Source organism: Mycetohabitans sp. B8 (assembly GCF_021991875.1).
Taxonomy (GTDB): Bacteria; Pseudomonadota; Gammaproteobacteria; order Burkholderiales; family Burkholderiaceae; genus Mycetohabitans.
This window is the reverse complement of record NZ_JAHLKR010000008.1, coordinates 288,358-346,028: the sequence shown is the minus strand read 5'-3', so window position 1 is coordinate 346,028 and position 57,671 is coordinate 288,358. Positions and strand designations below refer to the sequence as shown.

40 protein-coding genes, 1 tRNA gene and 3 pseudogenes (2 of these 44 only partly in view) are annotated in these 57,671 nt (G+C 57.5%); 13 read left to right on the top strand and 31 right to left on the bottom strand.

Annotation, left to right across the window (positions count from 1 at the left end):
- From phoB to KQH60_RS04040, 10 genes are all read right to left on the bottom strand, one after another.
- A protein-coding gene (phoB, locus tag KQH60_RS04085; RefSeq protein ID WP_237575270.1) for a phosphate regulon transcriptional regulator PhoB crosses the window boundary here: on the bottom strand, positions 1-71 show its 5' end (the start). It extends 631 nt beyond the left edge of the window; the window shows 71 of its 702 coding nt (coding positions 1-71); the start codon lies at positions 69-71; its stop codon lies off the left edge, out of view.
- A 53-nt stretch (positions 72-124) separates the two neighbouring features.
- Positions 125-829 (bottom strand): phosphate signaling complex protein PhoU, encoded by a 705-nt coding sequence (phoU, locus tag KQH60_RS04080; RefSeq protein ID WP_237575269.1) that lies wholly within the window; start codon positions 827-829, stop codon positions 125-127.
- Positions 830-859: 30 nt separating this feature from the next.
- Complete coding sequence (gene pstB / locus KQH60_RS04075; protein ID WP_237575313.1) at positions 860-1,702, bottom strand: phosphate ABC transporter ATP-binding protein PstB; 843 nt, start codon at positions 1,700-1,702, stop codon at positions 860-862.
- Positions 1,703-1,725: 23 nt separating this feature from the next.
- Positions 1,726-2,631, bottom strand: a complete 906-nt coding sequence (pstA, locus tag KQH60_RS04070; RefSeq protein ID WP_237575268.1) for a phosphate ABC transporter permease PstA — start codon at positions 2,629-2,631, stop codon at positions 1,726-1,728.
- Positions 2,628-3,611: a phosphate ABC transporter permease PstC gene (gene pstC, locus KQH60_RS04065; RefSeq protein ID WP_237575267.1), complete on the bottom strand. Its 984-nt coding sequence runs from the start codon at positions 3,609-3,611 to the stop codon at positions 2,628-2,630. Before pstC ends, pstA begins: the two co-directional genes overlap by 4 nt.
- Before the next feature lie 119 nt (positions 3,612-3,730).
- Positions 3,731-4,762 carry a phosphate ABC transporter substrate-binding protein PstS gene (gene pstS / locus KQH60_RS04060; RefSeq protein WP_237575266.1) on the bottom strand — a complete coding sequence of 344 codons (1,032 nt, stop codon included), beginning with the start codon at positions 4,760-4,762 and terminating at the stop codon, positions 3,731-3,733.
- Positions 4,763-4,932: 170 nt separating this feature from the next.
- The gene (gene glmM / locus KQH60_RS04055; RefSeq protein ID WP_237575265.1) at positions 4,933-6,288 is read right to left on the bottom strand and encodes a phosphoglucosamine mutase; all 1,356 of its coding nucleotides are present in this window, start codon (positions 6,286-6,288) and stop codon (positions 4,933-4,935) included.
- Positions 6,289-6,379: 91 nt separating this feature from the next.
- Positions 6,380-7,276 carry a dihydropteroate synthase gene (folP, locus tag KQH60_RS04050; protein WP_237575264.1) on the bottom strand — a complete coding sequence of 299 codons (897 nt, stop codon included), beginning with the start codon at positions 7,274-7,276 and terminating at the stop codon, positions 6,380-6,382.
- 82 nt (positions 7,277-7,358) lie between these two features.
- Complete coding sequence (gene ftsH / locus KQH60_RS04045) at positions 7,359-9,251, bottom strand: ATP-dependent zinc metalloprotease FtsH (protein ID WP_237575263.1); 1,893 nt, start codon at positions 9,249-9,251, stop codon at positions 7,359-7,361.
- A gap of 206 nt (positions 9,252-9,457) precedes the next feature.
- A complete protein-coding gene (locus KQH60_RS04040; RefSeq protein WP_237575262.1) occupies positions 9,458-10,114 on the bottom strand; it encodes an RlmE family RNA methyltransferase in 657 nt (218 codons plus the stop codon).
- Positions 10,115-10,221: 107 nt separating this feature from the next.
- Between KQH60_RS04040 and KQH60_RS04035 the strand changes: the two genes are divergently transcribed.
- On the top strand, positions 10,222-10,809 hold the full coding sequence (locus KQH60_RS04035) for a YhbY family RNA-binding protein (RefSeq protein ID WP_237575261.1): 588 nt from the start codon (positions 10,222-10,224) through the stop codon (positions 10,807-10,809).
- A gap of 110 nt (positions 10,810-10,919) precedes the next feature.
- Here KQH60_RS04035 and KQH60_RS04030 read toward each other — a convergent pair whose 3' ends face one another.
- The 6 genes from KQH60_RS04030 to gloB form a co-directional block, all read right to left on the bottom strand.
- Positions 10,920-11,387, bottom strand: coding sequence for a DUF4149 domain-containing protein (locus tag KQH60_RS04030; RefSeq protein ID WP_237575312.1), 468 nt, complete (start codon positions 11,385-11,387; stop codon positions 10,920-10,922).
- Between the two features lie 38 nt (positions 11,388-11,425).
- Positions 11,426-11,902: a transcription elongation factor GreA gene (gene greA, locus KQH60_RS04025; protein WP_237575260.1), complete on the bottom strand. Its 477-nt coding sequence runs from the start codon at positions 11,900-11,902 to the stop codon at positions 11,426-11,428.
- 150 nt (positions 11,903-12,052) lie between these two features.
- Entirely contained in the window at positions 12,053-15,307 is a 3,255-nt protein-coding gene (gene carB / locus KQH60_RS04020) for a carbamoyl-phosphate synthase large subunit (RefSeq protein WP_237575259.1), read from the bottom strand.
- Positions 15,308-15,439: 132 nt separating this feature from the next.
- Positions 15,440-16,600, bottom strand: coding sequence for a glutamine-hydrolyzing carbamoyl-phosphate synthase small subunit (gene carA / locus KQH60_RS04015; RefSeq protein ID WP_237575258.1), 1,161 nt, complete (start codon positions 16,598-16,600; stop codon positions 15,440-15,442).
- 742 nt (positions 16,601-17,342) lie between these two features.
- Positions 17,343-19,070, bottom strand: coding sequence for a transglycosylase SLT domain-containing protein (locus KQH60_RS04010; protein ID WP_237575257.1), 1,728 nt, complete (start codon positions 19,068-19,070; stop codon positions 17,343-17,345).
- A 222-nt stretch (positions 19,071-19,292) separates the two neighbouring features.
- A complete protein-coding gene (gene gloB, locus KQH60_RS04005) occupies positions 19,293-20,135 on the bottom strand; it encodes a hydroxyacylglutathione hydrolase (protein ID WP_237575256.1) in 843 nt (280 codons plus the stop codon).
- A 21-nt stretch (positions 20,136-20,156) separates the two neighbouring features.
- On the opposite strand from gloB, the gene KQH60_RS04000 reads away from it, so the two are divergent.
- From KQH60_RS04000 to KQH60_RS03965, 8 genes and pseudogenes are all read left to right on the top strand, one after another.
- A complete protein-coding gene (locus KQH60_RS04000) occupies positions 20,157-20,966 on the top strand; it encodes a class I SAM-dependent methyltransferase (protein WP_237575255.1) in 810 nt (269 codons plus the stop codon).
- A 47-nt stretch (positions 20,967-21,013) separates the two neighbouring features.
- Positions 21,014-21,463, top strand: coding sequence for a ribonuclease HI (gene rnhA / locus KQH60_RS03995; RefSeq protein ID WP_237575254.1), 450 nt, complete (start codon positions 21,014-21,016; stop codon positions 21,461-21,463).
- Positions 21,464-21,515: 52 nt separating this feature from the next.
- Positions 21,516-22,259, top strand: a complete 744-nt coding sequence (gene dnaQ / locus KQH60_RS03990) for a DNA polymerase III subunit epsilon (RefSeq protein WP_237575253.1) — start codon at positions 21,516-21,518, stop codon at positions 22,257-22,259.
- Between the two features lie 176 nt (positions 22,260-22,435).
- Positions 22,436-22,510, top strand: a tRNA-Val gene (locus KQH60_RS03985).
- Positions 22,511-22,593: 83 nt separating this feature from the next.
- Positions 22,594-22,718, top strand: a pseudogene (locus KQH60_RS03980) (site-specific integrase); the annotation flags it as partial.
- A gap of 289 nt (positions 22,719-23,007) precedes the next feature.
- Positions 23,008-23,448 carry a DUF29 domain-containing protein gene (locus KQH60_RS03975; RefSeq protein WP_237575252.1) on the top strand — a complete coding sequence of 147 codons (441 nt, stop codon included), beginning with the start codon at positions 23,008-23,010 and terminating at the stop codon, positions 23,446-23,448.
- Between the two features lie 352 nt (positions 23,449-23,800).
- Positions 23,801-24,412 carry a hypothetical protein gene (locus KQH60_RS03970; protein WP_237575251.1) on the top strand — a complete coding sequence of 204 codons (612 nt, stop codon included), beginning with the start codon at positions 23,801-23,803 and terminating at the stop codon, positions 24,410-24,412.
- A gap of 95 nt (positions 24,413-24,507) precedes the next feature.
- Complete coding sequence (locus tag KQH60_RS03965; RefSeq protein WP_237575250.1) at positions 24,508-25,677, top strand: alpha-2,8-polysialyltransferase family protein; 1,170 nt, start codon at positions 24,508-24,510, stop codon at positions 25,675-25,677.
- 454 nt (positions 25,678-26,131) lie between these two features.
- On the opposite strand, the gene KQH60_RS03960 is transcribed toward KQH60_RS03965, so the two are convergent.
- The 6 genes from KQH60_RS03960 to KQH60_RS03935 form a co-directional block, all read right to left on the bottom strand.
- Complete coding sequence (locus tag KQH60_RS03960) at positions 26,132-26,989, bottom strand: glycosyltransferase (protein WP_237575249.1); 858 nt, start codon at positions 26,987-26,989, stop codon at positions 26,132-26,134.
- Positions 26,986-28,137 carry a UDP-galactopyranose mutase gene (glf, locus tag KQH60_RS03955; protein WP_237575248.1) on the bottom strand — a complete coding sequence of 384 codons (1,152 nt, stop codon included), beginning with the start codon at positions 28,135-28,137 and terminating at the stop codon, positions 26,986-26,988. Before glf ends, KQH60_RS03960 begins: the two co-directional genes overlap by 4 nt.
- 161 nt (positions 28,138-28,298) lie before the next feature.
- Positions 28,299-30,155, bottom strand: a complete 1,857-nt coding sequence (locus KQH60_RS03950; protein WP_237575247.1) for a DUF4422 domain-containing protein — start codon at positions 30,153-30,155, stop codon at positions 28,299-28,301.
- A 67-nt stretch (positions 30,156-30,222) separates the two neighbouring features.
- Positions 30,223-30,951: an ABC transporter ATP-binding protein gene (locus KQH60_RS03945; RefSeq protein WP_237575246.1), complete on the bottom strand. Its 729-nt coding sequence runs from the start codon at positions 30,949-30,951 to the stop codon at positions 30,223-30,225.
- Between the two features lie 12 nt (positions 30,952-30,963).
- Positions 30,964-31,755: an ABC transporter permease gene (locus KQH60_RS03940; RefSeq protein WP_237575245.1), complete on the bottom strand. Its 792-nt coding sequence runs from the start codon at positions 31,753-31,755 to the stop codon at positions 30,964-30,966.
- A gap of 133 nt (positions 31,756-31,888) precedes the next feature.
- Positions 31,889-32,227 carry a hypothetical protein gene (locus KQH60_RS03935; protein WP_237575244.1) on the bottom strand — a complete coding sequence of 113 codons (339 nt, stop codon included), beginning with the start codon at positions 32,225-32,227 and terminating at the stop codon, positions 31,889-31,891.
- 767 nt (positions 32,228-32,994) lie between these two features.
- Between KQH60_RS03935 and KQH60_RS03930 the strand changes: the two genes are divergently transcribed.
- Both KQH60_RS03930 and KQH60_RS03925 read left to right on the top strand, forming a co-directional pair.
- On the top strand, positions 32,995-33,291 hold the full coding sequence (locus tag KQH60_RS03930) for a hypothetical protein (protein WP_237575243.1): 297 nt from the start codon (positions 32,995-32,997) through the stop codon (positions 33,289-33,291).
- A gap of 128 nt (positions 33,292-33,419) precedes the next feature.
- A pseudogene (locus tag KQH60_RS03925) lies at positions 33,420-34,742 on the top strand (IS5 family transposase).
- A 223-nt stretch (positions 34,743-34,965) separates the two neighbouring features.
- Here the strand turns inward: KQH60_RS03925 and KQH60_RS03920 are convergent.
- The gene (locus KQH60_RS03920) at positions 34,966-37,776 is read right to left on the bottom strand and encodes an RHS repeat domain-containing protein (RefSeq protein WP_237575242.1); all 2,811 of its coding nucleotides are present in this window, start codon (positions 37,774-37,776) and stop codon (positions 34,966-34,968) included.
- A gap of 172 nt (positions 37,777-37,948) precedes the next feature.
- A pseudogene (locus KQH60_RS03915) lies at positions 37,949-38,065 on the bottom strand (IS3 family transposase); the annotation flags it as partial.
- Positions 38,066-38,087: 22 nt separating this feature from the next.
- On the opposite strand from KQH60_RS03915, the gene KQH60_RS14980 reads away from it, so the two are divergent.
- Positions 38,088-38,279, top strand: a complete 192-nt coding sequence (locus tag KQH60_RS14980; protein ID WP_368669316.1) for an IS3 family transposase — start codon at positions 38,088-38,090, stop codon at positions 38,277-38,279.
- 64 nt (positions 38,280-38,343) lie between these two features.
- On the opposite strand, the gene KQH60_RS03910 is transcribed toward KQH60_RS14980, so the two are convergent.
- The 5 genes from KQH60_RS03910 to KQH60_RS03890 form a co-directional block, all read right to left on the bottom strand.
- Positions 38,344-39,081 (bottom strand): hypothetical protein, encoded by a 738-nt coding sequence (locus KQH60_RS03910; RefSeq protein WP_237575241.1) that lies wholly within the window; start codon positions 39,079-39,081, stop codon positions 38,344-38,346.
- The gene (locus KQH60_RS03905; protein ID WP_237575240.1) at positions 39,056-41,278 is read right to left on the bottom strand and encodes an RHS repeat-associated core domain-containing protein; all 2,223 of its coding nucleotides are present in this window, start codon (positions 41,276-41,278) and stop codon (positions 39,056-39,058) included. The genes KQH60_RS03910 and KQH60_RS03905 overlap by 26 nt, the downstream gene beginning before the upstream one ends.
- Positions 41,271-45,848, bottom strand: a complete 4,578-nt coding sequence (locus tag KQH60_RS03900; RefSeq protein WP_237575239.1) for a SpvB/TcaC N-terminal domain-containing protein — start codon at positions 45,846-45,848, stop codon at positions 41,271-41,273. Before KQH60_RS03900 ends, KQH60_RS03905 begins: the two co-directional genes overlap by 8 nt.
- Before the next feature lie 136 nt (positions 45,849-45,984).
- Positions 45,985-50,736 carry a neuraminidase-like domain-containing protein gene (locus tag KQH60_RS03895; RefSeq protein ID WP_237575238.1) on the bottom strand — a complete coding sequence of 1,584 codons (4,752 nt, stop codon included), beginning with the start codon at positions 50,734-50,736 and terminating at the stop codon, positions 45,985-45,987.
- Positions 50,737-50,836: 100 nt separating this feature from the next.
- Positions 50,837-54,367: a Tc toxin subunit A gene (locus KQH60_RS03890; protein ID WP_237575237.1), complete on the bottom strand. Its 3,531-nt coding sequence runs from the start codon at positions 54,365-54,367 to the stop codon at positions 50,837-50,839.
- A 1,004-nt stretch (positions 54,368-55,371) separates the two neighbouring features.
- On the opposite strand from KQH60_RS03890, the gene KQH60_RS03885 reads away from it, so the two are divergent.
- A complete protein-coding gene (locus KQH60_RS03885; protein WP_237575236.1) occupies positions 55,372-55,629 on the top strand; it encodes a hypothetical protein in 258 nt (85 codons plus the stop codon).
- A gap of 35 nt (positions 55,630-55,664) precedes the next feature.
- On the opposite strand, the gene KQH60_RS03880 is transcribed toward KQH60_RS03885, so the two are convergent.
- On the bottom strand, positions 55,665-56,429 hold the full coding sequence (locus KQH60_RS03880) for a hypothetical protein (protein WP_237575311.1): 765 nt from the start codon (positions 56,427-56,429) through the stop codon (positions 55,665-55,667).
- A gap of 183 nt (positions 56,430-56,612) precedes the next feature.
- Positions 56,613-57,671: the 3' portion of a glycosyltransferase family 4 protein gene (locus KQH60_RS03875; RefSeq protein WP_237575235.1), read on the bottom strand. It continues 6 nt past the right edge of the window; the window shows 1,059 of its 1,065 coding nt (coding positions 7-1,065); its start codon lies beyond the right edge, outside the window — the gene reads right to left on this strand; it ends in the stop codon at positions 56,613-56,615.

Genomic DNA, 57,671 nt, shown 5'->3' with positions numbered 1-57,671 from the left:
TGCTGTAGGTTCACCGCAATCAACTCGGAAATCGCGGGTTCGTCCTCAATCACGAGAATGCTGCTGGGCATCGGCACCTCTTTCGCCTCTCTAAAATCGTACAGTTAAACGAAGCCGCGCAGTCCTACGACAACGCCTCACGCTCAAGCTGGTCGCGCGGCACGTGCCGCACGTCCTTGCCCTTGACGATGTAGATGATGAACTCAGCGATGTTCTTCGCGTGGTCACCGATGCGCTCAACCGCCTTCGCGATGAACAGCAGATCCAGCCCGACCGAGATCGTGCGCGCATCTTCCATCATGTATGTCACGAGCTTGCGCACAAACGCCCGGAATTCCTCGTCGATCGCCTTGTCGTCGCGCACGATCTGCGCAGCAGCGACCGTGTCCAGCCGGGCAAACGCGTCCAGCGCGCGGCGCAAGATCGACGTCGCCATGTCACCGGCCAGCCGGATTTCCGCGATGCTCACCGTGCGTACGTTGCCCTCCTCCATAATTCGCTTCACGCGCTTGGCAATCTTCTCGGCCTCATCACCGGCGCGCTCCAAGTTCGTGATCGTCTTCGAGATGGCCATCAGCAGCCGCAGGTCGCGCGCCGCAGGCTGGCGCCGCGCGATGATATGACTGCACGCTTCGTCGATTTCGACTTCCATTGAGTTGAGCCGTGCCTCGTCGTGGATCACTTGGTCGGCCACCTCGGCGTCAAAATGGTTCAACGCCTGCATCGCTTTGATGATCTGCGACTCCACCAGCCCCCCCATCTCAAGGACCCTGGACGAAACCTGGTTCAGGTCCGTGTCGAACTGGCTGGACAAATGTTTGTCGGACATGATGTTCTTCCGTCTTGGCAATCGGCTCGATCAACCGAAGCGACCCGTAATGTAGTCTTCTGTTTCCTTGCGCACCGGCTTGATGAAAATCTTCTCGGTATCCCCAAACTCGATGAGTTGGCCCAGGTACATATAGGCAGTGTAGTCCGAGCAGCGCGCCGCCTGCTGCATGTTGTGCGTGACGATGACCACCGTATAGTCGTCCTTCAGTTCGGCGATCAATTCCTCGATACGGCCAGTTGAGATCGGATCGAGCGCCGAGCACGGCTCGTCCAGCAACAGCACTTCGGGACGAATCGCAATGCCGCGCGCGATACACAGCCGCTGCTGCTGGCCGCCGGACAACCCATAGCCGCTTTGCTGCAGCTTGTCCTTCACTTCGGTCCACAACGCGGCCTGGGTTAGCGCCCATTCGACGCGGTCATCCATTTCCGAGCGCGACAAATGCTCGAACATTCGTACGCCAAACGCGATGTTGTCGTAGATCGACATCGGAAACGGCGTCGGTTTTTGGAACACCATGCCGACCCGCGCGCGCAGCAACGAGATGTCGCGAGTGGTCGCGAGCAGGTTCTCGCCGTCCATCAGGATCTCGCCCTCGGCACGTTGCTCTGGATACAGCGCGAACATCTTGTTAAACGTGCGCAGCAGCGTGGATTTGCCGCAACCGGATGGTCCAATGAATGCGGTGACCTGCTTCTCGGGAATGCTCAGATTGATGTGCTTCAACGCATGGTATTGACCATAGAAGAAGTTCAGGTTCTTCACCTCGATCTTCGGCTGCGCCAGCACGCGGGCGCCGCTTTTGGCCGGATCAAGTGGAATTGGCGCGCTAGCGCCGGTACGCGAAGGGTCGAGGTGGCACTCAGCCATGTTCATGGATAGTCTTCCGTCGCTTACTTCGAAAACAACGCACGGGCCAAAATGTTCAGGCCCAGCACGCCCAGCGTAATCAGAAACACGCCTGCCCACGCGAGCACTTGCCACTGCGGGAACGGACTCATCGCAAACTTGAAAATCGTATAGGGCAGGTTCGCGATCGGCTGATTTAGGTCCAGGCTGAAGAACTGATTCGACAGCGCGGTAAACAGCAGGGGGGCGGTTTCGCCGGCGATACGCGCAACCGCCAGCAGCACGCCCGTCGTGATGCCCGCCACCGAAGCCTTCAACGTGATCGATATCACCATTTTCCACTTCGGCGTGCCGAGTGCAAATGCCGCCTCACGCAGCGCATTGGGCACTAGCTTAAGCATGTTCTCCGTGGTGCGGATCACAATCGGGATCTGCAACAGCGCAAGCGCCACCACACCAGCCCAACCACTGAAGTGCCCCATGCGGGCGACCACCAGCGCGTAGACGAACAGGCCGACGACAATGGACGGCGCGGACAACAGGATGTCGTTGATGAAACGCGTCGTGCTAGCTAGCAGATTGGATTGACCGTACTCGGCCAGATAGACGCCAGCCAGAATGCCGATCGGCGTGCCAAACAGCGTGGCCAACGTCACCAGCGCAAGGCTGCCGACGATCGCGTTGGCCAGCCCGCCGCCGTCCGTGTTCGGTGGCGGCGTCGATTCGGTGAACAGCGTCAGCGACAGTCCATCGACACCCAGGCGCAGCGTCGTGAACAAGATCCACACTAACCACAACAGGCCGAAGGCCATGGCCAACAATGACAGGGTCAACGCAATCGCGTTGGTGCGACGGCGACGCGCCTGCAACCGGATACGCGTCGCATCATGGGGGTTCGCGCTACCCGGCGACACAAGATTCGACGCGCAAGAATAGACGGGACTGCTCATCGTGCGCCCTGCCCTTTTTCCAAACGCCACAGCATCACTTTAGACAAGGCGAGCACGATAAAGGTAATCACGAACAGGATCAGGCCCAGTTCCATCAGCGCTGCCGTATGCAGCCCAGGCTGGGCCTCGGCGAATTCGTTGGCCAACGCCGACGTGATACTGTTGCCTGGAGCGAACAACGAAGCACCGGACAACAAGTTGGTGTTGCCGATCACGAACGTGACGGCCATGGTCTCACCGAGCGCGCGACCCAAGCCGAGCATGATGCCGCCGATCACACCGGTCTTCGTGAACGGCAGCACGATTTTCCACATGACTTCCCACGTCGTGCAGCCCATGCCGTACGCGGACTCCTTCAACAGAACCGGCGTCACTGCGAACACGTCACGCATGACCGCGGAGATATACGGGATCGTCATGATCGCGAGGATGACGCCGGCGGCCAGGATGCCGATGCCCACCGGCGGGCCGTCCACCAGCACGCCGACCAGCGGCATCGAGCCGAGCACGGTTTGCAGCGGCTTCTGGAACCCGCTCGCAAAGATCGGCGCGAACACCAACAGGCCCCACATGCCGTAGACGATGGACGGAATCGCGGCCAGCAACTCGATCGCGATGCCCAACGGGCGCCGCAGCCAGGCAGGTGAGAGTTCGGTCAAGAACAGCGCAATGCCGAAGCTCACCGGTACCGCGATGATCAGGGCGATCAGCGATGTGGCAATCGTGCCGTAGATCGGCACCAGTGCGCCGAATTGATCGGAAGGTGGGTCCCAGTCGGAGCGCCACAAGAACGAAAAGCTGAACTTTTGGAGGGTCGGCAGAGACGAGATGATCAGCGAGACAATGATCCCGCCAAGCATCAGCAAGGTCACGATCGCGGCCAGCCGCGCCAGAGCGCCAAAAACGATGTCGCCTGTGCGGCTCGGCGCTTTCATCGCACTGTTGCGACCCGAGCTGGATGCAGTCTGAATGTCGGCCATGATGCCTCTTCACAGGCCACGCGGCGCAACGCTCGCGCGCGTGACCGGTTGTCGTCAGAGCACCACGCGCCGGCGCGGCACGAAACGGTGGCGCCCGCCGCACCGGCACGGGATGCCGGTTACTCGGCGAGCGCCTTGCCCGCGCCGTCCTTCACCTTCGACTTCCACTGCGTGCGAATTTCACTGACAACCGATTCCGGCAGTGAGATGTAGTCCAGTTCGTTCGCGGCTTGCGTGCCGTTCTTGAATGCCCAGTCGAAGAACTTGAGCGCCTCCTTGCCTTGCTCGGGCTTATCCTGCGCGGTGTGCAGCAACACGAACGTCGCGCCGACCACCGGCCAGGCTTGCTTGCCCGGCTGGTTCGTCAGTATCTGGTAGAACGACTTCTTCCAGTCCGCGCCGACTGCCGCAGCCTTGAACGTCTCGGTCTTCGGTTCGACGACCGTGCCGGCCTGGTTCTTCAGCGCGGTGTAGGTCATATGGTTCTGCTTCGCATACGCCCATTCGACGTAGCCGATCGAGCCCGGCAAGCGCTGTACGAACGCGGCCACACCGTCATTGCCCTTGCCGCCGGTGCCCACCGGCCAGTTCACCGTCGTGCCTTCGCCAACCTTCGACTTCCATTCGGCGTTCACCTTCGACAGATAGTTCGTCCAGATGAAGCTCGTGCCCGACCCGTCGGCGCGACGCACGACGGCGACATCGGTATCCGGCAGGTTCACCTTCGGATTAAGCGCGACGATCGCCGGGTTGTTCCACTTCTTGATCTTTCCCAAATAGATATCGCCTAGCACCTCGCCGGACAGCACCAGTTCGCCGGCCTTGATGCCCGGCACGTTGATCACCGGCACCACGCCACCGACCACGGTCGGGAATTGAAACAGGCCGTCCTTGGCGAGATCCTTGTCCTTCAGCGGCGCGTCCGAGCCGGCGAAGGCGACCGTCTTTGCAATGATCTGCTTGATGCCGCCGGACGATCCGATACCCTGGTAGTTGACCTTGCCGCCGCCCGACTTCTGATAGGCATCGGCCCACTTCGTATAAATCGGCGCCGCGAACGTGCTGCCTGCACCCGTGATATCGGCAGCCTGCACGGACCAGGCCAACAGGGCGCCGACAACGCCGGCGATCGCGGTGTGCATCAGTTTCATGAGACCTCCAACGGTGAGCAGACTTGACACACCGCAAAGCTTAGGCTGGATACGTGACAGTCATGTGACAATCGATGAAAAAATGGTGACAGTCACATGATTGATCGTAAGGCGTGCGCGGCGTCACATCCGGTCCAGCCTTGAGGTCTTTTACCGCCCCGGCACCAGAATCACCCCGCGGTCGCCGCGCGCGCGACTTCGGCAATCGCTTGCGCGTGGCCGCTTGCATCGTCTGCCCGCTGCGCCTCGACCATCACGCGCAGCACCGGTTCAGTGCCGGACGCGCGGATCAGCACCCGGCCGCACTGGCCCAATGCGCGCTCGGCCTGCGCGACGGCCTCACGGATCGCGGGGCTGCGTTGCCAATCGGCACCCGGCGTCATCCGCACATTGACCAGTGTCTGCGGAAACAACGTCAGCTTGCCGAGCAGTTGAGCCAATGTCTGACCGCTGCGTTTGATCGCGGCGAGCACGAGCAGCGCCGATACGATGCCGTCGCCAGTCGTATGGCGGTCCAGCGACAGGATATGGCCAGAGCCTTCGGCGCCGAGTTGCCAACCTCGTTCACGCAGCTGCTCCAGGATATAGCGATCGCCTACCGCAGCGCGCACGAATTCGACGCCAAGCTGCTGTAGCGCGACCTCCACCGCTAAGTTCGTCATGAGCGTGCCGACCGCGCCCGGCACCGATCCGTGGGTGGCGATGCGATCCTTCACGAGCACGTACAGCAGCTCGTCGCCGTTATACAGGCGGCCGCACGCGTCAACGACCTGCAGCCGGTCTGCGTCGCCGTCCAGTGCGACGCCTAAATCGGCATGATGAGCGCGCACGGCCGCCACGAGCGCATCAGGCGCGGTCGCCCCCACACCGTCATTGATATTGAAGCCGTTCGGAGCAACACCGATTGACATGACCTCGGCTCCCAGCTCATGGAACACGTGCGGCGCGACCTGATAGGCTGCGCCGTTCGCACAATCGACGACGAGCTTCAGTCCACGCAGATCGAATGTGGCCGGAAACGTGCTCTTGCAGAACTCGATATACCGCCCTGCCGCGTCATCCAGGCGCCGAGCCTTGCCGAGGTGCTCGGACGGCGCACACGTCATCGGTTGCTCGAGTTGGTCCTCGATCGCATGCTCAACATCGTCGGGCAGCTTATTGCCGTCGCCCGAGAAGAATTTGATACCGTTGTCATAGTAAGGGTTGTGCGACGCGCTGATCACGACGCCGGCAGCCAGGCGCAGCGCGCGCGTCAAATAGGCGATGCCTGGCGTAGGCATCGGGCCGGCTAGCATCACATCGATGCCAGCCGCCGAGAATCCCGCTTCCAACGCCGCCTCGAGCATATAGCCGGAAACCCGCGTGTCCTTGCCGATCAATACGGTCGGCCGCCCGCTGCCCGGCGTGCCCACGCCGGCCAACACGTTGCCGGCCGCATAGCCGAGTCGCAGCACGAAATCCGGGGTAATCGGCGGCTCGCCCACCTTGCCACGGATACCATCCGTGCCGAAATAACGACGACTCATGTTGAACTCCTTTTTTCGTCCTGTGCGACGCGTCCACCGGTGTGCGCCGCGCACGCCGCAACGTGCGTCGCCTCTGTTGCTGTTTATTTCTCTAGCCCTGCATGGACTGGGCGTCGCACCACGGTCGTGCCCGCATCGCCTGCCAGACCTTCAATGCATCGACCGTCGGCGCGACATCGTGCACGCGCACGATCGACGCGCCCCGATCGACCGCCGCCAGCATGCCGGCAAGGCTGCCGGCCATCCGCTGCTGCGGTGTGTTGCGACTCGTGGCCACGCCGATCATCGACTTACGCGACAGCCCCACAAGAATCGGCACGCCGGCGGGCACGACGTGCGGCAACTCACGCAGCAGCGTGAAGTTGTGCTCAAGCGTCTTGCCAAAACCAAAGCCCGGATCGACACAAAGCCGGTCTGCGGCGATCCCGGCGCGCTTCAGTGACCGGAGCCGCTCGTCGAGAAAGCCACGAACATCCGCGACGACATCGCGGTACTGTGGCTCGCGCTGCATCGTACCGGGTTCGCCTTGCATATGCATGACACACAGAGCGCAACGCGTGTCGCGCACCGCATCGAGCGCGCCGGGCTGACGCAGGCCCCAAATGTCGTTGATCATGTCTGCGCCGGCATCGAGCGCGGCACGCATCACTTCGGGCTTGTACGTATCGACTGAGATCGGCACACCCGTATCGCGCAACGCGTCGATCAAAGGCAACACCCGCGCCAGTTCCTCGTCCAGCGTGACCGGCGGTGCGCCAGGCCGCGTCGATTCGCCGCCGATGTCGATCAAGTCGGCCCCCTCGTCGATCATCTGCTGGGCGTGCACACGAGCGGCCTCATAGCCGACGAAACGTCCGCCATCGGAGAACGAGTCCGGCGTCACGTTCAAAATACCCATCACCAGGGGCCGTGCCAGCGTCAGCCTGAAGCGGCCACATTGCAACGTCGCGCTGGCGGCCGGGCCGGTTGTGCTAGGAATACTCGACATCGAATAGGAATACCGGGGAGAAAATAAATGACAAAGGGCTGGTGCACCAGCACCAGCCCTTGGCGGGAAAACGGTTGCGGTTTTACGCGGGGGCGGTCGCGCCCGGCGTGGGCTTCACCTCGGCGCCGCCACCCGTGCCGCCGCTCGGCGCGTCGCTGGACGGCGGGGGCAGGTTCTTCGGCGGACGCGGATCATTACCCGACATGATGTCATTGATCTGGTCGGCGTCAATCGTCTCCCATTCGAGCAGCGCCTTGACCATCGCCTCGACCTTTTCGCGGTTATCCTCCAGCAGCTTGCGCGCCAGCCCATATTGTTCGTCTAGGATGCGGCGAATCTCTGCGTCGACCTTCTGTTGCGTGGCCTCAGACACCGAACGCGACGACAACCGGCCGAGCATGCCGTCCTGCTCCGTATCGATATAGACCATCGTCCCAAGCACGTCGGACATGCCGTATCGCGTCACCATGTCGCGGGCCATCTTTGTCGCCCGTTCGAAGTCATTGGACGCGCCAGTGGACATCGAATTCAAGAAGACTTCCTCGGCAGCCCGGCCGCCGAACAGAATCGCGATCTCCTCGAGCATCTTGTCGCGGTACAGATTGACGCGATCATGCTCGGGCAGCTGCCACGTGACGCCCAGCGCCCAGCCGCGCGGCATAATTGTTACTTTGTGAACCGGATCGGCGTGCGGCAGCAGCTTTGCGACAACCGCATGGCCCGACTCGTGATACGCCGTATTGCGACGCTCCTCTTCGCGCATCACGGCTGACTTACGCTCCGGACCCATGAAGATCTTGTCCTTGGCATCTTCGAAGTCCTGCATCTCGACGATGCGCTTGCCGCGACGCGCGGCGAACAGCGCCGCCTCGTTCACCAGGTTCGCGAGATCCGCGCCGGAAAAGCCTGGCGTGCCGCGCGCCACCACCGACGCATCGACGTCACTCGAAATCGGCACTTTGCGCAGATGGACCTTCAAGATCTGCTCGCGTCCACGGATATCCGGCAAGCCGACGTAGACCTGACGGTCGAAACGTCCGGGACGCAGCAGCGCCTTGTCGAGCACGTCGGAGCGATTGGTCGCGGCAATCACGATCACGCCCGAATTGGCCTCGAAACCGTCCATCTCGACCAGCATTTGATTCAGCGTCTGTTCGCGCTCGTCGTTGCCACCGCCCATGCCGGCGCCGCGATGGCGACCAACTGCGTCGATTTCATCGATGAACACGATACAGGGGGCGTGCTTTTTCGCCTGCTCGAACATGTCACGCACGCGGGCTGCGCCCACGCCAACGAACATTTCAACGAAGTCCGAACCCGAAATACTGAAGAATGGCACCTTTGCCTCACCGGCGATCGCACGTGCAAGCAGCGTCTTGCCGGTCCCCGGCGGTCCAACGAGCAGCACACCGCGCGGAATGCGGCCGCCGAGCTTCTGAAACTTCTGCGGATCGCGCAGGAAATCGACTAGCTCGGTCACTTCCTCCTTCGCCTCATCGCAGCCCGCAACGTCGGTAAAATTCACCGCATTGTTGTTTTCATCGATCAGCCGCGCGCGCGACTTGCCGAACGAAAACGCGCCGCCTTTGCCGCCGCCCTGCATCTGTCGCATCATGTAGAACCAGAACCCGATGATCAGGATCGTTGGGCCGAGGTAATACAGCGCAGACACCAGCGCGTTCGGTTCATCATCCGCCTTGCCGCTGACCTGCACGCCATACTTCATCAGGTCGCCGACCATCCAGATGTCGCCGGGCGACACAATTTGGTATTTTTGGCCATCCGCAGGAGTGACGGTGAGATTGCGGCCCTGGACGATGACGTTCTTGATCTTGCCGTTCTTCGCGTCGTCCATGAACTGCGAATACGTGACGCCTTCCTGGACGCGGGGCTTGTCGAACTGCTTGAACACCGTAAACAGCACCAGTGCAATGACAAGCCACACTGCCGCCTTGGAAAACATGTTGTTGTTCAACGCACCACTCCTTCACTCATATAGGGCGGCATCCGACTTTCAGCCAGAAAGCCAACCACCTTTGGGCATTCTAATCCAGTCCGCCTCCCCCTGCCATAGCGATTGACGCTCGGGCGGATAGCGAAAAACTTGAAAAAAACCACGCGTTTTGCGCGTCTCGGCGCGCCATGCCGAAACGGTGCGCTGCTGAACCGATATTCCTGCATTTACGCCCGCGGATGCTTCAGCACCCGACCGAGAATAAATGTTTCCGACGATTTGTCGCGCGAAGCCTTCGGCTTGCGCGCAGCCACGGTCCTGAATTGGTGCTTGAACCGCTCGACGATCTGGCTGTAGCCGCTGCCGTGGAAACACTTGACCAACAGCGCTCCCTGTGGCGTCAAGTAATGCTGGGCGAATTCGAGCGCTAAATCACACACGTGCTCGATCCGCGCCGCATCCGCCACCGCGACACCCGACAGGTTGGGGGCCATGTCGGAAATGACAAGGTCTACCGCGCGTCCATCGATGGCCGCCTCCAACTGCGCCAGTATCGCGTCGTCGCGGAAATCGCCCTGGATGAACGTCACATCGGCGATTGGCTCCATCGGCAGCATATCCAGCGCAATGATCGTGCCATTAATGCCACCGCCGGCACGGTGGACACCGGCCGCCAGCTTGTTACGCGCGTATTGGCTCCAGCTTCCTGGTGCGGCGCCCAAGTCGACGATCACCTGTCCGGGCCGGATCAGCTTGTCCTGTTCGTCGATTTCTTTGAGCTTGTACGCCGCGCGTGCCCGATATCCGTCGCGCTGCGCGAGCTTGACGTACGGATCATTGATGTGGTCATGCAACCACGATTGATTGAAACGGTTTTTTGCCATAAAAGAGTTTAAATGTGGCCCGAGCGACACGGTGACGGCTCTTTTGGCGGATAATAAGCGTCTTTTGCGGCCGCGTTGGCCGCGGCCCTGCTTGCCGGATTACCCACATGCCTGCCCTGACCCTTTCCTCCGCCGAGCGCAGCGCGCTGCGCTCGCAAGCCCATCCGCTGAAGCCAGTCGTCCTGATCGGCGCAGATGGATTGACCGACGCGGTACTCAACGAGATCGACGTGCACCTGAACGCGCATGAGTTGATTAAAATCCGCGTGTTCGGCGACGAGCGCGACGAGCGCGCGGCGCTTTACGACACAATCTGCGACCGTCTATCAGCGGCGCCCATTCAGCATATCGGCAAGCTGCTGGTGATCTGGAGGCCGCGACGCGACGACACCGAGGCCCGTACCCCGCGCGGCACTGCCTCGCGCACCCGCACGGCCCAGGCCCGCGCCGTGCCACAGCGCAACGCCGATGTGCCGAGCGCCGGCACCGCCCGCTCCGCCGTGCGCCGCGACACATCGACGGCTAGTGCCGCGCCACGTGTCGTCAAGGTTGTGAAACCGTCCAGCACGATACGGCGCCCAAAGCCGCAATTGGTCAAGGTGCTCGGCAATGAACGCGTCACCTCTGGCGGCAATGTCAAAAAGGCGAAAAAGCGACAGACAAGTCCAAAGCGCCAGCACCAGTCCAACAAGTAGGCACAACCGACCCGCTACCGACTCCCGCGCGTCCACGCACGCCCGTTGACGGCATGCGATTGCGCGCAGCCTGCACGGCGAGCGCACCGCGATGGCGGGGGTGCGATCGCTCAGAACATCGACCGCGTGGCGACCGGTAAGCGCCACACCAGCACGAGGCCAAGCAGGCTTTGCACCAGGTAGATGGCGCTGGATGCGACGTGCAATGCACCAAAGCGCGCCGCATAAGCGGAACGTCCAACATCGGTCCCGGCTTGCTGCGCCGCGACGCGCCATTCGTTCATCAACGGCTGCAGCGCGAAATAGCCGACCAACACGCAAACCAGCATCGCGACGATCACCCAGCGCGCGGCCCGGTACGCTCGGTCGCCGCGCTTAACGAACGCGTGCGCGAACCCGAGCAGTACGATACCGGTCCCCATGCCGATCACCGCCTGCGTGTGGAAAAGTGAGGCGGCGACCGTGCCCGCGTTCGCGCGATCGAGCGACGCGAACAGGGTCGGCGCAGCCAGGTAGCCAATGCTGACGAGACTGCCGACCCACAGCATCGCGAGCAGGCGGAACAAGCGCTGTGCAATCATCGTTTGAATGGTGCGATCAACAGGAGCATGACATTTTACTCGTAACGTACCGCAATGATCTCGTACTCGCGCACGCCGCTGGGCGCTTGCACTGCCGCCACATCGCCCTCGAGTTTGCCAATCAACGCGCGAGCAATCGGCGAACTGACCGAGATCAGCCCATGCTCGAGATCCGCCTCGTCGTCCCCAACGATCTGGTAGGTGACCTTGTCACCTGAATCGAGATCCTCGAGATCGACGGTGGCGCCGAATACGACGCGCCCATCTGCGTCGACCGCCTTCGGATCGATGATCTGCGCGGCCGATAATTTTGACTCGAGCTCAGCGATGCGGCCCTCGATGAACGCCTGCTTCTCCTTCGCGGCATCGTACTCGGCGTTTTCCGATAAATCACCTTGTGCACGCGCCTCGGCGATCGCGTGGATCACCGACGGACGCTCGACCGACTTCAGTCGTTGCAATTCGTCACGCAGTTGGTCAGCACCGCGCTTCGTCAGTGGAATAGTGCTCATAAACGGCTCAGGGTTAAAAAAATTACCGCGGTTGATCGCATCCCATTCCGGGATACCGCTCAACCGCGGCTCATAGGGCTATTTCGGATATCACCGACGGGTACAGACGCATCTTACCTCATCTGCGCAAGCCCGCCGCCGGATCGATGATCAGTTTAGGCGAGCGTGGAGCCCTTGTAAATCATAGACCTCGAGGTTTTTCAAATAGCGCAGGCCTTCGACCGCGGCGCGCGCACCGGACATCGTCGTATAGTACGTCACCTTGTTCGCCTGCGCGCTCATGCGAATCGAGCGCGAATCGGCGATCGCGGTCCGGGTTTCATCGACAGTCGTGAACACGAGCGCGATCTCGCCGTTCTTAATCATGTCGACGATATGCGGCCGACCGTCCTTGACCTTGTTGACGACTTTGACCGGCACGCCGGCGGCCGCAATAGCCGCGGCCGTGCCCTTCGTTGCCACCAACGGATAGCCGAGTTCGTGCAGCATGTGCGCCACCTCGACGGCCTTGGACTTATCCGCGTCCATCACGGTCAGCAGCACGGTACCCGAGGCGGGCAGCCGCGAGCCGGCAGCCAGTTGTGACTTAAACAGCGCCTCGCCGAACGTGCGTCCGACGCCCATCACTTCACCGGTCGAACGCATCTCCGGTCCCAGCACTGGATCGACAGCCGGGAACTTGGTGAACGGGAACACCGCCTCCTTCACGCTAAAGTAAGGCGGCTCAACCTCCCGTGTCACCCGCTGCGCGGCTAGCGTCTGTCCGACCATCACGCGCGCGGCGATCTTGGCCAGTTGCAGCCCGGTTGCCTTCGATACGTACGGCACCGTGCGAGACGCGCGCGGATTGACTTCCAGCACGTAGATCATATCGCCGAGCGTGCCGTCGGCCTGCGGCACCTGCTGGATCGCGAACTGCACATTCATGAGCCCGATCACGTTCAGCGCCCGCGCCATTGCCGCGGTCTGCCGCTTGAGCTCGGTCACGGTCGCGGCCGACAGCGAGTAAGGCGGCAGCGAGCATGCGGAATCGCCAGAATGCACGCCCGCCTGCTCGATATGTTCCATAACGCCACCAATGAAGACCGCGCTGCCATCGCAGATGCAATCGACATCGCATTCGATCGCATCATTCAGGAACCGGTCCAGCAACACCGGCGAATCGTTCGATACCTTGACCGCCTCGCGCATGTAGCGTTCCAAATCACGCGGCTCATGCACGATCTCCATCGCGCGGCCGCCCAGCACATAGGATGGACGCACAACAAGCGGATAGCCAATCTCGCCGGCCAGCCGCAGCGCTTCTTCCTCGGTGCGAGCGGTACGGTTTGGCGGCTGACGCAAGCCGAGCGATTGCAACAGCTTCTGGAAGCGCTCGCGGTCCTCGGCCGCATCGATCATGTCCGGCGACGTGCCCACGATCGGCACGCCATTGGCCTCCAGATCCAGCGCGAGCTTCAGCGGCGTCTGGCCGCCGTATTGCACGATCACGCCGAGCGGCTTTTCCTTGTCGACGATCTCGAGCACGTCCTCCAGCGTCAGCGGCTCGAAATACAGCCGGTCCGACGTGTCATAGTCGGTCGACACCGTTTCCGGATTGCAGTTGACCATGATCGTCTCGTAGCCGTCCTCGCGCATCGCCAGCGCGGCATGCACGCAGCAATAGTCGAACTCGATGCCCTGGCCAATCCGGTTCGGGCCGCCGCCCAGCACCATAATCTTTTTGTTCGTCGTCGGCTGCGCCTCGCACTCCTGCTCGTACGTCGAGTACATGTAGGCGGTTTTCGTCGCAAACTCCGCCGCGCAAGTGTCCACGCGTTTGTATACCGGCCGCACATTCAACTCGATGCGACGCGCGCGCACCTCGGCCGGATTTGTGCCCATGAGCTTGGCCAGACGTCGGTCCGAGAAGCCGCTCTGCTTCAGGTACCACAGCTCGTCGCGCGACAGGCTGGCCAGCGAGCGTGTGGCGAGCGCTTTTTCCTTCAGCACGATCTGCTCGATCTGGGCGAGAAACCACGGATCGATCGCCGTTTCGTCGAAGATCTCGTCGCGCGACAGGCCCATGCGGAATGCGTCGCCGACATACCAGATCCGGTCCGGACCCGGCGTGCCGATCTGCTCGATGATCTCGTCGCGGTCCGTGGACTTCTCGTCCAACCCGTCCACGCCGACTTCCAGCCCCCGCAGCGCCTTTTGAAACGATTCCTGGAACGTACGGCCGATCGCCATCACCTCGCCGACGGACTTCATCTGCGTGGTCAAGTGCGAATCGGCCTCGCGGAATTTCTCGAACGCAAAGCGCGGCACCTTCGTAACCACGTAGTCGATCGTCGGCTCGAACGAGGCCGGCGTCTGGCCGCCGGTGATCTCGTTCTTCAACTCATCCAGCGTATAGCCGACCGCGAGCTTGGCCGCCACCTTCGCGATCGGGAATCCCGTTGCCTTCGACGCGAGCGCGGACGAGCGCGACACGCGCGGATTCATCTCGATCACAATCATGCGGCCATCGCGCGGATTGATCGCAAATTGCACGTTCGAGCCGCCCGTATCCACGCCGATCTCGCGCAGCACCGCGAGCGACGCGTCGCGCATCAATTGGTATTCTTTGTCGGTCAGCGTCTGCGCGGGCGCAACGGTGATCGAGTCGCCGGTATGGATGCCCATCGGATCGAGATTCTCGATCGAGCAGACAATGATGCAGTTGTCGTGCCGGTCACGCACGACCTCCATCTCGAATTCCTTCCAGCCCAGCAGTGATTCCTCGATGAGCAACTCGCGCGTGGGCGACAGATCTAGGCCGCGCTTGCAGATCTCTTCGAACTCGACACGGTTGTAGGCAATACCGCCCCCCGAGCCGCCGAGCGTGAACGATGGCCGGATCACCACTGGATAGCCCGCGCCGCCGGTCGCCTGGGCAATCTCAACCTGGACCTTCAGCGCCTCTTCCCACGAGTGCGCAATCCCCGACTTGGCCGAGCCCAGCCCGATCCGATTCATCGCCTCTTTAAACTTTTGCCGGTCCTCGGCCTTGTCGATCGCCGCGGGCGACGCGCCGATCAACTCGACGCCGTATTGGTCCAACACGCCGTGCCGATGCAGCTCCAGCGCGCAGTTCAGCGCGGTCTGGCCTCCCATCGTCGGCAGGATCGCGTCGGGACGCTCCTTCGCGATGATCGTCTCGACGACTTCCCAGGTGATCGGTTCGATGTACGTGACGTCGGCCGTGTCCGGGTCGGTCATGATCGTCGCCGGATTGCTGTTGACCAGGATCACCTTATAGCCTTCCTCGCGCAGCGCCTTGCACGCCTGCGCGCCGGAATAGTCGAACTCGCACGCCTGGCCGATGATGATCGGCCCCGCACCGATGATAAGGATACTGTTGATGTCTGTCCGCTTGGGCATAACGCTACTCGCTGGTGTGCGCGTGTATCGCGCTGATATTCGTGTCTTTGGTATTGCGGTGCGGCGCATGTTGCACTCGCACCTGCACGCTGTCTGGCTCGCCGCGGGCAATGAAGCGCCCGCCGCGCGGCGCTATGCGGCGCTCGTGGCGCAGCTGCGGCCGGCCTTGCTCGTCTCGATCAGGTCAACAAACCGGTCGAACAGGTAGCCGATGTCGTGCGGCCCCGGCGACGCTTCCGGGTGCCCTTGGAAGCAAAACGCGGGCTTGTCTTGCAGCGCAAAGCCCTGCAGCGTGCCATCGAACAGCGACACGTGCGTGACCTTCGCGTTGGCCGGCAGCGTTGACGCGTCAACCGCAAAGCCGTGGTTCTGCGAGGTGATCACGACTTTGCCGTTGTCCAAATCCTTGACCGGATGATTGGCGCCATGGTGGCCGGTCTTCATCTTCAGCGTCTTCGCGCCGACAGCCAGCGCCATGACCTGGTGGCCCAGGCAAATGCCGAACGTGGGCACGCCGCGCTCGATCAATTCGCGCGTCGCGGCGATCGCGTAATCGCACGCTTGCGGATCACCGGGCCCGTTGGACAGGAACACGCCATCCGGATCGAGCGCGAGCGCGTCGGCGGCGCTCGATTGCGCGGGCAGCACGGTGACCTGGCACCCTCGCTCGGCAAGCATGCGCAGAATATTGCGCTTGATGCCGTAGTCGAACGCGACCACCCGGTACTGCGGTGTGGGTTGCGCCCGGTAGCCTGCGCCCAGGCGCCATTCGGCCTCGGTCCATTCATAGCGCGCGTGCGTCGACACAACTTTTGCCAGATCCATGCCGGCCAGGCCCGGAAACGAGCGCGCCAGTTCGACCGCTTGCTGTTCGTCGGTCCCGACGAGGATGCAGCCGTTCTGCGCGCCCCGCTCGCGCAGGATGCGGGTCAACCGGCGCGTGTCCAGACCAGCGATCGCGACCACGCCCTCGCCGGCCAGATAGTCGGACAGCGTACGTTGAGAGCGGAAATTCGACGCCAGCACCGGCAGGTCACGAATCACCAGGCCGGCTGCATGGACGCGCCCCGACTCGACGTCCTCGTCGTTCACGCCGACATTGCCGATGTGCGGATACGTCAGCGTGACGATCTGGCGCGCGTAGCTGGGGTCGGTGAGGATTTCCTGGTAGCCAGTGATCGCGGTATTGAACACCACTTCACCAATCGTGTGGCCGGTGGCGCCGATCGAGTAGCCGCGCAAAATGGTGCCATCGGCAAGCGCGAGCAGAGCGGGAGAAAAAGACGGCAACACGGGAGGCTCCTTCCGGGGACACCCTGCTGCCGACCTGTCGTCCTTGTCCGGGGGGCGCATTGTCCGCCTCCGAGCCAGTTCGACTCACGGACGACGTACACAAGCGGTCCTGCTGCGGGCGACAGCTCCGATAGAATCGGGCGCGCGGCGGACGAGCGGTTTGGGGACGGTAGGCGCTAGGGTGCGGGTTGATTAACTTAAACTTTCAAATTATAGCTTGAAACCGATCTTGCCTCCAAATCCATCGATTCAACGGTCCAATGTCGGCTAAGCTTCAGTTTTAGTCCATTGTCAACCGGATCGGCGCGTCTCGGTAGTCCCAGTCGCCTCCTGTCGCAACCTGCGTGCCGCCCGTGCGTCGCAGGCCGGCACGAAGCCCCGATTGCGGCAAGCCCCTGCACCCCGACCAGCGCGAACCAGACCCCCTGATGTGCGTGGGCTGGATCATGGCCGCCTCGCGCCGGCCCATGATCCAGCGCTGCGCCGATCGCCACTTGCAGCACAAAGATCCCCCAAATTACCAACGTGAAATTCGTATTCACGCGGCCGATCAGGTACATCGGAAAGTGCTCGGCAAGCACGGCATCGGTGAGTGCCGGTGCTACCCAATGCGCCGTAGGCGGCCCACACCGCCATCGGTAGCCGCGGCGCCCCTGGCGGGACTTCTTCGATGCGGCGGGGTGGGACGCGGATGAACCCAAGCGCGGACCGATCTTCGACGACTCAGGACTGCACGGGCCGCCTATTTTGCCTTGCGTTTGCGTGCGTCGCCCGCAGTCTTCGCGCGGCTCGCGACCGCGACCTTGGTCTTACCGGCGGACGCTGGCACTGCCTTGCCGGCCCCGATGGACGACGCGGCAGCGCCCGCCGACTTCGCCGCACCCTTGCCCGCCTTCGCCCTACCGGTCTTGCTGCGAACCGGCTCGGCAACGCGCACGATGCGCGCACGGCCCCTGCGCGCATCGTAGCGCGAAACGACCCGCCTGTTCTGCGCACGCGCCGAAATCTTCTCCACACGGCCCGCGCGCGACGCCGGCACCTCTTTAGCGATCGCCCGTCGGACCGGTACGTGTAACATCAGCCGCTGACCCGCCATCACCGTGTCGCGCCGCGTATGGTTCCACGCCTTGACCTGCGCAACCGTCACGCCATAGCGCTTCGCCACGGCGGCGATCGACTGCCTGCGCCGCACGCGGATCAACATCTTGCGCGTATCCGGCACGTCCGGCTCCATCGCGAGCACTGCATTTTCCGCGACGTCGGCGCTGATATCCTCATCGTTGCCGTCGTCCTTGGGCACTAGCAGCGTCGAGCCGGGCTTGAGCCGCATGCCGGCTGGGATCTTGTTAACCGCCATCAGCATGCCCGAATCGACGCCGATTTTCTTGGCCAGCACCGCCGGAGTCGCGCGCTCGGTCACCTTGTACGTCGTCCACGTCGACAAGGTTCCGTCGTAGGCCTTCAGGTTGCGCTCAAACACATTCGCGTTCTCGAACGGCAGCAGGATCTGCGGTTGCGATGCGCCGAGAATCACCGGTTGTTTGAAGCCGGGGTTCAGCGAGCGGAATTCGTCCAGCGAAAGGCCCGCGAGCTTGGACGCCACCTTGACGTCGATGTCGCGCGCGGTCGTCACCGTGACGAAGTACGGGTGATTCGGGATATCCGGTAACGTCAGCCCATATTGCCGCGGGTTCATCACGATGTTTTTCACCGCCTGCAGCTTGGGCACATAGTTGCGCGTCTCGGACGGCATCGGCAGGCTTTGATAATCGGTCGGCAGCCCGCGCGCCAAGTTGCGCGCAATCGCCCGTTTTACGCTGCCCTCGCCCCAGTTGTAAGCAGCCAGTGCCAGATACCAGTCGCCGAACATGCCGTGCAGCTTCGTCAGATAATCGAGCGCCGCACTGGTCGAGGCGACGACGTCGCGCCGTTCGTCCTGAAACATGTTCTGTTTCAGTTTGAAGGTGCGGCCCGTGCCGGGCACGAACTGCCACATGCCGGCGGCCTTCGCGACCGAGAGCGCATGCGGGTTGAACGCCGACTCGACGAATGGCAACAGCGCCAACTCCGTCGGCATGTGCCGCTGCTCAAGCTCCTCGACGATGTGATACAGGTACTTCTTCGAGCGTTCGGTCATGCGCTCGACGTAGTCGGGGCGCTGTGCGTACCAATTCGTCTGCATGTCGACCAGATTGCTTTGCAGGTCCGGGATCTGGACGCCGGCGCGAATCCGGCTCCATAAGTCATCGGAGCCTTGCAGTTCTTGCACGCTGCCATGATCAACGTCGATCGTGTGTTTGGATGCAGACAGCGCGGCATGCTTCTGGATGGGATTGCCTTCGACGAGCTGCAGGTTCTGCGAGGTGGAAAGCGCGGAGGAAGCTGGTTGAGAGGATTGCGCCATATTCGTGCCGCTGCTCGCGCAGGCGGCGAGCAACAGGGTCAACAGCGCGCTGAGTATCAATCGCATCGAACGTCTCGGATTCCAAAGGGGCGCCGGAAAATTGGGTCCGATAGTACGCAGAACGCGTGCGTCACGTCAATCTAAAAACTGTAAAAAAGCCTGCAAAATCGGGGCGTTGAAGCCTGTTCTTTACTGGTTTCGTGCGAAATCCGCCATCGATGTGAGGGTCTCGACATGCGGCGTCGTGGTGCTAAATGATGACGTCCGGATATACCGACGCGGTTGACGTCAGCGAAAGACGTTCTTCCATTCACGCAACGCAGCGAAGGTGTCGAGCCGCCCGCTCGTGTGCACATGCCGCTTGTCGGCTAGTTGCTGCCGGATCGACGGCAGATGGGCGCGCAGGAACGGATTGACGTGCTTCTCATGACCCATCGTAGTCGGCAAAGTCGCCTCCCCATCGGCGCGTAACCGCTGAGCCCGGTCCCGCCAGGCGAGCAAGTCGGCGTTGTCCGGTTCCACCGCAAGCGCGAATGCGATATTGGACAGCGTGTATTCGTGCGCGCAATGCACTTCGGTGGCATCGGGCAGCGCGGCCAGCGCGTCCAGCGACGCCAGCATCTGCTGCGGCGTGCCCTCGAACAGACGCCCGCAGCCGCTGGCAAATAGCGTGTCGCCGCACAGCAAGTGCGGCACCGGGTCCGAGCCGGCCGCCGCGAAATAGGCGATATGCCCGCGTGTATGGCCGGGCACGTCGATCACGGACAATACCAATCCGAGCGGCCCGATCCGGACTTCATCCCCGCCCGCAAGCGGGTTCGTGACGGCCTGGATGGCCTCACTGCGCGGACCGTACACTGGGACCGGGCCGTGTGCGCCACACGTCTGGATCAACGTGGCCACTCCGCCGACATGGTCGGCATGGTGATGGGTGAGTAAAATAGCGGTCAGCCGCACGCCTTGTCGCTGCAGGAAGTCGGCGACCGGCGCGGCATCGCCGGGATCGACCACTGCGGCATCACCTCCGTTCGAGATGACCCAGATATAGTTGTCCTTGAACGCCGGAACCGGGATGTATTGCAACCTGCCACCAGCGTCACGGGCTGATCTGGCTTCTAACGGTACGTTCATCGCGCAGGACCCATAGAAACAATGTCGAACCGACCGATTATAGACTGGCCAACCTGGACCGAATCACCACCGGGGCGATACGTGCTCGCGTGGGAGCAAAGTCAACTCGATCGCCTGGTGTCCGACATGTTCGGCTATTACGCGCTGCAGTTGGGCTTGCCGCAGCTCGATGCGTTGCGCGAGAACCGCATGCCATGCCGCGGCCTGGTGCTGGACGCGGCCAGCGGCGCGAGCGCGCCCTATCGATTGCCGGGCCAGGACAGCCATGGCGCCGCCGATACCGGCCGGCGCCACGCGCCGCCACAACGCGAAACGCTTTGGTGCGATTTCCTGGACCTGCCGTTTGAGACGCAAAGCGTGGACCTGCTGATCCTGCCGCACACGCTCGAGTTCACGCACGATCCGCATCGGCTGCTGCGCGAAGCCGAACGTGTCCTCGTGCCGGAGGGACGGCTCGTGATCGTTGGCTTCAACTCGCTGAGCCTGTGGGGCATGCGACAGTCGATCAGCCGCCGCGGCGGCCATGCGTTCGTGCCAGCAGCACACGACCTGATCGCCTTTACAAGAATGAAGGACTGGATCAAGTTACTCGGCTTCGAGCTGGACCGTGGCCGCTTCGGCTGCTACCGCCCGCCGGTGGACACCGAGACATGGCTCGCCCGGTATGCGTTCATGGAAGCAGCCGGCGATCGCTGGTGGCCGATTTTCGGCGCGACATACATGATCACCGCGATCAAGCGGGTGCATGGCATGCGGCTGATCGGTCCGGCCAAAATCAAACAGGCGCTCGCGCCAGCGCTGAACCCAGTTGCGGCGCCAAACGCTCACTGACAACGCCGGCGTGCGCTGGCATTGCGCGTCACCCTATCGACGAACTTATGGAATCCAACACCCTCATTGAGATTTACACGGACGGCGCCTGCAAAGGCAACCCGGGTCCGGGCGGCTGGGGCGCACTGCTGCGCTTCGGCGCGCAGGAAAAAGAGCTGTTTGGCGGCGAGCGCTCGACGACCAACAACCGAATGGAACTGATGGCCGTGATCGCCGCGCTCGAGGCGCTGAAGCGGCCCTGCAAGGCGATCGTCCATACCGACTCGCAGTACGTGCAAAAAGGCATCAGCGAATGGATTCACGGCTGGAAGAAGAAGAACTGGATGACCGCCGCGAAAACGCCGGTCAAGAACGCCGATCTATGGCAACGTCTCGATGCGTTGAGCGTGCTACACGAGATCGAATGGCGCTGGGTCCGCGGCCACGCCGGCCATCCGGAAAACGAACGGGCCGACGCGCTAGCCAACCGAGGCGTGGCATCACTCGAGCAAGCGTGAGCCGTGTGCGGACGCGCCGCATGCTGAACTTTTCTGAACAGGCAATCCCACTATGCGTCTTCTCGTTCTCGACACCGAAACCACTGGCCTGAACGCCAAAGGCGGAGACCGGATCATTGAAATCGGCTGCGTCGAAATCGTCAACCGGCAACTGACCGGCAATAACCTGCACTTTTATGTTAATCCGGAGCGTGACAGCGATCCCGGCGCATTGGCCGTACACGGATTGACTACCGAGTTTCTGCGCGACAAGCCGAAGTTCGCGGAAATTGCCGATGCGCTGCGTGATTTCGTCAAGGATGCCGGCATCATCATTCATAACGCACCGTTCGACATCGGCTTTCTCAACGCGGAATTTGCGATGCTGGGGCTACCGCCGTTTCGCGATCATTGCGGCGAAGTGATTGACACGCTGGTGCAGGCCAAGGCGATGTTCCCCGGCAAGCGTAACTCACTGGACGCGCTGTGCGAGCGCTTCGGCATCAGCAATGCACACCGCACGTTGCATGGCGCGTTGCTCGATGCGGAATTGCTGGCCGACGTCTATCTAGCGATGACGCGTGGCCAGGAAAGCTTGGTCATCGACATGCTGGCCGACACGCCGGGCCCAGGGTCGATCGCCACGGCGCGCGTGTCGCTCGCCCAGTTTGAGCTACCCGTTATCAGTGCGAGCGATGACGAGCTTGCCGCCCACGCGGGTGTGCTCGACGAACTCGATAAAGCACGCAAAGGGCCGTGCGTGTGGCGGGAGCCGCCGCAGCTGGTGAACGAAGCCGCCCCCGCGGCTGCCGCGTGATGCGGTGACGTGCCACGTACGTCGGTACGGTGTCCACGGATGCGGACGGGATCAACGCGCGAGTAGGTCAGCGCCACTGCGGACCCAGTCAAGCGCCGGATATTGATAACGCAGCCCGAGCCTGTGAAAAGCACTTTACGGATCTCGCAAGTCCTGTCATAATTACTGACTCATTTGGGTGGTTAGCTCAGCGGTAGAGCACTGCCTTCACACGGCAGGGGTCACTGGTTCGATCCCAGTACTACCCACCAATGAATTCAAGCATTTTCGCATGCTAAGCGCCTTCTAGTTTGCCCTTGGGGACACTCCGGGGACACAATAGGAGGCGTTTTGCATGGCAACTATCACCCGTCGCGACGATTGTTCAGCTCAGTACCGCTGGCAAGCCAAGATCCGTCGAAAGGGATTCCCTTCTCAATCCAAGTCATTCCCGACCAAAGCCGAGGCTGAAGTTGGGCGCGTTGTGTGGTTCGGACGGTTGCTGTAGAGGCCACGTCAGGCTTGTAAGCGGACCGCTGGAAGCCGGCGGGAACCCCTTCTCCCGAAAGCAGCGAAGCCGTTATAGGTGTAAATAGCTTCGCACGATGTGCACGTATGATGAACGGCCGCTGATTGGCAATCTGGGACATAGCAGTCGTGTCACCAGCCACCATCTAGCCAATGACGCCAGACGACGGCTAATTGATGGCTCTATAATAAATAATTGGCAAGTCTGATAGAAGCCGCCTCTAACCGAGGGAGATGACTGATGGGAACGAGCTACGATGAAGATGTAATAGCGTGGGCCAACGAGCAAGCTGCACTACTGCGTGCGGGCAAGCTATCCGCCATCGATATAGAACACATCGCCGAGGAAATTGAGGACGTGGGCAAGAGCGAACAACGCGAACTGGCGAACCGGATGGCAGTGCTTTTGGCCCACCTGCTCAAGTGGCAGTATCAGCCGGAACGCCGAGGTTCGAGTTGGCAGGCCACTATCCGCGAACAGCGACGCGCAATCGAAGTAGTTTTGCGTAAAACGCCCAGCCTCAAGAACTCACTCAATGATCCTGAATGGATTACCGGAGTTTGGGCAGACGCCAAATCCAAAGCTATTGAAGAAACCGGTCTTGACGTGTTCCCGGAGGACTACCCATGGTCGATGGAGAAAGCGCTTGATTCAACATTTTTTCCTGATCGGCCACAATAGTCACCACACTGCTGACAAGACGAGGGCGTGGTGCGGGCGGCAATTGTATGAGCGCCCGCTCGCCGGCCAAGTTTTAGTAGACGGTCAACCTTCGGGTACTGCTATTTGAGTCCCAAAAATAGCAGCAGATGCGACGTATCGGCCGCACGAGCGACCATGATGACCACGTTGTCACCTACTCCCGCGATGCCTGATTGCGTCTGACCAGAGTACGTGCAAGACGGAGACTCATCAAAATTCAGCGTCAGCGAATACACGTTTCCGGAATGTCGGCTTCGTGGACGGCGACGACTGGGTAACACCCGGCATGTTCGAGAAGCTATTCGGTTGCGCAATCGACACCAACGTTGACGTGGCGCTGTGCGGCTACGCCGAGGAATACACTGCGAGCGGCAAGAGCGCGAATGTCGAAGAGCATTTCGTCTCCGCCCGTCGCATGCTATGCGACTGCTACCAGGTCGATCCGGACGAAGTCGTACTGCACGCGCCTACCATCTGGCGCAAGAACTTCCTCGACGTGAATCGCGTGCGCTTCCACGCGCACATCCGCCGCTTCGACGACCTGCTGTTCAATGCAGAGGCACTACTGTGCCGTCCCTATACCGTCGCGACGAATGGCCATCTGTATCACTACCGGCTTGAGCGGCCCGGCCAGACGGTCGGCTTCAAGGACGAACGGCTGTTCGTCCACTTCGACATTTTCAAGGCGCTGCTCAAGCGCATTTTGATGCTTGGGAACCTGCAAGCCGAGACGCTTTTCAAGCAAATCCAGATCAGCACGCACTTCTGGGTACACGGACTGCTGGAGGACTCGCTCAAGGAGAAATACGAGCGGAGCGCCGCGGCGGACATCTTTTCCACGCTTCAGCTTCTGAAGCAAAATTGCGTGCTAGCACTCGCCGCGCATCTCTCCCTCGAAAAAGAAGCCTTCGTGCGAAAGCTCGCCAGGCATGTACATAAGTGAAGCTGGCAAACGTCGTCAATATGGCCATCGCGCAGCGCCCACCTTGTGCGGCGCGCTGCTGCACGGGCACCAAGCCCGCCAAGGAGCTTTGAATCATGAAAACCGCCATTGATGCGCTTGTGACACGCCTGCTTCCATGGAAGCGCATAGGGCGAGACTTGCAAAGCCTTGAAGACCGCATCCTGAGGCGCTTCGATCTCAACGAGCAATCGGCCGCCAGCGAAGTCGAACAACAAATCGCGAACACGATGGCTGCCTTGCGGCCAAAGCGGCTCTTCATCTCGACCGGGTTTTTCGCCACGGCAATGGCTGCGACCATCGCATGTCAACAAAGCCGCAAGTTCGACGATTATCTGTTAGTCACGATCGACCGGCAGTCCAAGGCGGGCAACCGCCAATGGGCTCATCAGCTCGGCAACGAGTGGATCGACGTGCAGACTGCCGATCACGAGCAGTACTACGATGGCATCGAGGCGCCGCTCGCGCTTCCATTCGCCGGCATGCAATTCGATGAGGTCTATTCACCTTTCATTGAAATGGCGGAATTCGTCGAGCAGGCCTTCGCCGCACGCCGTTACCATTTCTACGAAGAAGGGCTAACCAGTTATCTCCAGGCTCTGCGTTTTGCGCCGCCGCGTGAGGATTCGCGCTTCTTCGCGTTGGCACCAACCGCAATACGGCGCGCAAGCGTCAGCACGTCTCCCATCAACAGCACGGTGTTCCTGCAAGTGATGCAACGCGCTACGCAGTGCTACCGGATTCCTCGCTTCACGGGACGGCGCAATGTCATTGTCGTGACGAGCGGCGCACCGCCCGCCGAATGCCCGAATCCGCTCGCGATGCTCGACCCGTATAATGAGCTGGCTGCGTCGCTGCTCGCCAAGGGCTACACTATGTGGGTGAAGGACCATCCACGGGTGCCGCTGAAAGAAGCGTTCCCGCAATCGAAGCTGGCGCAAATGGGCGCCCGTTTGCTCGAAACGGACGCCCCACTAATCGAAACGGTGATCGCATGCAATCCGCAGTCGATCGCGGCAATTGTCTCAGTCTATTCGAGTATTCTCGTGCATGCGTTTGCGCTGTTCGGTATTCCCGCGTTCTCGTTGCACGCTGAACAGGTGAGCGCCGGTCAAATCTGGTGGAAGGGTGTGCAGGACGCCATCGTCCCTGACGCCGCCGAATTGTCGAGCGCGGCGCCGGACGAACTTGAGCGTGTAGCACGCGATTTTCACAATCGCAATCTTGGCTGGGATCCACCCGTCTAATCCACGTCCGCGCAGAAGTAACACTCGAGGTGTAAGCCCTCGCGCAGTCCGCCGATTCCGATACTGCATCATGGATCAGGCTCAAAAATGCGCTCGGCGATTTTGTCGCCGTTCTCGATCCGCTCGTCGACAACGTCGGTTTTCTCGCACGCATGATGGGCGTTGCCTCGGGCGGCACGGATGTGTCATTTGCGCAAAACGCGCAGTCGCCGCCGCAAAGCTTTGATGTAGCGACTCAGCTATCAGGCGTTCTATGCACTGACCAAGTGGTTCACAACGGCATCCGTCTGACACGCGAGGCACTATCGCCTGATGAGAAAGCGCGTAATCAACCTCACCTTGCAGCACGCGCAACCGGTGCTCGCCTACCGGCACCGGCTCCAACAACCGGCTTTTCGCGCACAAAAGTCTATCGTATAAGCGCTGCCCGCTCGGGTGAGCGGCTGCAGCGCGTTTAGAGGCGCACGCTGCGACTGTCGCGCAGCGCTTTGAGCCAGGTGCATAGCGAGCTGAGACGCAAATCCTTGGCTGCGATAAAGCCGTGAAGTACGATCGGTCGCCACAGGCGCCAGCCGGGCGCCGTGCCGTAATGGCGAAAAACGGCAAGTTGATTGCGCAGGTTGTAATAGTGCTTGATTGCGTACGGGCCATTGCGCAGGCGTCCCTTCGGACTACGCAGATGATCGACAACCGCCGAAGGCACAAGCCAGATAGACCAGCCTGCACGGCCCAGGCGCAGCGAATATTCAGTGTCGTCGTAGGCAAGAAAAAACGATGCATTGGGCAGGCCTACCTCGCGAACCGCCTGCGCGTTCAGCAAGAACCCTACGAAGGAAGCCGTCTCCACCTGCACTCGGGCTTCGCGATAGCACTTGCGCGGGATGGCGGGCTCCCGTAGCGTCTTCGGATCGAACATGCGCCGATGCATCAGCGCGACATGGCCAAACTCAACGACGCTTGAGCACAGTGCCCCGACACGCTGCTGCGCGACGCCGGGTAATGCCTCTACGAGGCACTCCACAAGATCGGGTTTCGCTATGGCATCGTCGTCAAGCAGGAGCATCCAATCAGCGCCATGCATCAGGGCCCGCTCGACGCCGGCCGCGAAACCACCCGCACCACCAACGTTTTCTTCAAGCCGCAAGACGTCGACGTTTTCAAAGCCCTGCAATACCTGCGCGGTTTCCGGCGAGCTTGCGTTATCAACTACGACGATGAACTGCAGAGCGCGGGTCTGGGCAAACAGCGCCCGCAGCGCCTCCTCGAGCAGTTGGGGCCGGTTGTGTGTGACGACGACCGCTGCAATATTCACTGCAGGGGATCCACGAAGAAAGCCGGAACATCCTGCCCCTGCGCTTCGGCCGCGAGGAACACCTTTGCTGCGTCGAGCGCTTCGCGGATCGTTACGTGCATGTCCAGATAGCGATAAGTACCTAAGCGGCCAACAAAGCTTACGTTACGCTCCTGCTTCGCCAGATCAACGTAATGCTTCAGCAGTGTCTTTTCCTTCGCGAGGCGGATCGGATAGTACGGGACGTCATTTTCGCCGCAGAACCGGCTGTGTTCCTTGAAGATGAGCGTGCGCTCGTGCGATTCCCACGGCGCGAAATGCTTGTGTTCCGAGATGCGCGTCCAGGGCACTGCAACGTCGCAGTAGTTGACCACCGCATTACCCTGATAGTCGCCGTCATGGCGCGACGCCTCGAAGTCGAGCGTGCGGTAGCCGAGACGGCCGTCCTTGTAGCCGAACCACCCGTCGATGGGACCACTATAGAACACGTGCGCATAGTCTGCCGCCTGCTTGCGCTCGAAGCGTTCGTTCAGATGTACCTTGATCGAAGGATGATCAAACAGCTTTTCCACGATATAGGTGTAGCCGTTCCTGGGCATGCCTTGATAAAGGCTGTTGTAGTAGTTGTCGTCGTAGTTAAAGCGCACCGGCAAACGCTTTAGGATGCTTGCCTGAAGCTGCGTCGGGTGCATGCCCCACTGCTTGGTCGTATAGCCGAGAAAAAAAGCTTCATAGAGATCACGGCCGACGAACTTGAGTGCCTGCTCTTCGAAATTCTGCGGCATGTCGATGGACTTGTCGCCAATCGATTCGAGAAAGGCTTTCGCTTCCGATGGCGAAAGTGCCTTACCAAAAAATTGATTGATTGTGAGCAGATTGATCGGGAGGGTGTAGACGCGGCCCTTGACGATTGCCTTGACCCGGTTGACGAACGGCATGAACTCGTCGAACTGGTTCACGAACTTCCAGACGTGCTCGTCATTGGTATGAAAAATATGCGGGCCGTAGACATGAACCATCACGCCCGTTTCGCTATCGCGTTTCGAGTGACAATTGCCGGCAAGGTGAGGCCGGCTATCGAACACGTCAACGCTGTAGCCCTCGCGCGCGAGCCTGTATGCAAGGACTGCTCCGGTAAAGCCTGCCCCTACGATTCCGATTTTCTTCACTTCCCAGCCCTTCCAACGATTCAAAACAAACCACGCCGCAGTGCCGCCCGCTGCGCGCTCCCGCGCCGAATCGGCGTTCGATTGCGTCCTGGCAGTCTATTGGGCGCGCTTGCGTGCTCTTGAGGATCGCCGAGCACGCTACGACTCCCCCTCTCGCCCACTCACATCATTTGGTCCCGCACCCAGAACAGGCGCCGCTGCAGCGCATTTGGCAGGCGCCGCCAGATCTTGCGCGCGAACCGGTAAAAGCGGCTCCGATTCATGCCGGCGTCCAGCGTGGGTGCGGCGATCGGGCGGCGCTCGACCACCGCTTCGTACCAGAATGTGCGGCGCAAATAGTACCAGTAGAAATGTGCGAGCGGCGCGGCCGGGTTGTTCCAGGGCTTCGCTTCGAAGCCGGCGTAGTGAACCATCTGCGGCGCTGCGAATGCTTCACGCACTTTTTCCGCCAGATTCGCATCCAATCCGGATATCACGTCCATCGACGCGTTGACGACGTTCCAGCTCAGGTCCAAAAATTTGACGCGGCCGAGTAGATGCTTGTTGAGCACGTCTTGATCAAGGTACCAGTAGCGTTTGCTCGTGAGGTCGCTGTAGGCATGTTCACGCAGGTTCATCGCGCGCAGCGCCTCGAGGTCCATGACAATGAGACCGGCTTGGAAATATTCGTCACCGCGATTACCCATACCGAGCCAATCTCTCAGATAGTCGCCCGCGCGTGCCCCACCCGCTTCCTTGAACGCCGGCACGCCCGTCGCCGCAAAGCTGCGCATGATGACGTCGGGCACCGCTCCAACGGCGCGTCCATCCAGGTCGAGGGCGTAGATCGCGGATAGATCGCCGAGCACGACCGTATCCGCGTCGACATAAACGGCGCGGTCATGATTTGCAAGCAGTTCGCCGAGACTCAGACGATAGAACGTCGCGGCGGAAAAATGCGCATGCAGCGGAATGTCGGTGAACATGTCCGAGCATGACAAGAACGTAAGACGCCCGCGTCCGTTCAGCCGGAATTGCCGCTCGAGCAGCGCCCGCTGATGTTCGGGAATGCCACCGTCGAGCACGATTAGATCCAGCTCCCGCTGCGGATCGAGGTTAGCCTGTACCGACGTCATGAAAGCCGCCAGGTGCGGCACAAAGTTGCCATCCGACGCCGTCACCACGCTCACCGCATTGTCGGCCGGCCGTGCGGGTGCGCGATATTCGACGCGCCGATCTCGCACAAACACGCGCTCGAGTTCGACGTAGGTTGCCGGATCGGCGAGGCGCTTGTGCGCGAAAACATTGAAAAGACGCTCGGACATGTAGCCAAAGACGCGTTGCGCGGCCACCGAATAGTTCGTCAGATCAAGACGGCGCTCGACCTCGAACAGAATCGAAAACACCCATTGGCAGTATTCGTCGAATAGATCGCGACGCAGAACGAAAATGTTCGTGAAGTAGCCCTCGTGCGCGTCCATGATCGCATCGAAATGCTCTACGTCGGTCGGATACAAATCGCCGATGACGGCGCGCAACACATCGAGATCCGCCTCGTAATGGTGCGCGGCCTTCGCGTAGTGTGCACGCAATGTGCGTTTTCCCGCGTTGCGCACGGACCATTTCTGCGGCAGCACGGCGAGCAATCCGGGCTTCGACACAAGCAGCGCCTCAACGCGCGACGCCGTGAGGCCGAGGGTTTCTATTGTCCCTTCATCGAGACGGTCATAGTTCGCGCACCCGTGCACGTCGATTTCATGCGTTGCGCCGCTAAAGTCCAGGAAACGCCGATAGTGCATCAGGCCGATCCACTGTGCATCGTGATCGTTCTTCCAGGCCCAGTACAACGCCGTCAATTCGCAGAACGTGCCATTCTTGTGTGAGATATTGTCGCCAGCGTCATCGCGCCTAAGCCCTAAGTCGACGGACGAGCAGCTCGCCCCCACCTGGATCGGCAGAAAGCACCGATCCGACACCGTTGCCGGTCCAGGTTTATGATGGCAGACGTAGATATGCACTGGGCTGTTCGTCGTAGACATGACGTAAAGGTCCGTTGAACAATACTGAAAAGATTAGGAATGGCGTGCCGGGAAAGCGCGAGGCACGCTAAACAGATTGATCGACTGGTACTTCGGTCAGCATGCCTTTTTCGAGCACGATCTTGCGATTGCAGACCTTTTGCACGAGTTGAGGCGAATGCGAGGCCATCACGAGAATGGACGACTGCTCGACGAGCGCATTCAGGCGGTCGGACGCCTTCTTGTTGAACGATTCGTCGCCCACGGACAGCCATTCGTCCATGAGCAGAATGTCGGGGTGCACCGCGGTTGAAACCGCGAAGGCGAGACGCAAAGCCATCCCGCTCGAATATGTCCGCGTGGGCATGTCGAGATAGTCTCCCAACTCGCTGAACGCCGCGATCTCATCGATTTTCTCTTCGATCTCGCTTGGGCGCAGCCCCATCACAATGCCGCGTAGGAAAATATTTTCGTAACCGGTCGCTTCGGGATCCATGCCGAGCGACATGTCGAGCAGCGAGCCGATCCTGCCCTTGACGTCGAGCGTGCCAGACACCGGCGCATAGACACCTGATAAAACTCGCAACAACGTGGTCTTGCCCGCGCCGTTGTGGCCTACCAGCGCGACGCGGTCACCGGCCTTGAATTCGAAGCTCGCGTCGCTCACGGCGCGCACGACTAAGTGCTTGCCAGCATCGCGCGCGACGCGGCCGCCGGTGGTCGCACGCAGCACAGCCTTCTTCAAGGAGCGGTGCGATGCATTGAAAATGGGAAATTCGACCGTGATATGTTCGGCGCGAATATGGACGGAATTCATTCAACGATCCTGTCAAAGCCAGTACGCGATGCGATGCCGGTAGCGCGACAGCAACAACGAAGCCATTACGGCGAAAAAGACGATCGCCCCCAGCACCCAAGCCCAGGACTGAAGCGTCGGCAGCGTGCCGAGCAGCGGATCGCGCACCACGCTGATAAGGTGCGTCGCCGGGTTTAAGTTCACGAGCCACAAGAAGCGGTCGCCGAGCGTCTTCGGCTGCCACAAGATGGGCGTGACGTAAAAGCCGATCATCATAAGATTTTGGACGACCGGCTGCAGATCACGAAAACGCGTACACGGAATGGCGACACACAGCGAGGCGAAATAAATCGCCGTGGTAGCGAGCAGCAAGCCCGGAATGGCCACCAACGCCGTCCACGACCAGCCCGGCCCGACGAACGAGATCACGACCACGACCACGAGGAAGTTGTGCGCGAGGATAATCAGATTGCGCATAACGAGCCGCAAGATGTACGACGGCACCGGCAAGCGCGTCTGTTTCATTACCCCTTCGAACTGGGTGAAGCCCACGCACGATTCGTTGATCTGTGTCGAGTAGAACGACCAGATCACTTGCCCCACCGCATAGAAAGGCAGGTATTCGTGAATCTTCATGTTGAAGATCAGCGACCAGACGGCACCGAGCGTGGCGATCAAAATACCGGTGCTAAGCGTCATCCACAACGGTCCGAGCACCGAGCGGCGGTAGCGCTGCTTGATGTCGTACCACGCGAGCAAGCCCCACAGATGGGGCGCCTTCGCCGTATCCCAAAGCTCGTTCCTGCGAAAATCTATTTGTCTCATAAATTGAGATGTGGTTAGTTCTGTTGTTTTCGCCCGACGATAGTGAGCGAAATCACCGACGGCGGCCGGCATCGTCGCTGCACGATCAAGTGGCGTCCGCGAAGTCAAACGTCCTTCCTATCTCCCCCGCCAATCAAACCGGTTGAGCAAGCGCACCGCCGAGGCGGCAAACATCTTGATGGGCTTGTTTCCTGTGCATACCGCGCCTTCGCCGAGGTGAACGATGCGCGCGGCGGAACTGTCGTTTGAACACCCGCTGGACAAAACGCGGAGCAAAACCGCGCAGCAGCCGATTGGCCCCTTCCAGAAAACTCCGGCACAGGTACGGCTGACTGCCGTGTGCACCGCAGGCGCGCGGAGCCAGCATACCAGCGGCCTTGTGCAGCCTCATGAACTCCACTGCGTTGGCAAGCGCGTCCTTGCTGAACCGTACATCGCGATTCAGCGCCCGATGGAATTCGCCGTCGGCCACCACGATTGCAAAGTTGTGGCCCCGAGCATAACTCACGTTGCCATGGCCGAAACCACGGTAAGTTCTTTCGAAGCTGCCTGCGCTTGAAACACTCAATCATGTTGACCGACAATTAATTACATATTGCCGTTGTCGATGATCCACACGTTCGCAACAGGCGGTCAGCCAGACGCTTGTCCGCCCATTCGGCCAGCGTGTCGACGAGCGTCTCCTTGCTCAGCCAAAGATCCGGGTGATAAGTAACGATGGGAGCAAAAACCCAGCAATTTTGGCGGACAAGTCGATTCATTGAGCCAAAATCGGGGACAGACAGCGCAACATTCTGCGGCGGGAAACGTTAGCCAAAACTTACGGGAACCTTTCAAAAGCAGGCCGCGTCCACGTTTTTGTGGACCCGTCCGGAGCGACAACGCTCTTCCATCTCGACGGGCCCAAAGCTTCCACACACCACGTGCGCACATGAGCGCATGAAACCCGCCTGCGAGAAATAGACTCAGGATTATAGCGGGAACCGCCGCCCTGCAACAGGGAATATACAGACATGGAATATACATTCTGAGACATATGTTGCATCGACGGCTGCGTCAACGAAGCTCCGCCCGCTCGAGCCGCCCACCTTCCCGCTCGGCGAATGCCCGTCGGATATCCAGCACGCGTCACATCGAGGGGTGTTGAACGGCTGCCTATACTTCCTTGGCCCTTCGAACTTGATGAAAAGGTCTGTGCGAATGCAGTAAAAAACCTTTGAGCCAGCAGCGCCGCATTCCATGATCCTGTTTGATATGCCCGATGATCGGCTCGACGGCTTGACGCCGCTTCAGGCAACGCTGGTGTGCCTGACTCAGCATGTTGAGTTTGCCGCGATGTATCCACTGTACGAGCGCAGCCTGAGCATCCACGCGACGAAAGCCCAGATCGGCCAGCACGGTCTTGACACGTGGGGCACCGGCCAGATCCTGTATCAAGATCAAGGTTTAATTCGAGCTGTTCGGCTAAAAGGTGGCCGTCGTAGGGGTTGCCAGCGAACGCCCGCGTACCAACAAAGAGCCCTTTTTTATACGTGATAGCTAGTCCGCCCTGAACAATTCGGAAACGCTGGTGCAGTAAGGCTCTGAGGCCGGAGTGGTATTGTGGGATTTGCAAGAGGCGGGCATATTAGCGTGAATTTGCTGCAAATTTCGACGAGGGTTGAATGGGTCCAAAGACGCTGGTGTCAGAGAGAGATTTGTTCCGCCAGCCGCTGCGCGAGCAGATCAACTTAAAGCATCCATTGGTTCGTCTAGCCGATCTAATTGACTGGGACCGATTGAGCACGGCGATGAGCGCGAGCTTCGTGTCGCACCGCGGCCGGCCGGCAACGTCGCCGCGTTTGATCGCGGGGTTGCTGTACTTGCAGCATGCGTTCGACCTGTCGGACGAGGACGTGGTCTGGCAATGGCTGGAAAATCCGTACTGGCAAGTTTTTACCGGTGAGACGTACTTGCAGACCCGGGCGCCGATCGATGCGTCGAGCTTGACGCGCTGGCGCAAGCGGTTGGGTGAAGCGGGCGTTGAAGAACTGTTGGCCGAGACGATCGAGGCGGCTAAGCGGGCCAACGTCATCAAGACCTCGAGCCTGAGGCGGGTGATTGTCGATACGACAGTGATGGAAAAGGCGATTGCGCATCCCACTGATTCGCGCCTGCTCGAGCGTTGCCGAGCACATCTGGTGAAAGCGGCCGCCCGGCACGGGCTGAAGCTGCGGCAAAACTACAACCGCGAAGCGCCACGTCTGGCACAGTAGATCGGTCGCTACGCGCACGCGAAGCAGTACAAGCGGATGAAGAAGGTACTGCGCACTTTGCGTTCGCGCGTAGGCCGTGTCACGCGTGACGTTGAGCGGCAATTCGATGGCCTCGTGCAGCCAAGTCGCGCGGCGTTGGAAGATCTGATCAGCCGTACAAAGCAGATTCTCACGCAGAAGCAGAAGGACAAAAACAAGCCGTACGCGCTGCATGCGCCGGAAGTCGAGTGCTTGACCAAGGGCAAAGCGCGCAAACTATACGAATTCGGCGTGAAGGTGTCGATCACGACGACGCACAAAGAAGGCTTGGTGGTGGGGGCGCGCTCGATGCCGGGCAATCCGTACGACGGGCACACGTTGGTTGAAGCGTTGGAACAAGCGGCGATCCTGAGCGACGTGCAACCGCAGATCGCCGTCGTGGACCGTGGCTACAAGGGGGCGGCCATCGAGGGCGTGAAAATCTATCACCCGGGTTTGCGTCGTGGCATCACACGCAGCTTGCGGGCCATGATCCGGCGGCGCAGTGCAATCGAGCCGGTCATTGGCCATATGAAAGCAGATGGCAAGCTCGATCGCAACTGGCTCAAAGGCGCGCTGGGCGATGCCATCCATGCGGTGCTGTGCGGCGCCGGCCACAACCTGCGCATGATTCTCAGGAAGCTGCGGCTTTTTTACGCTTTGATCCTGGTTGCTCTGCTCGATCGCGATGCTCACAGGTTGTCGGCAGCATGAACTCGCCGCAGAGCAAAACGTATTGTTCAGGACGGACTACGTTAGCGTCATGCAAAGCCATATTAGACAAGGAGGCAGTTTCACCCGCAAATGTCATCGATATCTCATTACGGGTGAACGCTAAACCTTTAATTTTATTAATTTGCACTGCAGCTATCGCACAAAAAAGCCGAAACTTGACGGCACCCTAATTGAGCGATCAAAACTCTCCAGCAATTTACTTTTATGCCTCCAATAATTTTGCCCCATATTTTTTGGCAATCGCGGCAGACCTGACATTAACGGCCTTCGTTTGTATATTTTTTATATTATATTTTTTAGAAATCCTGTTTATTGATTTAACCGCCAAATAAGTCCCCACCCCTTTAATATTAAACACATCACCACAATCACCACCCTCCGAAACGCCTTCCGAAACGCCTTCCGCAGAATAATTGGCATGATGTACCTGCGCTCTTGGATGGACCAAAGCATGTTCAAATATAACCGTTGTTTTATTATTTTCTGTATCCGTCTTTAATTCCACCATGCCGTATATATCTCTTTTTCCAGCCATATCTTCTTTATCCTTCTTGTTTAAAATAGCAAAAAAATGAGTGTCTAACGTAATATTTTTCATCTCCCTTTCCACAGACTCCAGCATCGAATTGGATATAATTTCTCCCAAATACATATTCTTCGCAATCCCTACTGGCATATCAGACGTTCTTGCATTTTCATACAATATTTTATATCTTATTAATCTATTTCTGAGTTCATCCAATCCCAGGCCGTACTTATTACCGATATCACCGACCTCAACCAACTTAAATTTGTCATCCTTCGAAAGCCTCCCTTTTACTTTACCTAAAACCTTTATTTTTATTTTGAACGCCTTTATCTTCAGCAAAAATTTTTCTTTAATTCCGAAATCAATTTTATATCGTCCAGTCTCACATTGTTCAGTCTCAGCCTTCAATCCTTTGACATCCGCCATCAGGATAGGATTATTTCTTACCATTCGATAAAGATTAAGACCATCGACGGTACCAGCGGGGTCGGGATTGAGCCACCTCCCCATCCAAGGGGCATAATATCTAAAGCCATAGTAGTAGAACCCAGTCGCATCGCGCTCTTTGGCTGAATAACGAACAAATTTATACTTCACTTCGCTCTGGTTTTTGCCACTCCAAACTGCGGTGCCACCATACGGATAATATTCTTCCCAAGTCAGCAACTGCGCCTTGTCATCCAACTCCAGCGTCACCGAACCGATGGCGTTGCCCAGGCTGTAGCGCACTTGATCATTCTCGATGTCAGCAGGCTGACCAGCGTCCCAATGCAGCACGCGTATTTGAACTTGAGTCGTCTGCCCTGCAGTGATCACCTGCAGCGCCTCCGTCAACCGTGCGTCGTGATTGCCCGTCAGCGTCTCGGTGGTGCGTAGCTCCAGCCCCGGCAAATATACGACCGTTTGCCGCTGTTGCGTCTGGCCGTCATTGTCATAGCGGTACGTCATTTTGCGCACACGCATGCCGCCGCCGTCGTACTGATACGTTTCCCGGTCGTCGAGAGATTCGCGCACAACTTGGGTTACCTGACTAAGCTGATTGCGACCATTCCACACAAGCGGCTGCACCACGTCTGGCGCCCGCTGCAAGCTATTGCCGCATGCATCGAAATACGGTTCCGCTTTCCGGTCGATGTCTGCCGGTTTTAGCATGCCGGCGCTGTTTTGCATCACCGCGTGGTTGCTGCGATTCGACACCACAAGCGTCTGCGTATAAGGGCTCGCGCCCTGGTGCTGGATTTGTGTAAGGTTGCCTCCTCGGTCGTAAGTGTAGCGGCGCATGTAGTTGGTCAATCGCGCGGCATCCTGCAGCAGCGGAATCAGCGGGTAATTCGCCGCCGTCTGAGCCCCGGTATTTGCATTCTCGCGTCCGCTGGCAAAGACCAGCTGATACAGCGCATCATACTGGTATGTATGTTGAGCACCGACCTGCTGGTTACGATAGTAACCAACTGGCTGAGCCGTGTCCTCACTACCGATGATGTTGCCAACCGGGTCATACGTGTAATGGATATTTTGTAGATAAACTGCGCGAAGCCGGCCCTGACGATCCATGTTTGGCCGTTGCGTGACAATGCTGATCAGTCGCTGAGTTTGCGGCTCATAGCCGTAGGTCGTGGTCACACCGTTGCCAGCAGTTTCGGCTTCAACTTGACCGGCCGCACTATAGGCGATCGACGCAAGCAGCGTTTGCGCGTTGCCACCTACTGGTGCAAAATGGAGGGCAGCCGGTCGGCCAGCAACATCATAGCCTGTCGCCTGGATGTTACCCATTGCGTCGGTCTGCGTCAGCGGCATGCCCCGCGCGTTATAGGACCAAGCAGTGGTATAGGCTTGAGTCCCAAGCTCAGGTGGCGGCGTCATGCTCCAATCCGGATCTCCTTCCGGGTTCGCCAACAGTTGCCGAGTCTGCGCCTGCGGCTGACCGGTCAGCGCCACGCCCGGCGTCGTGAGCTTCCCCGCGGTGTCGAGTTGGGTCGTGACCACACCGCACAAGTTGGCCGACTGCGCACTGACCCGATCCAGCGCACTATCGTTGTCGCCATAGATCAGGCGGGTTAGCTCGATGGGCTCGGGCTGACCGGCTTGCTGTTCAGTCACCCTCGAGAGTCGTCCGAGACTATCGTACTCGGTGCGGGTCACGGTGCCGCGCGCATCTTGTTGCCAGATCGGGCGGCCTTCGATATCGAACAAACACCACTGCGCTCCAGCATCCACACTGTCGGTCCGCAGCGACCGCTCGGCAAGATCATGACTGTAGCGAAAATTTGCAAGTGGCGTGTCATCGGTATTAGCTGGCCGTTGTCCGAGCCGCGGATCGGTCTGGCTCAGTGGTAACCCTGCGGCAGAATAAGTGGTTGTGGTAATACGTTCATCGACTGGCTCTGCTAGCTTGATGCGATTGTATTGCAGCGTGCGCACTACAAGCTTGCGATTGTCGGTGACGGTAATCGTTGGTGTGCCTGTGTAGTGTGTGTCAGTCATAAGATGTTAAAAATAAAAAGCGTTTGAACGTAAGCACAGGTAGCTTACACAGTAGGTTTGCATTGGCGCCGTGTTTGAGCGCAAGCCCTGCAACCGAGGCCCCGGTGACCTGCCCCCTTGAATAGTGCAAGTGGGCTTCCAGTAAAGTCCCTTTGAAGCAACTCCTGGAAAGCGCAGGAGCGTCCACTGTTGCTTGATGTTTCGCCGCGGACTGGGCTGGCAAAAGGTAATTCAGTGCGCTGTGTGAGCGTTGCTCATTGTGGTCCTGGCGCCATGCCCGGATGACCGCGAGTACTGCAGATGGCTGAAAAATACGCGGAATCAAAGCCAGGATCTGTTCGAACTTTAATCAGCATAAAGGCTCATACGAGTACCGGCGCGTGACCGCTGTCCTACAGCAGAAAGGAAAAAAGATCAAACACAAGACTATTCAGCATTTGATGGGCAAACCGCAACTAAAATCACACGCGCAAATAAATAAATATAAAAAATATTCCATCTAATCCTTAATAATAGATAACAGAAAGAATATTTTCCGCTTCTCACTGCCGTTCACTCTTGCTAAATTTATTTGAAAATTCTTTGAATTGGCTTATAGTCAACGATGCATTTGTTAAATATATTAATTGCATCACCTTGCCCAAGCTGAGTTGTCATTTGCTTTCCTTCTGATTTAAATTGTGCGTTAGTCATTGCCCACTTACCAAGACTTTTTGTCATTGTCGGGAATCTTTCTTCTGCCGCTTTACCCATTGACAAACCAATAGTTTGAAGCTCTTCAGACGTCCCAGGTTTTAGTATGAATTGAATGGTTTCGCTGGCCTCGGGGCATGCGTATTCTAAAGAGTAGGCTATCGCCGGAGAGATGGATGTTTCTGTTGTTGGCTTCAATTCTCTTGTACTTTTCAGGTGTTCATAATCGCTTTTTGACATTGATCTAAAAATAAGTTCATTTTTATCGACGTCGTACTCCAAAATAGGATCACAAGGGTTCTTCGATCCTTTATACGGGACTCCGATTAACCCGCTACGCTCTTCATTCATCCGAAGCCCACCACCAGAAGCTACATCAATGTCAATGCCGGCGTATATATTCGAGTTTTTAGAAATTGATACAAAATTTGCCTTTTTTGATTTTGATTTTATATTTGTCGGAATATAAATAGAAATTTTTTCGTAAACCTTGTTTGCAACAGATGAAAGTGCGTCTGGCGGAGCTTCTTCCTTTCCTCTCGTTCTTCTTGTAGCATTAGCCTTCTCTGCCCGAGAAATATGATTTTCAGCTTCCACATAACCATGTGGCATAAGCTTGCCCCCTCAACTCTCGTATTCCACCATGGAACTCCAAAATATCTTCTGGTTTATATTTCGTCAAATTACCGGCAACTTGTTTCGCCAAATACTGTAGAGTAGGGGGAGAGGTCGTAGCCAAACTAGAAGACGAGGCCTCGTCCCAATCCGATTGAGTTGGCATTAGTCCTATTGGATCTCGTCGAGAAATAGGATTATTTCCGACCATTCTAAAGAGATTGAGTCCGTCGACGGTACCGGCGGGATCGGGATTGAGCCATCGTCCGAGCCATGGCGCGTAGTATCGGAAGCCATAGTAGTAGAGTCCACTTGCATCGCGCTCCTTGCCTGAATAGCGGATGGTTTTGTATTTCGCTTCAATATCGCATTTTTCCGCCCACACTGCGGTACCACCATACGGGTAATACTCTTCATAAGTCAGCAAGCTCGCTTCTTGATCAAGCTCCATCATGCTGGAGCCTAAATGATTATCGAGGCTATAGCGAATTTGATTTTTTTTAATCTTTTCACATCGGCCTTTTTTCCAGTGCAATATACGCACCTGCGTACGGCCGGCCTGCGCCATAATAGCATGTAACTCTTCGGTTAATTGACCATTTATGTTATAAAGCCGACGTAATTCCAACCCAGGCAAATAGATCACTTCGTCGGTATGCTGGGATTGGTCCTCCTGCTTGGCTAACGTAGACGTGGTTTTCCTAATTCGCTGCCCATTACCGTCATATTGGTACCACTCTTCATCGTTTGGCGTCCCACCCGTGCGCTCAAGCATAATTACGTGACGCAATTGATTGCGCCCATCCCACTGCAGTTGTTTCAGTACCTTAGTGCCTAACGTGCCCGGATTGCCATTGGCATCATATTGCAGATTGCTAATAGTATTGCCCGCTTGTAGACCTGAACCCGTGACCGCTGCGAGTCGATTACTGCCCTGCGCAATCGTCATCGTTTGCGTAAAACGACTGCCCCGCTCACCGCGGATACCAATCAAATTACCCCCCCGATCATACGTATAAGTTCGAGTGTAATTAGTTCGTGTGCCCGGCGAAGGCGGATGGATTAGTGGTGGCAATTGGCTGGACTGTTGCGCGTCAGTTTGCTCTCGTCCCGTCGCACGCATCAACTGATACAGTGAATCGTATGCGTATGTAGCTTTGGCCTGAATTTGCTCGTTATTAAAAAACGCCGGCGCGACCGCTTGGTCTTCAATGCTTACAATATTGCCCACTGGGTCATATTCGTAGGCTAGCTGCTGCCTAACTGTACCGTTACCATCTTTCGCCTGGCTTTGCATCAAGCGAAGCGTTTTGGGATCGTACGTGTAGGTCGTCGTCACGCCATTGCCTGCCGCCTCGCGCTCGAGTTGACCTTGCGCGCTATACTGAATCGACGCGAGCAGCGTTTTAAAATTTGCTTCCTGTTTTTGTTTCAGCTTAACGGATGTAAGTCGGCCTGCCACATCATAAATTGACTGCTGCACATTGCGCATCGCGTCAGTCTGTGTCAGTGGCTGGCCCAGTGCGTTATAGGCCCAGGCTGTCGTGTAGATGTCGTTCTCGAGTTCAGGAAGTGTTACCGCTCCCCAATCAGCGTCACCTTGCGTCGCCTTGAGTAAACGGCGAAGCTGCGCTTGCGGCTGGCCAGTTACGGTCATGCCGGGTGTTGTCAATAGTCCGGCCGTGTCACACTGCTGACTCACCACACCGCACAGATTGGCCTGCTGCGCAGCGGCTTTTTTCTCCGGATCACGATTATCTGCATCACCATAAGTCAATTTGGTCAGCACAATTGAATCATGACCGGTGAGCTGTTCGCTGACTTGCGTGAGCCGCCCGAGGCTGTCGTATTCGGTGCGGGTCACCGTGCCACGCGCATCCTGTTGCGCGATTGGCTGCCCTTCACTATTTAACACACTCCAGTGCTCGCCTGCGTCAACGCTACGGGTCCACAACGTGTGGCCCAGCAAATCGTGGCCGTAGTTGAAATTGGGAACCGACGAATCGGATTGCGCGAACAAACGCGGGTCTGTCTGGCGTTGCGCCAAACCCGCTGGCGAATAAGTCGTTGCGGTGATGCGTTCGTCCAGCGGGCCGTCCAGTTTCTCACGATTGTATTGCACGGTGCGCACCGTTAAACCGCGATTGTCCGTGACCGTCATTGTCGGCGTACCACTATGAAGTGTGTCAGGCATCGCGTAGCTCCTCTTCTGGCGCTGGCAAAACGCCAGTATCGTTTTCATCCTCGGCAATCGTAAACCACGGAAAATAATGGTTGCGCCGCTCATAACCTTTCGCTGTCACGACCCGCACCTCACGCCCCAGCGCGTCATAGCAATGCGTATCGGCATAACCACCGGCGCGCAGCGCGCGGTCCGCCACATAGTGCCAATCGTTTATAAAATACGGCTGGTACACGCGCATCGGCTGACCTTTGTTGTTATATTCGATCCGGCCGGTCACGCTCCAGCGGGGGTTGGCTGGCGCACAGACGGGGGTTTGGAGATCTGTACCGGTGGCCAGCTCACCGTCGGCTGTCCGCTGCCAGGCGTCGCCCGCCGGGACGCGAGTCGAGGTTTGCAGCGCGCGCCCGAAGCCGTCCGTGTAAGCGACGGCGATATGGATTTGTTGCTTGACCTTCGGCTGCGACTCAATGGGCGGGTATGCATCCGCTGTTAATGTCGCGTCGTGAGTGGGCCAACGTGACAAAGCCTTTAATGCACGGCGCAGGTCCTCAGACAGTCCTTTGACAGTGTCATCCGACTCCGCCCATTGCCAGCCTCGGGCCCGCACCGCGCCGGATACGGTGATAAAGCGCAGCGCTATGAGCGTTTGCCAAAGATTCGTTTCTTTAATCTTCTGCCCGTTGATCGAAAACTCACACGCGTTGCCCATCCAGCTTAATGCATCGTAGATGCTGATTGCGGCCAGTAATTGCGCCGGCCCGCCTCCACCTACGGACTGCTGTGCTTCGTTCTTTAACGCAGTAGCGATGGCCTCAGACACCGTCCAGCCCGCCGACACGGGTGCTCTCGAGACCGATTCAAACCCGACCTTAATGGGTTGTGAGCCATTCGGCCCGCCAAGCTCTTCACCATAGAATGCGCTGCCGATCACCCGGCCCAGCGCATCAAACTGCGCTTCATGAACATTGTTATTGATATCAATAATGCTTTTCGGAACCAGAAAACGATAGTCGTATTCAGCTTGTACTTCGTTTTGCAACGCATCTTGCGTCTGGATCAGACAGCAGTTATACCGATCGTAGGTGTACGTGGTAACGCCAGTGAGCGTCGTACTTTGCTGCGCAACCGGATGATAGAACTGAGCGGGCGGCGCATAAGTCGTTAAGCTGTGTCGGCTGATCCACAATGGTGCTGTCTGCTCTTCATCTTGGCCGGGCACGGACAGCACGTACTGCCCCTTACAATACCCGCCTTGCCCTTGCAACAGCGTTTCGATTGTTTCGCCAAACTGGCTGTCCGCATAGGCTTTGACGCAGTCCTGATCCAGTACCGCGGTTTCGTGATACGCAACTAGTTTGACAATGTCAGGCAGCCCCGGCGTGTAGTACACCACATTTTGACCGATCAGCACGCGCGGCTGGTCAGCACCCAACAAAGTACCTAGGTTCTCGCGATGCAGCTCTACATGCGCTGAAGGAAACGTCAGCGCATTTTGACGGGCTTGATGTGGCAACCCTATCCGCCATGCATCCGGCTTGTCCTGATGCAGATAGGCACTACGGTGCTCTTGCAAACGCAGCACCTGTTGCTGCGGATCAAAAATGCTGTCTAAGCTGATCGATGGCAGCGCTGTGCCAGCATAAGGATTGTTGTTCGAATCAATTGACTTTAATCGGCGCGGATACTGAATCGTGACGCTGCAGGTCGGATACCCGTACTTATCGTACTGCAGTTGCACGCTTTGGCTGACCACCGGATCCAGCGCGATGCGCTCGTACGTATAAGTCGTGTGCTCCAGCGCCAACGGTAACGCGACCGGTGCAGCCGAAGTTTGCCCGCTCTCCGGTGCTGACTGCTGTTCTCTGACTTGATAACGCGATACGCTGACGCTGTAAGGGATGGTCGCGTGGCCAGTTCGGTCCAGACCGTAGACTTCTTGACGCAACAGGTGGCCCTTCAGCGCTCGGTACAACCACCATGTTGACTTAGCAGACAGGGCCAAGCCTACATCTTGAAGACCGTCAAAGCGGGTCAGCCACGGGGCGGGCATCGGAGCAGTGTCCTCATAAGGCACACCATACGGCCTGTTGTCATCGTCATGCTGACCAGTGTGATACCAACTCCGTGTCTGTAGCGGTGGTGGTTGCACGTCATCGTTGCCGTGAGCGGCTGACGCGGGCGCGCTATCGACACTCTGCACATAACCAAATCCGCGAAATTCTCGTTCTCGACCGTCATAGACCCCTTTGCGATAGCGATGGCATTGCGTCAATTGACTGCCGGTGATCGCGTCCGTATGGGTAATGCGCGAGACAACATGCACTGGAAACGGCAAGCCGGACACCGCATTTTCTTGCTCCTGCTTTTCATCGAGCCATTCCTGCGCCGAACTGCGATATTCAAAGGTGGTTTGGGCACCTCGGCTATTGTCCACCGCATTGAGCAAATAAGGCTTGGCTGGCGCGAAGTCATAGCGCCAGTGCTGCGGCGCAAGATCGGGTCCGGAGTATAATTGGCTCAGAATCACGCTGGTGGTGCCTTGGCCCGTCACATCGGCGAAGCTGAGCTGACTCAGATCATCGTAGTGCACGCCATCCGGCCATTTAAGCTCGATCGGCTCAGCAAACCGATTGCCGGACTCGTTAAAGAACAGGCGCAGACAGCTCGGTTGGGCATACACGAGATCGGCCGCACCTGAGCCATCTACATCCACCAGAAAGACCCGGTGCGGATCAAACGTCTGTTCTGCATCAAACGGTTGGGAGCTGCGTAACGTCAACGGCTCGCCGAACCGACCATTGCCTAGATTGGGCCAGCATGTGAGCTGATCGTGGCGCACGCTAACCAAATGCCCTTGCCCTGAGCCGAGCACGTCGCTGAACGCAACGAGTTCGGTCGCATCACGCCCGCGAATCGGTAGCGAAACAGCGTGATTTTGCTGCGTCGTGTACACCTTGCTAAACCCAGTGCGCTGGTTGATATATAAACGCACGCTTTTGGGCCCGATCATCGCCAAATCCGGCAGGCCTGCACCATGCAAATCGGTCAGTGTCGCCTGCGGATGCAGGTATTCAATCGGCCATTGCGTAAGCGGCGTAAAAGCTGACCAGTTGCGATCTGCACCCAACGTGTAATAGCCAAACGGCCCGCCCGGGGGCGTCACCAGCCATTCGAGCCGGCCATCGCCATTAATATCGATCAGCGTCGCATGCTGCCCCTGCAGCGCAGGCACCTGCGGCAAAGTCTGCCAATCATCGTAAGTGACGGCATCGGGCTGCTTTGGCTTTTGAGCATCTCGCACCGGCGGCCGATAGCGCCAATCGGTGCCGACGCAATACAGCATGCCGGGCAACCCTTCACCGTGCAGGTCCACGAGCTGATAGGGGGCCTGGTCCGGTCCTTCTGGCACCGGCCATGGCTGCCACGTAGGCGCAGCAGGCAGAGGAGCAAAAGCCGTATAGCCCAACTCCAGCGGTGGCAGCTCTTGTAAAGCAGACGTTTGCGGCTCATAGGCCAAGCGCTGCGCGGCCTGCAAACAACTCATGATGGGCGTTTCATCATATTCGAGCAGCAATCGGCTCACCAGCTTGTCCGGTTCGCCTAGTTCCGGCTCAAAATGATGAAACATCAACACCTGACGGCATAAATAATGCGTTCGCACTTCAAACCCATAGCGGTAGTGCGAAAAAGGATCTGGCCGAAGTGGCCAGATTTGGCTTTTGTCGTCAAACGACGGTGGAATACGTGCGTCTATGCCACGCTGACCATAATCGAACACCAGCGTAAAAAGCCAGTTGATACTGTCTTTTGGCTGGTCTTCTTCGTTGCGATATAAATCGGCCCACGTGTATAAGCCCTCATAGGCAGTCTGGTTGCCATAATGCACGCGTGTTAAATACCGATTCGCTTGGGTATTGCGCCCGTCATCCTCCGTAATTCCGGCCGATTGAGCGCTTTGGTACACGTAACAAATATGCTCACCGGTGGGCGACAGCGACTCGTCAATTAGCCACTCGGCAATCCGCTCATCGGGTTCAGTTGCGTCAGCGATGCGCGCTTGAGCATTTTTACCCAAGCAGTGCAACTGTCCATCGGCGCCGTGGATCAGCCAGAAATCGGCGGCACCCTGACATTGCCATCGTTCGATTCGGTTAAATGCCCCTTCAATACGCGGGTAATAACGTGTGACGGTAAAGGTCGCATTGAGCACTTTGCCCCGGAATGTAGAACACTGCGTAGTCTGAATAACGCCAGAGGCATTCCGTTCCGGCTCCAGCACTTCACCGTCCGGCCCAACAAACGCGTCGGTGCTATCGTACTGGGGCACGCCTCGACTGGTGCGGCGGCGGATCGCGCTCAGCCCCACGTCCCAGCCAATACCAAACGGTCCATTGCCATTGCCGCTGCTGTACGCGAGGGTCAATGCGGGTGCGTAGCCACGGCCCGCAGAAATCGGCAAGGGCAGCGTCAACGAAGCGGTGCCGCTGGGGCCACCTAGGTTCAGTGACTCGCCCAGGCCTTGAATCGCTCCGCCTCCTTTGGGTAAAGTCGGAGCCTGGATGGAAACAGTCGAATCCATCTGCATAATCGGTTGCTTCCTTAAAGTGGCTAACGGGAGTGCGCCAGCCACTGTGTCAGTAGTTGGTAGGAAAGCGGGACCATCACACAAAGGCAATTGTCCCGGCATAACTGTGCGTTGATCAGCGCTTAATCGATTAGCTCAACAGCTTTTCCACAGCGTGCGCAAAGCTCTCTCCGCCATCCAGTGCGGTGTAACGTACATGCACGATCACGTCGTCAAGGTGAGCCAACAAATCAGATTGTGGCGATCTATCATGGCGCGGAAACTTCAGCTCCCAAGTGGACACCGCCCCCGTCCCCTCGAACGGCAAGTAACGTTCATCGCTAAAGTTCAACTCAAATTGGCCAGCGTCGTTCAAACCGGACGATAGTGCGATCTGCTGACTCGCCCGCAGGTTGGTGATAATCGCGTCGGTCGTGCCACCTTGACCTTTAATCAAATACTTCACACCATTCAGATCGGCCTGCAGCAACGTGCTGCTTTTCGTTTGCGTTAGCGTTGCTTTTACATCTTGGTACGGGCCTAACGATGTTGGCAAAGTAATGGACACGGACTTAATTTGACGCAGGTAATGGCCCGGATAGTCACCATCAAACAATTTTTCTTTTAAGTCAAATCCAAAACAGCCTTTGCCTCTTTGTATCTTAAAGTCATCTCCTAGGAGGTCCTTCAACGACACGGTGCGCGTAACCTCTAAACGCCGCTCATGCCGCGCCAGATACGCCGCTTCCATTTGGTGCAGGTTCAACTGCAAAGTCTCCCCAACCTGCAAGCCTCGATAGTGGTCGTTCCAGATGCCTGGCTGAATGAAGGTCGTCGCAAAATCCCCCATCTCGTACTGCCAGCACGCCTGCGTGGACAAGCATAACGAAACCACCGCGTCGTACGCCTGATAGTATTGGGCGGCCAACTGGCCAGACAACCATTGATACAACGTCGCCTGTGTAAAGCGCGATTTGAGATAGGTCAGCATCGCCTTCACCTGCGCCTGCTGCGCCTGCGTTTGCTGCAATGCGGTGCGGGCCGCTTTTTCGCGAATCACCAGCGCATCGAGCTGTTTAGTCAATGCATCGACTTCTGCCTGCGCCTGCTCGTACTGGATCTGCCATTCCTGACGCCGACGCCGATAACCTTCCGCTGTGGCCAAACGATCAGCGATCAGTGTCGCGACTTGACCTTGCAACTGCATCACGCCACCCACCGCCTCAGTCGCGCCCTCGTAGCGGGAACCTCCGTCCGCAAAACCGTAAATATTGGGCACTTCCTTGAGCGCGCCGCTCGCAATTTGTAACCCCTGTGCGCCGGCAAAAAAGCCCTGTGCAAGCGTATGAGTGTCCATCACTGTTCGCTCGGCGTCAGAGATATTTTCCTGATACAGTGCATAGTAGCGATCATGGCGCAGTTGCGCGGTCGCCTGACTCGCCTGCAGCGCCGCGCGGTCGGCCACTAGACCGTCGATCGCTTGCTGTTGCAGCGTGATCGCGTAACTGGACATATCAAGCAGTTGCTGTTGTGCCAGCTCTTCTTGGCCCGCGCGCTCGCTGCGCTCAAGCAGGCTGAGCAGCGTCTCGCCAAAGCGGCTGAGCGTCGCGACCGCATTGTAGGCACGCGGCAGCATCGCGCTGAATCGATACGGCGGCACAATCTGCATCGCGCCGCTCACTCCTGCACTGAGCGTGCCAGCTTGAGCACGCTGACTCAGCAGCGCAACTGGGTCAGCCGGTGCGGCATACAGCGGCAGCGACAACGGCTTGCCGTCCACAGTCAAGTTATGACGCAGGTTATACAAGCGCGCCTCGAGTGTGTCCCAATGCGACAGCATTAGCGTGTTCAGTGGATCGGTGAAATACGGGTGGTCGGCCGAACTCAAATAGCTCGTATAGCGACCCGGCAGGGCCGGCAAGACGGTAGGATCAAGCGTATGCTCAAACTGACGTATAGCGGAATTTTCAATAGTTTCTTTCTCCGCCAGTGTGCCCAATGACCGTGCTTGCCAGTTGCTGCTGATCGACGCATCAGGACGGGAACCAAGCAGTTCCGCCACAAAATTATAATAAACGCGTGCCTGGGTGAGCCCGTCACGTGTGAGCTGTCGATACCACACATCGCCTTGCGCGACCAGATTGCGGACATAGGCAATAAACACCGCCTTTTGATACACCTCAGGGTTCGCATACGCTTGAGTGTCCGGATCCAGCGAATCGGCCAGCAATTTTGATAAATCGCCATGGTGCTCCATCAACGGTCGCACGTTCCAGTAATCGGGCGGGGTAACGCCTGACTCGGGGTCTCTACCTTTATTACGCGCCGACGGATCAAAGATGTAATGCAACCACTTTTGCGCCAGATCGAATTGCTGTTCACTTGCAAAGCGCGTGGCCACCAGAAACGGCATATGAAAAAATAATTCCCAAAAATACAAGCCGTTGGCGCCGTTAAAGTCCATCGCCTCACTTTTACCGTCGGTCACAAGGTCCGCCTCAAGTGAGGCGTCAGCTTGCAATGTATAATCGAGCAAGCTATCGAGGCCCAGGTTTGCCTTCTTGATCAGCGTGCGCACGAAAGTCGTATTCAGGCGCGTTTTAGCTGGTAGCGAATCGTCGCAAAAATCTAAGTACTGAACCAGGCCGCGCTTGCTATCATAGCGTGACTTCAACTGCGGCAGGTTGGCCGGCGCGTCGAGGTCCCGCTTCTCGACGTAGACTTTGAACCACCTCCAGACGCCATGTTGAGCCCCCCGTGCTCCGGAGATGTGGTCGAAGTGATCCCATTTTACGATTAAGTTAACACTCAGATAGTGCTCACTCGCTGTAAAATCGCTTTCAGATAGTGTGTATTCATGAGCAAAATGCGCTGCGGTCGAATTAGCCTTGAGTTCGGGCGTAGAGTCCGGGCCGGCCCACCAATGATTATCGCCTTTGGGCGTCCAAATTTGGATCAACTCGAAGAATTTGCGTATCTTGGCGGTTTTATCAAAATTTTCTATTTGGGCTGGAACGCTGTTCGTATCACCGTCACGAAAGTACGGCTCAAATAATTTATTCTCTATCGCAAAGTTCATGGCTTTATTTGACAGCCTCCTTCCCGATAGATCGAGATTTTCAGAATATGCACCAGACCCAGAGAATCTAATTTTATTTGATTGAATATCAATATTTATTATATCATACGAAGTACCACTCCAATCAATAGGAAAAACAATAGCATTAGATCCATCGGATAAGCCCCCTAATCCAAATAAATTTACATCATATCGAAATGCAGTATTTTCAAACGTGTATAAATCGTTATCGTTATAGCGAATAGTCACGCCCGCCTTACCGTTAGGCCGACAAAAACCGTAACCCGTACTACTCCCTGAAGTAGTTTCTTGTCCATTGAACTCAAAATCATTTAGAAAGTCGCCTTCGAGCGCCATCTCAATGCACATCGTCTGCGAGTCTTTCATATAGACGCGCGACGTCGGACCAGTTTCCGTTGCAACAAGATCCGAAATCTTTTTCCACCAGTCACCAAGGTCGTCTGGACTTGAGCAGTGGATATTGTTGCCATCGGGCGCCTCTTCCTCTTCACCGTAGGGTTCGACCTTCTCGATTACATACTTCTCCTGGTAAATCCCATACTGCAGCGTCTTCGTGTCGGTCTTGTCCTTAAAGGAGGCGAACAACTGGCTCTTAAGCAGCGGCATCAATTCACGACGGTTAAAGGCTGAATCACAGTACAGATAGCCATATACGTCTGGGACGTTTTTTTCCGTATCGTTTTCGATTATAAAATTTCGCACGAACACACCGAGCATCAGTCGGCCATACGGATTACTTTCGGTCGCGCCGCCCGGATCAATACTGTGATCAGTCGTCGCGAGTAAATTAATGTCACGAAGTTGGACCGACTCGCCGTTTTCGTCCACCGCTTCATCCACCACTAGCGCGATGCGCTCGGACTCATGCTTGTCGTTACCATTAACTTTATCACCGTCTTGATGAGTCGCTAGGGTCGTGCTGTTCGGCGCCGTCCATGAGCCATCGTAGCGCTTGTAGCCGAAGACTACACGATAGGCATGCTTTTTCGTATTCTCATTATCCTTGCCTTTTTGCGGCGTCGGGTCGCGCTCGACCCACGCCACAAATAAGCGATTATTGTAAAACACGGGCCGCACCGTATGCTCGAGCACGTTATCGCCCGAGAGCGGTAAATTAATCGGCTGCCAGTCGCTCCAGCAGTTTGGTGTAACGGGTTTCGCCTGGCAGTCTTTACGATTTTTACTCAAATCCATTTGCCGCCAGTAATATCGGTACGGCTTGGTTGTAGTCCGCCCGATGAAGTAGTAGATGGCTTGGCTTAAGTCGTCTTGATTGATGTAACCGCTGAGCACAGTCAAGTTACTGACCGCCTCGAACTCGTTTAGATACGCGAGCGCCGCATTTTGTACACGATCCGGATCGAGCTGGTTTTGATTCAGCGTCGTCTCCAGCTCTTTAAAATAATGGCTTTTTTCCAGACGCGTGGTCGGCGAAATATAATTTTCCGGGTAGTTCTGCACATCTACGCTGGCGGCCCAAATCGCATACTGGTTATCCGTCTCGCGCCAAACATTAACCACTGACGACTTGACCGCTTGAAATCCCGGCTCGACACCGTTGATGATACGCGTCATGTACTCCTGTACACTCGCAATCGCTTGCGCGACCCGGCTCGTCTGAACTTCATCGCCGACTTTTGGATCAATTAACAAATATTCATACAAATCTTCGACTGTAACCTGTTGGCCGTCAAGTATTTGGCCGTTGGCGTCTTTCAAGTTCGGCGCCACAAACGTCAGGTAGCCTGTAATCAGCGCGTCGCGCTGCGATTCATTCAGCTGTTTCTCGATTGTCGATAGCATTCTTATTTACCTTTTATAGAGGATCGGGCGCGAATCCATCGCCCGAACACCCACCCATACACACGGATAGCCGATTCTTGCGGCGCTCACCTGGCTCTTATCAGTGTTTACCCTTCAGATGCGATACCCCAGCGACGAGCGCGCGGCCCACGCTCTGCCAGTCTTTATAAGTGCTGTCTCGGTTCAATAAAAAACCTTGCTGCTGCTGTTGTACGCTCAGACCGGTTTGCTTTTGAGCCTGCTGCAGCCGCAGTACCGTATCGAGTTGTGCAATAGTTTTAACGATCTTGCCGTCAAACATGGAGCACGCGTTCAGCACTTCATCGTGTTCCCACCCTAGCAATGGCGCCAGCAGTTTAGCGGCGTCTGTGCTGCTCAATGGTTCACTCGCATTGGCAGCCCGCAAATAGGCCAGCACATCGTCTTCGGTACCACCATGCACTGCACCTACTTGGGTTAATAGATCATGGTAGCGGCTAAACTGGTAGAGTGCATGTAAGTCGATGCAACTGACGTTTTCTTTAGTGAAGCCAAAATACTCCGGATGGTCCAATAGCGTCTGTACCAGCGCGGGGCTGAGTGCGAACTGTGTAGTAAGCAGCGCACGGCGTACCACCTCGCGCAATTGAAGCAGATAGCTTTCTGGAATATCGGCCGCTGACTCAAGCTTTGCTTCCTTGTTGTTGTTTAACGTCCACGTGTCTTTTAGCCAACTGTAGACGCTTTGCCCGAACCAGCGCAGCAGCAATGTCGGCAGCGATTGACTGACATTTAGCGACTGGGCCAACAGGCCTATCGCTACCCCATATTGAGCTTGCCTTGCCTGAAGCAGCGTGTTGGTCAACGATTTAATTGCGTGGGCCTGAACTTTGTCAGAAAGGGGCCGCTTACCGCTTACCGGGTCGGAACTCCCGCTAACATAAAAATTTGCTTTGAGCACCGCTTTTACCGTCTTTTCGATATCTTTTACGTCCTTCACTAAACCATACTTGGACTTGCTAGAGTCACTATCTTCTGCTACAACATCCAGGTCGAGCAAGTCGGGGGATAACAAACTAAGCCAGTTAATGGCTTTATTACCATCATCCACCACCGGCGCGCCACTGCGATTCAGCATCGCAACATCGACGAACGTGCCTTTTAAATTGATGCATACCTGCTGAATAAAATCAAATTGATCAGTCGCGCCTCGCACAATAATATTATTATTCAACACTTTTTGGACAAAAACTCCCTGACAGAAAGGAAGATAAGTATAAAATGGTGGCAACAAGTATCCGTAACCCGGAGTAAGCATAGCGGTTACTTTCGATTGAATCGAATTCAGCACAGAAATTTCATTAAACGTTCCTTTAAGCGGAATGTTCACTGTATAAATTTTATTTTGTTCAAAATTAAAGTCGCATGACTCAACATAAAAAAGCGTTGAATCATTTTGTCCATAACCTTCATTTAAAGGCACGGATTCACCTCCATCTCTGCCCCAACTTAAACTCCCATCCCGCTCAAACCCTTCCGGAATCGGGTAGTCGCATGTGAAACTAGAAAAAGAATCCAATGCAAAAGTTTTGAAGGCAATTTGCTGCACTAATTTCAGTTGCCCCGTTAAAAAATCATAAGTAAGGTTTTTCCAACCAATGGAAAGATACGTTATACCAGTGCCTAATGATCCTGGTGGTACATAACCATAGCTACCTTTGACAGGCAGGCTTGGCACACAAGGCGTAGTGAGGAATTTTGCCGCTTGCGTCGTTAACCGATGTTGCTTTTGCCACTGTGCAATTGTGCTCAGTGCTTGTAAAATCCACAGTATGTCACTGCCAACCTGAACCTCATTTGAAGATGACGGAATAATACCCGGCTGATCGGCTAACTGTTTCCAAACCAAGCCTGAGTCGGCATCTATCAGACCGAGTAGCACAAAAAATTCTTCGGCAGTCAGGCTCAGCGCCCGCGCAAGCGTGGCGAGCCGGTAAAAGGCTGATACTACCGACAAATTGCATTTCAGTTTATGTTGGTTTGAACCGCCTTTTTGTTGCGCAATCTTATCGGCAAACAGTAAGAACTGACGGTGGTTTAAACCTAGTGCCGTGCTAATTTGCTGCACACGGGCGCCATCCCCGTCGTTGTCCGTCGCTGATGTGTAGTCGAAGTCCTGATTGTCAACGACGAACGGCGTATCGAATGCACCGCTGACATTGAACACTTGGTCGAAGAACGGTGTGTTCGGTGTAATCGCATAGGGTGTCACCACATAAAGCCACGCAGCGAACTGCTTAGCCGACACGCCATAGGTCCTCTGATAGTGCTTAAATACTCCCAACATGCGCAGCGTGTTGTCATTCATCGACAACGCGTTATTGGCTTCCCCCTCGGCGCGCATCGCGGATGTTACGAGCAAATCGACGTCTTCATACGGCAACTCGAGCCACTTCTGCAACCGCACGATTCGATTGATGCGGTCCAATCTATCGTTATTCAAAGCTGAATCGTTGAGCGTAAGCACCCCAGAGTCTTGATTTTTGCTCATGGTAATGCTCGGGGTTTCGCCAGCATGAATAAAGCATGCACCATACGAGTAGGGTTCAGCTGTATCCCCCTCCTTAACGTTCTCAGACAAAACAACCCTAGCACCGCCCGCCGTCGTGCACAGCAATCGCTCAACCTGCAGGACAGTAAGGCTGGTACGAGCAGTGAAAACTTCCATGTCAGCAAAGCTGCTAGCTTTTAGAGAATCGTCTCCATAGTTGTCCTTATAAAATGTACTCCAGTCAGAATTTTTTTCTATAATTATTTTTTGCTGTTCCGGGGCGAGCTGACTGGCCATGATCTGCAGGCGTTTCAAATCTTCGGCATCCTTCGTCGGCAGCTCGTCAGTAATAGTCCAAAATTTCCGCGGAAAAGTGCCCGTGTGCGGCAGTAGCACTTCCTGCAGCGTCAAGCCAAGCACCGATTGGGCAGCCTGAATCTGCTGATGCCCATAGTGGTACGGCAAATTGTTTGGATAGCGGGTGGTGGCCAGCAACGCATTCACCGCGTCGAGGTCATTCGATTGGTCCTCATCCTGGATCGTTGCAGTGAGACTCTTTTTGATCGCTGCAGCAAGAATTTCGTTGACAAGTTGCAGCTGTGGAATCACTTCGTTGAGTGCGGCATCATCCACCTTTAATTCACCTAGATCCGGACGTCGATCAGCTAACGTATTCATCAGCTGGCTAGCGCCTGCCTTTTCCTGCTTAAGAGCCAACGCATAGAGGTGGGTCAAATACGCCGCTGGCCCATCATTCGCCTCAGGCGCACCGTTGGGCGCTTTTTTCTGCCAATCTGTGTCCGGAAACTGATTTTTGAAATCCGGCCCGGGCATCGAAAACGGGCCACGTAGCGTCGATTTGACCGCGCGGGTCACACGGTTATACCGAAAATGGTGGACGACTTGGTGCGCATAGCCGATGGCCAAGTCATACATCTTTTCCGCGCGGCGACCTAACGTATTACGATGCAGGCGAATAAACCGCTCACGTGGCACATGGACCACATCGAACACGGAGTGGTAGCCTAGCGTGGCCAGTTCCCCGGGAAGCTCATGCAGTTGCTCGACGCGGTCGATTAAGGGGCTGATTGGGGTGTCCATAGGACTCCTTTATTGGTAGTTTAGTTACGCGCATAGCGCGAACCATGTGGGTTGGCAGCCTTGACCGTACGTTCCAGTCAGGCACACCGTTACGACAGGTTTGGAGATCACCGTATAGCTAGCGCTACAGCACACCAGTTGAGCAGAACACCACCGGTGGGCCCCTTCCATTTTTAATCTATGTTGTGTGCCGGAGTCAGACAATCGCCGCGGATCGCAGCCATGCATTGGCCAAGCACAAAAATGCAGGCATGATCGGCGAGGCCGTGGTGCCGCCTTTATTGTAGGTCTGGGACACGCTTCACCCTATTAGCACGCACGCTCACCGATTACGTGTGGTCAAGCCAGACGCATCAAATGGATCGCCGCACTTAAACCACAAGCGTTTACCGCTCTAGCAAAAAGTGCTATGTCGAAATTGGATCATCGCAACGATGATGGCCAACGTGTCTTCACCTCAATGCCAATCGTCACAATGACGTGCCATGGACACACCACATAGCGTGCGGCGTATAAGCGGCTTGGGGACTAGAAAGAAGAGAAAGCGGGTGCGTCGCATGAGTACGACGCCATTTGTGTGAGACTGGGTACTTCGTCATTCTTATTTGCTCCAGACAGCATTTTTATGAAACAGGAACCAAGCGCCAAGACACGCCTGCCCCGTCATCATCTCATCGTTCTACCACAGTCTCGCTACGCATCCGGGCATAACGCCTTTGCCCTCGTGTGCGTAACTAATTAATGAGATAACAATTACTATAAAACAAGGACTAAGAAGAACCAAGTTTTCTATCTTTCCTTAATCCGTCCAAATTGAACCATTAAGCGCATTGAAACCCCTGATGTTGGGTACGTTTCCCCCACCCGGGCGTCGTCAAGATTCAGATTTTTCGCACGATAGCTGCAGTGCACCATCAATAGAATCAATTAGTTAGATCATGATGACCTGGTCAAAGTCGCGCCCGAATGGCCATTCGGCTTGACGCTATCCACGGAAAAAAGTTGTGCTCCAAGGCGAGGTCAGTAAGGGATCCTGGGCCAACACAATGGGTCCGCCGTCCACTGCCGCGCCGCTCGTCGCGCAGTTGCGCACTCGTCCAGGCCATCCCCTTAGGCTTGATGACTTGAGTCTATTTGACGCGGACCATGTCGACGCAAGCCGGCGGCTATCGACCGCACAGTTGACCGACACGTACCTGCTAGCGCTAGCTCGTACGCACAAGGGAAAACTGGCAAGCTTCGAAAGCGCGCTGACGATATGATTAGCAGTTCAACCCAATTTATTGACAGACAGGGATCACACAGCACTGAGCGACGCAAGCGCCTTCTCCAAAGCCTTGCTGGCGGTACGATCCGCGTCTTTTTTGAGCACTGCACGCATCACCAGTTGCCGGTTGTGGCCGGCCGCGGCGGGCGAGTTCCACAGCAAATCGGCACGAGGCTGTGCCGCGCGAACCCATCGCCGCCATGCGCGGATCGGTACATGCTCGTGGACGATGCGCACCGACAATTCACGACCGTCGTACTGACCAACCTTCCGGCTTTCGGCCCAAACAACGACGGTACGCGTGGTGACGTCGAGCGACACCGCATAGCGGCCGATCGCAAAGCGCCGCGCAGCAAAATTAGACCGCCACAGTGGCCGGGGCCGGCAAATCCATGCCACCATGATATATAGCCCCGGCGATACGGCGAGCCATCCGTTGCTGTCGGCCATCGCGCGCAGCGCCGCCTTCGGCCCCGCAGCGCAGATAAACAGTCCGATCGACCATGCGGCAAATAAAAAGCAAATGAGCGAGAAGCAGCGCAATGCCTGCCGCAACCATTGTGGCAACGGATGGAATGGCCGCTCAGCCCGCGCCTGCGCGCCGGGGAGCGTGATCAGCAGGAACAGCAGGATGACGTTCAGGCATGCCCACGGTGACGACGCAATGTCGGTCAACACGGGCACGAAGCCCATTTGCGACATCGAGTGCAACCAGCGTGCAAGCAACGCGAGTCCGATCGCGCGCAGCGCGAAAATCGTCGCGGCGCCCGGCACAGTATGGCGGCTCGGCTGCATCACCTTCGGCAAGTTATTCTCCTGTTTGTCGCACAGCCCCCCTGCAGGCCGCCGCAATTGCACCAGCGGCACATTATAAGGACTCGCGGCAATCGCCGCGCAAACAAAAACGCCCACGGCATCGACAGCCGTGGGCATTGGACGGAGGCAGCGGGCTCGTCGAGCCAGCCCAATGTGGCTTGCTTAGCCAGCGGCGACTTCGCGCAGCACCGTGCGACGACTGCGGCGCAGCAGTTCCTCATACGCATCAACGTAGCGTTGCGCCATCACCTTCGATGTAAAACGGGCCTCGAACGCCGCCCGTACGCCGGCACGCGACAGCGTGTGCAGCCGGTTCACCGCGGCGACTGCGCTCAACTCGTCTTCGACGACAAAGCCCGACACGCCATTCTCGATCACTTCCGGCACCGACCCGCGCTTGAATGCGATCACGGGCGTGCCGCAAGCCATTGCCTCGATCATCACCAGACCGAACGGCTCCGGCCAGTCGATCGGGAACAGCAACGCATGCGCGCCCGACAGGAACTCGGCCTTCTCGGCTTCCGAGATTTCGCCGACGTACTCGACATGCGGCAGCGACATCAGCGGCTTGATCTGTTCCTCGTAATATGCACGATCGGCCTTGTCGAGCTTCGCGGCGATCTTGATCTTCATGCCGCACTGCTGTGCGATCCGGATCGCGGTATCCACGCGCTTTTCCGGCGAAATACGACCCAGGAAGGCCAGATAGCTCGGCTCAATGTCGGTGCGTGGCGTGAGCAGATCGATGGGCAAACCATGATGCACGGTCGAGAGCCAATTGGCCTGCGGCAACGGATTACGCTGGTTATCGGAGATCGACACGACCGGCACGTCGTTGAACACGTTGAAGATCGGCTGCAGCTCAGGCAAGTCGAGCCGGCCGTGCAATGTCGTCAAATGCGGCACCGGTTGGCGCGAAAACAGCGGGAACGGATAGTAGTCAATATGAAAATGCAGTACATCGAACGCTTCCGAGCGGCGACGCACCTGCTCGAGCAGCAACATGTGTGGCGCCATCGTATCGCGGATCGACGGATCCAGTCGCAACGCCTGCGGCCATACCGCATCGAGCGTGGCCGACGTTTGCGAATCGCCGCTGGCAAACAACGTCACATCATGTCCAAGTTCGACCAGCGCTTCGGTGAGATAGGACACAACGCGCTCGGTTCCACCGTACAGCTTTGGGGGAACGGCCTCGTGCAGCGGCGCGATTTGAGCGAT

Excerpts from the sequence above, each read along its gene's own strand:
- pstS (WP_237575266.1), bottom strand. The coding sequence starts at position 4,762 with ATGAAACTGATGCACACCGCGATCGCCGGCGTTGTCGGCGCCCTGTTG.
- pstC (WP_237575267.1), bottom strand. The coding sequence starts at position 3,611 with ATGGCCGACATTCAGACTGCATCCAGCTCGGGTCGCAACAGTGCGATG.
- rnhA (WP_237575254.1), top strand. The coding sequence starts at position 21,014 with ATGGAATCCAACACCCTCATTGAGATTTACACGGACGGCGCCTGCAAA.
- KQH60_RS03930 (WP_237575243.1), top strand. The coding sequence starts at position 32,995 with ATGATCCTGTTTGATATGCCCGATGATCGGCTCGACGGCTTGACGCCG.
- folP (WP_237575264.1), bottom strand. The coding sequence starts at position 7,276 with ATGTCGAGTATTCCTAGCACAACCGGCCCGGCCGCCAGCGCGACGTTG.
- KQH60_RS03880 (WP_237575311.1), bottom strand. The coding sequence starts at position 56,429 with ATGCAGCCGAGCCGCCATACTGTGCCGGGCGCCGCGACGATTTTCGCG.
- glmM (WP_237575265.1), bottom strand. The coding sequence starts at position 6,288 with ATGAGTCGTCGTTATTTCGGCACGGATGGTATCCGTGGCAAGGTGGGC.
- KQH60_RS03975 (WP_237575252.1), top strand. The coding sequence starts at position 23,008 with ATGGGAACGAGCTACGATGAAGATGTAATAGCGTGGGCCAACGAGCAA.
- carB (WP_237575259.1), bottom strand. The coding sequence starts at position 15,307 with ATGCCCAAGCGGACAGACATCAACAGTATCCTTATCATCGGTGCGGGG.
- KQH60_RS03945 (WP_237575246.1), bottom strand. The coding sequence starts at position 30,951 with ATGAATTCCGTCCATATTCGCGCCGAACATATCACGGTCGAATTTCCC.
- KQH60_RS03900 (WP_237575239.1), bottom strand. The coding sequence starts at position 45,848 with ATGGATTCGACTGTTTCCATCCAGGCTCCGACTTTACCCAAAGGAGGC.
- KQH60_RS03950 (WP_237575247.1), bottom strand. The coding sequence starts at position 30,155 with ATGTCTACGACGAACAGCCCAGTGCATATCTACGTCTGCCATCATAAA.
- KQH60_RS04000 (WP_237575255.1), top strand. The coding sequence starts at position 20,157 with ATGTCGAACCGACCGATTATAGACTGGCCAACCTGGACCGAATCACCA.
- KQH60_RS04010 (WP_237575257.1), bottom strand. The coding sequence starts at position 19,070 with ATGCGATTGATACTCAGCGCGCTGTTGACCCTGTTGCTCGCCGCCTGC.
- dnaQ (WP_237575253.1), top strand. The coding sequence starts at position 21,516 with ATGCGTCTTCTCGTTCTCGACACCGAAACCACTGGCCTGAACGCCAAA.
- KQH60_RS03940 (WP_237575245.1), bottom strand. The coding sequence starts at position 31,755 with ATGAGACAAATAGATTTTCGCAGGAACGAGCTTTGGGATACGGCGAAG.
- greA (WP_237575260.1), bottom strand. The coding sequence starts at position 11,902 with ATGAGCACTATTCCACTGACGAAGCGCGGTGCTGACCAACTGCGTGAC.
- KQH60_RS04040 (WP_237575262.1), bottom strand. The coding sequence starts at position 10,114 with ATGGCAAAAAACCGTTTCAATCAATCGTGGTTGCATGACCACATCAAT.
- phoU (WP_237575269.1), bottom strand. The coding sequence starts at position 829 with ATGTCCGACAAACATTTGTCCAGCCAGTTCGACACGGACCTGAACCAG.
- KQH60_RS03905 (WP_237575240.1), bottom strand. The coding sequence starts at position 41,278 with ATGCCTGACACACTTCATAGTGGTACGCCGACAATGACGGTCACGGAC.
- KQH60_RS04035 (WP_237575261.1), top strand. The coding sequence starts at position 10,222 with ATGCCTGCCCTGACCCTTTCCTCCGCCGAGCGCAGCGCGCTGCGCTCG.
- KQH60_RS03895 (WP_237575238.1), bottom strand. The coding sequence starts at position 50,736 with ATGCTATCGACAATCGAGAAACAGCTGAATGAATCGCAGCGCGACGCG.
- KQH60_RS03965 (WP_237575250.1), top strand. The coding sequence starts at position 24,508 with ATGAAAACCGCCATTGATGCGCTTGTGACACGCCTGCTTCCATGGAAG.
- KQH60_RS03910 (WP_237575241.1), bottom strand. The coding sequence starts at position 39,081 with ATGCCACATGGTTATGTGGAAGCTGAAAATCATATTTCTCGGGCAGAG.
- KQH60_RS03890 (WP_237575237.1), bottom strand. The coding sequence starts at position 54,367 with ATGGACACCCCAATCAGCCCCTTAATCGACCGCGTCGAGCAACTGCAT.
- gloB (WP_237575256.1), bottom strand. The coding sequence starts at position 20,135 with ATGAACGTACCGTTAGAAGCCAGATCAGCCCGTGACGCTGGTGGCAGG.
- pstA (WP_237575268.1), bottom strand. The coding sequence starts at position 2,631 with ATGAGCAGTCCCGTCTATTCTTGCGCGTCGAATCTTGTGTCGCCGGGT.
- KQH60_RS03920 (WP_237575242.1), bottom strand. The coding sequence starts at position 37,776 with ATGACTGACACACACTACACAGGCACACCAACGATTACCGTCACCGAC.
- pstB (WP_237575313.1), bottom strand. The coding sequence starts at position 1,702 with ATGGCTGAGTGCCACCTCGACCCTTCGCGTACCGGCGCTAGCGCGCCA.